The 57,671-nt window shown below is 53.8% G+C and carries 48 protein-coding genes, 1 tRNA gene and 3 pseudogenes (1 of these 52 cut by a window edge); 13 read left to right on the top strand and 39 right to left on the bottom strand.

What is annotated here, in order from left to right; translation table 11 throughout:
- Positions 1–215 precede the first annotated feature (215 nt).
- Positions 216–529, top strand: a pseudogene (locus DYE26_RS31500) (glycoside hydrolase family 125 protein); the annotation flags it as partial.
- 492 nt (positions 530–1,021) lie between these two features.
- On the opposite strand, the gene cymR reads toward DYE26_RS31500, so the two are convergent.
- Positions 1,022–1,441: a cysteine metabolism transcriptional regulator CymR gene (gene cymR / locus DYE26_RS31495; protein ID WP_036620661.1), complete on the bottom strand. Its 420-nt coding sequence runs from the start codon at positions 1,439–1,441 to the stop codon at positions 1,022–1,024.
- Between the two features lie 306 nt (positions 1,442–1,747).
- Between cymR and mnmA the strand changes: the two genes are divergently transcribed.
- Positions 1,748–2,881: a tRNA 2-thiouridine(34) synthase MnmA gene (mnmA, locus tag DYE26_RS31490; protein WP_036620658.1), complete on the top strand. Its 1,134-nt coding sequence runs from the start codon at positions 1,748–1,750 to the stop codon at positions 2,879–2,881.
- 508 nt (positions 2,882–3,389) lie between these two features.
- Here mnmA and DYE26_RS31485 read toward each other — a convergent pair.
- Positions 3,390–4,703 (bottom strand): replication-associated recombination protein A, encoded by a 1,314-nt coding sequence (locus tag DYE26_RS31485; protein WP_036620656.1) that lies wholly within the window; start codon positions 4,701–4,703, stop codon positions 3,390–3,392.
- Between the two features lie 474 nt (positions 4,704–5,177).
- Here DYE26_RS31485 and DYE26_RS31480 point away from each other — a divergent pair, with 474 nt between their 5' ends.
- A complete protein-coding gene (locus DYE26_RS31480) occupies positions 5,178–5,474 on the top strand; it encodes a CD3324 family protein (protein ID WP_036627728.1) in 297 nt (98 codons plus the stop codon).
- Between the two features lie 242 nt (positions 5,475–5,716).
- The gene (locus DYE26_RS31475; RefSeq protein ID WP_371861002.1) at positions 5,717–6,556 is read left to right on the top strand and encodes an HNH endonuclease; all 840 of its coding nucleotides are present in this window, start codon (positions 5,717–5,719) and stop codon (positions 6,554–6,556) included.
- 1,493 nt (positions 6,557–8,049) lie between these two features.
- Here the strand turns inward: DYE26_RS31475 and DYE26_RS31465 are convergent.
- From DYE26_RS31465 to DYE26_RS31430, 9 genes are all read right to left on the bottom strand, one after another.
- Complete coding sequence (locus tag DYE26_RS31465; RefSeq protein WP_036620652.1) at positions 8,050–10,404, bottom strand: HelD family protein; 2,355 nt, start codon at positions 10,402–10,404, stop codon at positions 8,050–8,052.
- 283 nt (positions 10,405–10,687) lie between these two features.
- Positions 10,688–11,353, bottom strand: a complete 666-nt coding sequence (locus DYE26_RS31460) for a YdeI/OmpD-associated family protein (RefSeq protein WP_051985320.1) — start codon at positions 11,351–11,353, stop codon at positions 10,688–10,690.
- The gene (locus DYE26_RS31455) at positions 11,350–12,105 is read right to left on the bottom strand and encodes a tRNA threonylcarbamoyladenosine dehydratase (protein ID WP_036620648.1); all 756 of its coding nucleotides are present in this window, start codon (positions 12,103–12,105) and stop codon (positions 11,350–11,352) included. The genes DYE26_RS31460 and DYE26_RS31455 overlap by 4 nt, the downstream gene beginning before the upstream one ends.
- A gap of 47 nt (positions 12,106–12,152) precedes the next feature.
- Positions 12,153–13,931: an aspartate--tRNA ligase gene (gene aspS, locus DYE26_RS31450; RefSeq protein ID WP_036627717.1), complete on the bottom strand. Its 1,779-nt coding sequence runs from the start codon at positions 13,929–13,931 to the stop codon at positions 12,153–12,155.
- Positions 13,932–13,980: 49 nt separating this feature from the next.
- Positions 13,981–15,225 (bottom strand): histidine--tRNA ligase, encoded by a 1,245-nt coding sequence (gene hisS / locus DYE26_RS31445; RefSeq protein WP_036620647.1) that lies wholly within the window; start codon positions 15,223–15,225, stop codon positions 13,981–13,983.
- 678 nt (positions 15,226–15,903) lie between these two features.
- Entirely contained in the window at positions 15,904–16,362 is a 459-nt protein-coding gene (locus DYE26_RS31440) for a hypothetical protein (protein WP_036620645.1), read from the bottom strand.
- A gap of 203 nt (positions 16,363–16,565) precedes the next feature.
- A complete protein-coding gene (locus DYE26_RS33695; protein ID WP_164815308.1) occupies positions 16,566–16,733 on the bottom strand; it encodes a hypothetical protein in 168 nt (55 codons plus the stop codon).
- Between the two features lie 677 nt (positions 16,734–17,410).
- Positions 17,411–17,860 carry a D-aminoacyl-tRNA deacylase gene (dtd, locus tag DYE26_RS31435; protein WP_036620643.1) on the bottom strand — a complete coding sequence of 150 codons (450 nt, stop codon included), beginning with the start codon at positions 17,858–17,860 and terminating at the stop codon, positions 17,411–17,413.
- Between the two features lie 21 nt (positions 17,861–17,881).
- Positions 17,882–20,059 carry a RelA/SpoT family protein gene (locus DYE26_RS31430; RefSeq protein ID WP_036627716.1) on the bottom strand — a complete coding sequence of 726 codons (2,178 nt, stop codon included), beginning with the start codon at positions 20,057–20,059 and terminating at the stop codon, positions 17,882–17,884.
- Between the two features lie 308 nt (positions 20,060–20,367).
- On the opposite strand from DYE26_RS31430, the gene uraA reads away from it, so the two are divergent.
- A complete protein-coding gene (gene uraA, locus DYE26_RS31425; RefSeq protein WP_036620640.1) occupies positions 20,368–21,666 on the top strand; it encodes a uracil permease in 1,299 nt (432 codons plus the stop codon).
- A 383-nt stretch (positions 21,667–22,049) separates the two neighbouring features.
- On the opposite strand, the gene DYE26_RS31420 is transcribed toward uraA, so the two are convergent.
- The 6 genes from DYE26_RS31420 to DYE26_RS31395 all read right to left on the bottom strand — a co-directional run bounded on the left by DYE26_RS31420 (position 22,050) and on the right by DYE26_RS31395 (position 28,916).
- Positions 22,050–22,562, bottom strand: coding sequence for an adenine phosphoribosyltransferase (locus DYE26_RS31420; protein WP_036620637.1), 513 nt, complete (start codon positions 22,560–22,562; stop codon positions 22,050–22,052).
- A 134-nt stretch (positions 22,563–22,696) separates the two neighbouring features.
- Entirely contained in the window at positions 22,697–25,105 is a 2,409-nt protein-coding gene (gene recJ / locus DYE26_RS31415; RefSeq protein ID WP_036620634.1) for a single-stranded-DNA-specific exonuclease RecJ, read from the bottom strand.
- 246 nt (positions 25,106–25,351) lie between these two features.
- A complete protein-coding gene (locus DYE26_RS31410; RefSeq protein WP_036620631.1) occupies positions 25,352–26,308 on the bottom strand; it encodes a cation diffusion facilitator family transporter in 957 nt (318 codons plus the stop codon).
- A 111-nt stretch (positions 26,309–26,419) separates the two neighbouring features.
- Positions 26,420–27,313 (bottom strand): protein translocase subunit SecF, encoded by an 894-nt coding sequence (secF, locus tag DYE26_RS31405; protein WP_082207703.1) that lies wholly within the window; start codon positions 27,311–27,313, stop codon positions 26,420–26,422.
- Complete coding sequence (secD, locus tag DYE26_RS31400; protein WP_036620628.1) at positions 27,303–28,556, bottom strand: protein translocase subunit SecD; 1,254 nt, start codon at positions 28,554–28,556, stop codon at positions 27,303–27,305. The genes secF and secD overlap by 11 nt, the downstream gene beginning before the upstream one ends.
- 102 nt (positions 28,557–28,658) lie before the next feature.
- Positions 28,659–28,916, bottom strand: a complete 258-nt coding sequence (locus tag DYE26_RS31395; protein ID WP_036620625.1) for a post-transcriptional regulator — start codon at positions 28,914–28,916, stop codon at positions 28,659–28,661.
- Between the two features lie 195 nt (positions 28,917–29,111).
- Here DYE26_RS31395 and spoVB point away from each other — a divergent pair, with 195 nt between their 5' ends.
- Positions 29,112–30,695 carry a stage V sporulation protein B gene (gene spoVB / locus DYE26_RS31390; protein ID WP_036620623.1) on the top strand — a complete coding sequence of 528 codons (1,584 nt, stop codon included), beginning with the start codon at positions 29,112–29,114 and terminating at the stop codon, positions 30,693–30,695.
- 16 nt (positions 30,696–30,711) lie between these two features.
- On the opposite strand, the gene DYE26_RS31385 is transcribed toward spoVB, so the two are convergent.
- Positions 30,712–31,443 (bottom strand): YetF domain-containing protein, encoded by a 732-nt coding sequence (locus tag DYE26_RS31385; RefSeq protein ID WP_036627711.1) that lies wholly within the window; start codon positions 31,441–31,443, stop codon positions 30,712–30,714.
- A 250-nt stretch (positions 31,444–31,693) separates the two neighbouring features.
- On the opposite strand from DYE26_RS31385, the gene DYE26_RS31380 reads away from it, so the two are divergent.
- Entirely contained in the window at positions 31,694–32,086 is a 393-nt protein-coding gene (locus DYE26_RS31380; RefSeq protein WP_036620621.1) for a TIGR04086 family membrane protein, read from the top strand.
- Between the two features lie 51 nt (positions 32,087–32,137).
- Here DYE26_RS31380 and yajC read toward each other — a convergent pair whose 3' ends face one another.
- From yajC to DYE26_RS31305, 14 genes are all read right to left on the bottom strand, one after another.
- On the bottom strand, positions 32,138–32,461 hold the full coding sequence (yajC, locus tag DYE26_RS31375) for a preprotein translocase subunit YajC (RefSeq protein WP_036620619.1): 324 nt from the start codon (positions 32,459–32,461) through the stop codon (positions 32,138–32,140).
- A gap of 41 nt (positions 32,462–32,502) precedes the next feature.
- Positions 32,503–33,642, bottom strand: a complete 1,140-nt coding sequence (tgt, locus tag DYE26_RS31370) for a tRNA guanosine(34) transglycosylase Tgt (protein WP_036620618.1) — start codon at positions 33,640–33,642, stop codon at positions 32,503–32,505.
- Between the two features lie 24 nt (positions 33,643–33,666).
- The gene (gene queA, locus DYE26_RS31365; protein ID WP_036620617.1) at positions 33,667–34,695 is read right to left on the bottom strand and encodes a tRNA preQ1(34) S-adenosylmethionine ribosyltransferase-isomerase QueA; all 1,029 of its coding nucleotides are present in this window, start codon (positions 34,693–34,695) and stop codon (positions 33,667–33,669) included.
- An 8-nt stretch (positions 34,696–34,703) separates the two neighbouring features.
- Positions 34,704–36,800: a SpoIID/LytB domain-containing protein gene (locus DYE26_RS31360; RefSeq protein ID WP_240534105.1), complete on the bottom strand. Its 2,097-nt coding sequence runs from the start codon at positions 36,798–36,800 to the stop codon at positions 34,704–34,706.
- Positions 36,801–36,855: 55 nt separating this feature from the next.
- On the bottom strand, positions 36,856–37,860 hold the full coding sequence (ruvB, locus tag DYE26_RS31355) for a Holliday junction branch migration DNA helicase RuvB (RefSeq protein WP_036627707.1): 1,005 nt from the start codon (positions 37,858–37,860) through the stop codon (positions 36,856–36,858).
- 36 nt (positions 37,861–37,896) lie between these two features.
- Positions 37,897–38,514, bottom strand: a complete 618-nt coding sequence (ruvA, locus tag DYE26_RS31350; RefSeq protein WP_036620615.1) for a Holliday junction branch migration protein RuvA — start codon at positions 38,512–38,514, stop codon at positions 37,897–37,899.
- Positions 38,511–39,014: a crossover junction endodeoxyribonuclease RuvC gene (gene ruvC / locus DYE26_RS31345; RefSeq protein WP_036620612.1), complete on the bottom strand. Its 504-nt coding sequence runs from the start codon at positions 39,012–39,014 to the stop codon at positions 38,511–38,513. The genes ruvA and ruvC overlap by 4 nt, the downstream gene beginning before the upstream one ends.
- A gap of 527 nt (positions 39,015–39,541) precedes the next feature.
- Positions 39,542–40,549, bottom strand: a complete 1,008-nt coding sequence (locus DYE26_RS31335) for a FecCD family ABC transporter permease (RefSeq protein ID WP_036620611.1) — start codon at positions 40,547–40,549, stop codon at positions 39,542–39,544.
- On the bottom strand, positions 40,546–41,553 hold the full coding sequence (locus tag DYE26_RS31330; protein ID WP_036620610.1) for a FecCD family ABC transporter permease: 1,008 nt from the start codon (positions 41,551–41,553) through the stop codon (positions 40,546–40,548). The genes DYE26_RS31335 and DYE26_RS31330 overlap by 4 nt, the downstream gene beginning before the upstream one ends.
- Before the next feature lie 17 nt (positions 41,554–41,570).
- On the bottom strand, positions 41,571–42,542 hold the full coding sequence (locus DYE26_RS31325; RefSeq protein ID WP_036620609.1) for an iron-hydroxamate ABC transporter substrate-binding protein: 972 nt from the start codon (positions 42,540–42,542) through the stop codon (positions 41,571–41,573).
- 133 nt (positions 42,543–42,675) lie between these two features.
- Positions 42,676–44,331, bottom strand: a complete 1,656-nt coding sequence (locus tag DYE26_RS31320) for an AraC family transcriptional regulator (protein WP_036627704.1) — start codon at positions 44,329–44,331, stop codon at positions 42,676–42,678.
- A gap of 140 nt (positions 44,332–44,471) precedes the next feature.
- Positions 44,472–45,161, bottom strand: coding sequence for a BofC C-terminal domain-containing protein (locus DYE26_RS31315; RefSeq protein ID WP_036620607.1), 690 nt, complete (start codon positions 45,159–45,161; stop codon positions 44,472–44,474).
- A gap of 102 nt (positions 45,162–45,263) precedes the next feature.
- Positions 45,264–45,337: transfer RNA gene (locus tag DYE26_RS31310), tRNA-Pro, on the bottom strand.
- Between the two features lie 92 nt (positions 45,338–45,429).
- Positions 45,430–45,909: a nucleoside deaminase gene (locus DYE26_RS31305; RefSeq protein ID WP_036620605.1), complete on the bottom strand. Its 480-nt coding sequence runs from the start codon at positions 45,907–45,909 to the stop codon at positions 45,430–45,432.
- A 245-nt stretch (positions 45,910–46,154) separates the two neighbouring features.
- On the opposite strand from DYE26_RS31305, the gene DYE26_RS33230 reads away from it, so the two are divergent.
- Positions 46,155–46,463 (top strand): hypothetical protein, encoded by a 309-nt coding sequence (locus DYE26_RS33230; RefSeq protein WP_124332599.1) that lies wholly within the window; start codon positions 46,155–46,157, stop codon positions 46,461–46,463.
- A 727-nt stretch (positions 46,464–47,190) separates the two neighbouring features.
- On the opposite strand, the gene DYE26_RS31295 is transcribed toward DYE26_RS33230, so the two are convergent.
- From DYE26_RS31295 to nikA, 6 genes are read right to left on the bottom strand one after another with little or no spacing between them, the layout of a single operon-like run.
- Complete coding sequence (locus DYE26_RS31295) at positions 47,191–47,718, bottom strand: GNAT family N-acetyltransferase (protein ID WP_036620603.1); 528 nt, start codon at positions 47,716–47,718, stop codon at positions 47,191–47,193.
- A 19-nt stretch (positions 47,719–47,737) separates the two neighbouring features.
- Positions 47,738–48,499 carry an ABC transporter ATP-binding protein gene (locus DYE26_RS31290; protein ID WP_036620601.1) on the bottom strand — a complete coding sequence of 254 codons (762 nt, stop codon included), beginning with the start codon at positions 48,497–48,499 and terminating at the stop codon, positions 47,738–47,740.
- On the bottom strand, positions 48,496–49,293 hold the full coding sequence (locus DYE26_RS31285) for an ABC transporter ATP-binding protein (protein WP_036620599.1): 798 nt from the start codon (positions 49,291–49,293) through the stop codon (positions 48,496–48,498). The genes DYE26_RS31290 and DYE26_RS31285 overlap by 4 nt, the downstream gene beginning before the upstream one ends.
- Positions 49,293–50,141: a nickel transporter permease gene (nikC, locus tag DYE26_RS31280; RefSeq protein WP_036620596.1), complete on the bottom strand. Its 849-nt coding sequence runs from the start codon at positions 50,139–50,141 to the stop codon at positions 49,293–49,295. The genes DYE26_RS31285 and nikC overlap by 1 nt, the downstream gene beginning before the upstream one ends.
- Positions 50,138–51,085, bottom strand: coding sequence for a nickel ABC transporter permease (gene nikB, locus DYE26_RS31275; RefSeq protein ID WP_036620594.1), 948 nt, complete (start codon positions 51,083–51,085; stop codon positions 50,138–50,140). Before nikB ends, nikC begins: the two co-directional genes overlap by 4 nt.
- Positions 51,086–52,639, bottom strand: a complete 1,554-nt coding sequence (nikA, locus tag DYE26_RS31270; protein ID WP_051985318.1) for a nickel ABC transporter substrate-binding protein — start codon at positions 52,637–52,639, stop codon at positions 51,086–51,088.
- Between the two features lie 75 nt (positions 52,640–52,714).
- On the opposite strand from nikA, the pseudogene DYE26_RS31265 reads away from it, so the two are divergent.
- The 5 genes and pseudogenes from DYE26_RS31265 to DYE26_RS31245 form a co-directional block, all read left to right on the top strand.
- Positions 52,715–53,540: pseudogene (locus tag DYE26_RS31265) on the top strand (ArsB/NhaD family transporter); the annotation flags it as partial.
- Positions 53,539–53,694 (top strand): annotated as a pseudogene (locus DYE26_RS31260) (low molecular weight phosphatase family protein); the annotation flags it as partial. The pseudogenes DYE26_RS31265 and DYE26_RS31260, both read left to right, overlap by 2 nt.
- 109 nt (positions 53,695–53,803) lie before the next feature.
- Positions 53,804–54,727 (top strand): permease, encoded by a 924-nt coding sequence (locus DYE26_RS31255; RefSeq protein WP_036620593.1) that lies wholly within the window; start codon positions 53,804–53,806, stop codon positions 54,725–54,727.
- 19 nt (positions 54,728–54,746) lie between these two features.
- Positions 54,747–55,760 (top strand): TIGR03943 family putative permease subunit, encoded by a 1,014-nt coding sequence (locus tag DYE26_RS31250; RefSeq protein WP_036620591.1) that lies wholly within the window; start codon positions 54,747–54,749, stop codon positions 55,758–55,760.
- Positions 55,761–55,790: 30 nt separating this feature from the next.
- Positions 55,791–56,798 carry a CobW family GTP-binding protein gene (locus tag DYE26_RS31245; RefSeq protein WP_036620589.1) on the top strand — a complete coding sequence of 336 codons (1,008 nt, stop codon included), beginning with the start codon at positions 55,791–55,793 and terminating at the stop codon, positions 56,796–56,798.
- 54 nt (positions 56,799–56,852) lie between these two features.
- Here the strand turns inward: DYE26_RS31245 and DYE26_RS31240 are convergent, their stop codons facing one another.
- Positions 56,853–57,671 carry the 3' portion of an MFS transporter gene (locus DYE26_RS31240; RefSeq protein ID WP_036620587.1) on the bottom strand. 384 nt of this gene lie beyond the right edge of the window, so only the last 819 of its 1,203 coding nucleotides appear in the window; its start codon lies off the right edge, out of view; its stop codon occupies positions 56,853–56,855.

Here is a 57,671-nt window from a genome sequence, read left to right as displayed (position 1 = left end):
CGGTGCTGAAAACCGGCCTTTTTGAACACACACTTTAAGCAGTCTTATTCTATATGATTTTCCGAAAAAAAACTACTCATGCCTGAAATGCGACAATTTTCTATCTTTTCTTCCTTTAACCGCAAATTATAGCATAGTACTTATAACGTTATAATGATCATAGATGTGCCATAAGGGGGAGGTTATTCGTGGCCAAAGCAGTAAACCATTTCTAAAATACCCGGCGTTTTGCCTTGAGCTTCGACAACCCGTTTCATTTCGAAGGCAAATTCGCCAAGAGCATCGGCAATCCGTATACGCCGGGCGGATACGTGTGGCACATGGCGCTGGCGATGCAGGCGCTGGCGGCCATTGGTCGACGAGGAAGTCAAGGCGCTGATCGACACGCTGGTCGCTGCGGACGCGGACCACCGGGTATATGCACGAAGGATTTCACTAGGAAAACCCGGCCGATTTCTCCCGGGAATGGTTCGCGTGGTCTAACAGCCTGTTTGCCACACTGATCTGCAAAGCCATGGACAAAGGGTAGGTTTAGAATCAGGTTTCCCGCAAAGGCTTAGGTTGTCTAAATAAAATTGGGTTTGCAGGAAATCTAACGGTTGTAGCAGCGGCTATTTTTACGAAAAAAGCCCTTTTCAAAATTTTAACGGTTGTGAGAAGCGTTATTTGCCTGAATCTAAGCAAAATAAGCCGGGTGTCAGTGAAATAAGCGCTATGGCAACCGTTACAATTTGAGATCAACTTTTTTGACCGAATAGCGGTTGTGGCAACCGTTAGGTTAGTTGTTGGCTAGAGGTGTATCTTGTCGGAATTAGTGCAACGCTGATGCAATTCATGTCGTTATTTTCCCCGATCGTAAGTTCTAGGATAAGCCCCAAAAAGAGCCTGCAAATACAAATCCGCAGGCTCTTTTTGGGCTGACTTTTGTAATTACTTACTTTATCTAAGGCCACTCAAAGCCGCCATCAGCAATATGAGATGACTTCGCATAAGCCGTCAACGGCTGACCGCGGACAAAATCTTAAATGTAGAACATATAATTCTCTTTCGCGCCATGCTCTTCAAAGTTGACTAAGTTTTCCAGCGTTGTCGAATCGAGCACCTCCGCAATGCTGTCGCGGATGCGCAGCCATAAATCGCGTTTGGCCGGATCGTCTTCCTCGGTAAAATCAACCGGAGAAATCGGTCCTTCCAGAACGCGGATAATATCCCCCGCCGTAATTTCGCTCGCGTCGCGCGACAGGATGTACCCGCCGTAGGCGCCGCGTACGCTTTTAACCAATCCGGCGTTGCGAAGCGGTGCAATGAGCTGCTCCAGATAATGCTCGGACAGCTGGTTTTTTTCGGCGATGCTTTTCAGGGAAGTCGGGCCCTCGCCGAATTTTGCGGCCAACTCCATCATAATCGTCAATCCATAGCGTCCTTTTGTAGAAATCTTCAAAGAAGCCACCTCTTTCAATTTTCAGGGAAACTTTATATAATTGAACTCCGATCAATTAAATGGCGATTGACGGCGTCTACGGCCCAAAACCGCGGCTGAAGTCCAGTTATTTAAAGAATACCTCCCTATTCCTATCTTTAACCTCTGCTTATCGTAACATATCATATGTGTTTTGAAAAATAAATCAACCTTTTTGGGGTTGCAATTTGTTTTCCTTACTTTAATATAGGGAATACCCATCGTATAGGGTTGCACGCATATGGTAAAATAACGGCAGGGCCACATGCGCCCAAAGGAGTGATAGAAATGAAGCAACCAAACGAAACCCGCGTTGTCGTCGGCATGTCCGGCGGCGTCGATTCTTCGGTGACGGCGCTCCTGCTGAAACAGCAAGGCTACGACGTTATCGGCATATTTATGAAAAACTGGGACGATACCGACGAATTCGGCTACTGCACCGCTGAAGCGGATGCCGAGGATGTCCGCCGCGTGTGCGAGCAAATCGATATCCCCTACTATACCGTCAATTTCGAGAAACAGTATTACGATAAAGTTTTTGCCTACTTTCTCGATGAATATAAGCGCGGCCGTACGCCAAATCCCGACGTGATGTGCAACCGCGAGATCAAATTCGGCGAATTTTTGAACAAAGCGCTTGATCTCGGCGCGGATTACGTCGCTACCGGCCATTATGCCCGCGTTGTCGAAAAAGACGGGGTGTACAAGCTGCTGCGCGGCGTTGACGGCAACAAGGACCAAACGTACTTCCTGAATGCCTTGAATCAGGAGCAATTGTCCAAGGCGATGTTCCCGATCGGCCATCTTCCGAAGCCGGAGGTCCGCCGCATCGCGGAAGAAGCCGGCCTGTACACGGCGAAGAAAAAAGACAGCACCGGCGTTTGCTTTATCGGGGAACGCAATTTCAAGGAGTTCCTGAGCAATTATTTGCCGGCCCAGTCCGGCGATATGGTCGACATTGCGACCGGTGAGGTCAAGGGCCGCCATGACGGGCTGATGTATTATACGCTGGGCCAACGGCAAGGCCTGGGCATCGGCGGCTCGGGCACCGGCGAACCGTGGTTTGTCGCGGATAAAGACCTGGAACGCAACATTTTATATGTCGTTCAGGGCGATAAGCATCCGAGCCTGTATTCGACGGCGCTGACCGCTTCGGGCGTCAATTGGATCGCCGGAGCTGACAAGCTGCCGGACGGACCGTTCCGCTGCACGGCGAAATTCCGTTACCGCCAGGCGGATCAAGGGGTAACCTTGACGAAGCGGGCGGACGGCACGGTGTATGTCGAGTTTGACGAGCCGCAAAAAGCGATCACGCCGGGGCAGGCTGTCGTGTTTTACCAAGGCGAGGAATGCCTCGGCGGCGGCACGATCGAATCGCCGGTGAAGCTGGAGGCGCGTGAGGCGGAAGGGGCGCTGGGGTAATACGAGCCGATAAGCTCGCCCTTTCTCGGGGTCCTCTGCTCGAAATATAGGGACAACAGGGCCAGCCTTCCAGAGCGATGATATTTAGACCGATGCCCCATAAGAGCGTGACGCCGCTGAACATCAAAACAGGAGCCCGCCGGTAAGCCGGCGGGGCTCTTTTATGGTGTGCCGAGAAAACCAGCTAAAATCAGGCCGCCCGAGAAACTCCAGTGAGAAAATAAGGACACAAAACGTCGTTATTTCAGCGATATCCGTCCGTTGGAGAGAAGTAGAAGCAATTTATGCCGCTATTTTGCCCCATCGCAAGGAAATGCCCGTGCTTTGGGCCATTCATAGGAAAATAGGGGCACAAAACGTCGCTAATGGGGATGAACATGCCAGGCTTCGGATAAAAAATACATAAAGTGCAGCTAATTTGCAGGCCCGGCCGACGGTTGGCCGTTCCATTCAGTTGGCTTTTGAGGGCCGATTTTTTTGGCTGAGCAGGCCTACGAAAGACCCGCCCTTATCTTTTCACCCTGCGCCGCAGCTCCTGGTTGTGTTTGATTTTCGCCTCGTTGCCCTGCTCCGTAGCGTGGTAAAACGTGCGGCCGGACAACCTCGGCGGCAAATATTCCTGCTCCACATAATGCCCCGGATAATTGTGGGGGTATTTATACCCTTCGTGCCCCAGCTTCACGGCGCCTTTGTAATGGGTGTCCCGCAAATGCAGCGGCACCTCGGCCGAAACGACCTCCTCGATCGCCGCCATGGCGTTTCCGATCGCCTCAACCACCCCGTTCGATTTCGGACTTTCCACCGCGAACAAAATCGCCTGGACGACATTAAGCTTGGCCTCGGGCCAGCCGTTGTTGCGGTAGGCTTCCAAAGCGCTGACCGCCTGCACCATCGCCTGCGGATTGGCCAGCCCGATGTCCTCGCTGCTGGCGGCGATCAAACGCCGGATGAAGGTCATCGGGTCCATCCCCAGCTTTTCCACCGCGTACAGGAACCAGAACACCGCGGCGTCGCTGGAGCCGCGAATGCACTTGTGGAACGCCGACAGTACATCATATTGCGTCGATTCGTCCGCCTTGACCAGCGGGCGGCGGATCGACTCCTCGGCGACTTCGAGCGTCAGATGCACCGTGCCGTCCGGCTGCGGCGGCGTGGTCATCGCGGCCAGCTCCAGCGCGTTCAGGGCGCGGCGGATGTCGCCGTTGGCCATGGAAGCGATGTGCTGGAGCGCCTCCTCGTCGGCGTTCAACTGCATGAAGCCGATCCCTTTTTCCTTATCGGCCAACGCCCGGCGCATTGCGATAAGCGAGTGCTCCTTCGTCAGCGGCTCGAGCTGAAACAAAGTGGAGCGGCTCATCAAAGCGCCGTTGACGTAATGAAACGGGTTTTCCGTGGTCGCGCCGATAAAAATGATCGTTCCCTTCTCCACCGCCGGCAGCAGCGCATCCTGGCGCGAGCTATTAAAGCGATGCACCTCGTCCAGGAACAGAATCGTTTTCGTTCCGTAAAACGACTTGTCGTTTTGCGCCTTTTCGATCACTTCCCGAACATCCTTGACCGAAGCGTCAACCGCGTTCAGCCGGACGAACTCGGCTTTCGTGTGGTTGGAGATAATGTGGGCCAACGTCGTTTTCCCGCAGCCGGGAGGGCCATACAGCAAAATCGAGGATATCTGGTCCGCTTCGATCGCCCGCCGCAGCAGCTTCCCCGGACCGACGATATGCTCCTGTCCGATATATTCATCCAGCGTGACGGGCCGCATCCGATCGGCCAAAAGCCGCCCCGCCGGGTTTTGCTCCTGTTGGTAGGAGAACAAATCCATCATGCTCACTTCCTTGATCGTAGGCATTGTCTACTCTATTCTAGCACACCCGCAGCAAAAACACTTATGCCCCATAACACCGATGCAAAAAAAGCACTTAAAGTAGTTAAAGCACCTAAAGTAGTAAAACACTTAAAAGCACTAATGCGTAAAAAACACTTATAGTTGTTCTTTCGCTTTTCCCGCGGCACAAAATATGAGTTAATATAGATGTCGGGCCGACGAATCACGGGAAAGGGGGCTGATCGAAGTGATTTCAGTGAGTGAGGTGGCTTCCGCGTAAGCGGAAACCGCAAAAAAACGGGGGGCTGGAAACAGCTCCCCTTATTTCCGTTTAGATGATGACTGTGTTATGATAGATCCTAAGTTGAATTTTTCAATATTATTCCAAGCTGAAAGGGGGATTTACGGCCATGCTGACTTATATCGTAACAACTATGGAAAACGGACCACGAAATAAGGAGGTACATGATCGTGAACTACAAAAATGGGAAGGATGTTCTTCCCCCTAGGCTGCTGCAGGAGCTCCAGAACTACATTCAAGGCGAGCTGCTGTACATCCCGAAACCGGAACGGACAAGAGCGTTATGGGGTGAATTGAGCGGATCGCGCACGTCCATCGCCAAACGAAACGAAGAGATTTACCGGCTTCACCATACAGGGTGTTCCGTACGGGATTTAGCCGCCAAATACCATTTATCCGATGAAAGTATCCGAAAAATTTTGACCAAAATGCGAGCGCTCAGACCCCAGGCAGCGGTAACGGAGTAAACGCGGGTATAAAGGTCCCGCCCCGCAGCCGAGGCGGAAAGCCAGCAGCTTGGTTCTACGATAAATTAACCATATGCGAAGCCAAGACCCGCGGTCTTGGCTATATTTATATTTTCGATCAGGTATAATGAAAATATGACTAAAGCAGGATACGCCGCTTATCCGAAACCGAGGTGACACCATTGACACAGCAGCATGCCCCGTCTTTCCGCCGGGACAACATGGAAGAGCAAAGACCAGATATGCGCCGAAACGCGCCGGTGCCGGCGACAAAAACCTGCGCCTACTGCGGCGAAGCAAAACCGGTTTCCGAGTTCCTCCGGCGCACCGGCAAACGCTCCGGCAAAGGCTCGCGCCGCGGCGCCTGCCGAAGCTGCCGGTCGCTTCGGAAGCAGCAGGCCCGCATGGTCCAGGAAAAGCCTAGGAGCGTGGAATCACCCGCTGTAGGACTTGCCGTGACGGCCGATGCCGGCGCTGCCCAGGCCCAGGCGGCGCGGCAGAGCGGCAGGCCTGACAAGAGCAAAGAAGCTGCTCGGCACAGCCGCAAGGCTGATGAAATCGTTCCCAAAGCAGGCGATGACGTTGCGGGAGCCGCTTCGGCTAGACGGGACGCCAAAGCGGCCTCCTTGCCGGCGGTTCACGGGACGACGCCGAAGCGCCGGATCAAACGTGCGCTGCCGGCACCGCCGCCGCGGGCGGAGGGGCCGGACGTGCGGACGTTGCGCCCGAACCGCAACGGGATGATCCGTATGCGCGGACGGACCGACAAAGGCCGCCGCTGGCAGCAGGAGGTCGACTTTGAATTGGCCGTAACGCTCGTCCGCGAGCATGCCGCCGTGGTCGTCAACCCGCATACGATCCGGCGCCTCTACACCAACAAAGCGTTTCGCAATTATATTCTCACCCGCGACAACTATACCTGCTTTTTTTGCGGGGAATACGGGGACACGATCGACCATCTGCTGCCCAAAGCGAAAGGCGGCCACACCACTCCGGTAAACTGCGTCTGCGCCTGCAATTTGTGCAATCAAAGCAAAGCGGACCAAGACCTGGAGGATTTTATCGAGGGCCGGCCCCGCTGACCGATGAAAAAATCCCGGCCCATGGTTAGGTTCGGATCAACACATCTGCATCGGGGTCCCTGGTACCCACTGAGACCATCACCGCACGAAATGCAAAAGTGCATGCGATTTTCGTCGAAATTCCTCGAAGCGGGCAGTTCAAATGCAAATGTATAGTTCATTTCCGGTCAATAGCTACTTTTTGATCAAATGTCCGCAAAACAGATGCACTTTGCATTTTAATCGCTCTAAAACGTGAATATACGAAAAATGAAATGCACTTTTGCGGTTCATCCTCCGCTAAAGCAGCCGTTCCTTAGCAAAGGAGCGAACATGCGGAAGCGAGATATGCATCCAGTAAGGGGTAATGCCAGCGTAACTGTCACCAGGTGCAAACGAATGGATAAAATTAGAATCCCCCCCAAAGCGAAGGGTATTTCCTAAATTGACAGAATGTTACCCATATGAAGATAGTATAAAGAGACTTAAAGATTACGATTCCCTTTTAAACAGCATATTTTAGATTAAGGTTAGAGAAGGTAAAAAAGCTCGGAGATTGAGGGAATAATATCAAGTTTTTTTCAACACCCTACCTGCAAAAGTTTGTTCCAGCCTTGCGAACGTATACCGGTATCCGGGTAAGCGAACTGGTCAATGTACGGCTTTCGGAAATTGATTTTTCACTACTGGCAAATAACCATCAATAAAGGGAAGGGTGGAAAAGCTCGAATTGTTCCGTTCCCGCAATCATTCAAAGAGCTATTGGCCATGCATGCTGATGCGATGAGGAAAAAACTGCGGTTTATTGTTTGAATCGTCGTGGAAGAAAAAATATACGGATCGGGGAATGCGAGAAAATCGGCTCAACCTAATAATCAGCGCTTGACAGGGAAGGCCGGTGCTTGGTCGGCAGATCAATATCCGCTGTCCGGACGCTTTGCACGATTATCCCGTTTGATCCGGAAGCAGAGAGGAAGATAAATTCAGGAGAAAAATATGTTTAAGAGAAGCAGACATGTTCGAGATCGTTAGACAGGTTTGTGAGCAGGAGGTTAGGAGAAGTGAAGCAGACCTGACGGGAGGAATGGGGCAAGACACCGGGAAAAATGAAAAGACCGTGAATAGCCCCCATCCTCTCCCCCCCTGAACAAAAGGAATAATCGTGCAAAGCAGCAGGCAGGGATACCAAGACACCTTTCGCCACACAGGCTACGCCACTTCCTGTTGACCTGGCTGAAAAAGCAGGACATCGACGACGCTCTCATCCCACCGTACTCCGCGAGGTTATTCGCACAATTCCCGGGTATTTCCTGACGTAACGGTCTCAGCAGGCGCTATTCGGCTCCAAATGAGGCCGCTTGGAGTGATTTCATGCTAATAGTCGCTCAGGTCATTTTAATCCCTACATTTCAGTCCGTGACGCGCCACGCACGCCTAATCAACTCGCCTAATGGTTTCATCTCACGGTCGCCTGGGGCGCTAAACTCGGGCCCCTAAACTTCAGGGACCGCAGATCAAAATCCCTCCACAGCCGCGCGGACGGCGAAGTCAGTGTCTTCTCCGGGAACGTAGTCCGGCAGCTCGTCGCCATGCAGCAGCCACAGCTCATGCAGCGCGCGGGTGCAGCCGACGTAAAGAAGCTTGGCTTCCTCCGGCCCGTAGTGAAGCGGGTCGACGTCCGTCACGATCACTGCGTCGAATTCCAGCCCTTTGGACAAATACACGGGCAGCACCGACACCCCGCCGGCATATTCCTTGAGTTCCCCGTTAATCAGGTTGATCTCGGTACCGTTCTTCGTCAGTCCCTTATGCAGTTCCTCATGCAGTTCCTCCGCTTCGCGCATCGTCCGCGTCAGAATCGCCACCGTCCGGTACGTGCCCGACAGCGCCTTGTCCAAGGCGTAACGGATTGCGCCGAAGCGCCGTTCTCCGGCCGCCGGCAGCAGCCGCACCGGCTCCCCGCTGCGGAACACCGGGACGGCAAGCAAATCCGTTCCCACGCCCCGCTTCAATATTTCGTTGGCGAACTCAATGATCTCCATTGTCGAGCGGTAGCTTCGGGTCAACGCAAAGTAAGCCGTCTCCTCCGGACGGAACAGGTTCTGCATTTCCTCCCAGCTTCTTACGCCTTTGTAATAGTGAATGCCCTGCGACAAGTCTCCCAGGATCGTAAACGAATGCCCTTTGACGAACCGGTCCAGCACATACACCTGAAACGGCGAAAAATCCTGGGCCTCGTCGATCACCACATGGTCGAAGGTCATTTTCCCGTCGATTTCGTTGACCACGGAGTACAGATACAACAGTGCGGGCAGATCTTCTTCCTTAAGGTTGTTTTTCTTCAAATAGCCCTGCGTTTCCCGCCAAATCTCCCGCGGAATCCGCCCCGCCATATCCGCAAGGCCCGAGTCCGCCGTCCCGCCGCTCCTCCGGATGCCAAACAGACCCCGGTACAGGTTAAGCGGAGCGAGCTCAGGCCACTTTTTGGCGTATGCTTTTTCCCGCTGCTGCGCCTTCTTTTTGCGTTCCTTCAGCGCCGCCGCGGAAGACGGCTTCTTCAGCTCCATTTCGATCCAGCGGTGAATCCGCGCCAGCACCCGTTCCTTGCGCCGGGCGACCGGGTAATGGCGGTATTCGCCTTCAAACCAGCCGATGATCTCCTTCCGGGATAAACACGCCCCGTCCCAAGGCTCAAAGTCCCCTTCGGGCACGCAGATGGACTCCAGGTTTTCCAGATAGGCATCGATTAACGACTTAAAATGCATGGAGCCTTTAAACCGGCCGGGCAGCTTGTTATCGTCCGGGCTTTCCTGAACCTGGGCGCCCCCATGCATCTGCTTCCGTCCCAGCCCCTGTGCTGGTACCTGCTCTTTCACCTGATCCTGCTCTTCCGCCTGATCCTTCGTCTGAGCCTGCCACTGCGCGATCCCCTGCCTCAGCTTCTGCTCCTGCGCCTGTCCTTCCGCCTGGCTCCGCCCTTGCGGCTGTCCCGGCCAGTCTCCGTCAAACCAGTGCGACAGCGCTTCCGTCCCGTCAGACGGCCCCTCCTCCAAGCCAAGCACCCGGGCCGCCCAATCGCTGAACGTATTTTGCTGGATATCCCCGACCCCCAGTTCGGGCAATACTTCGGAAATGTAGTCGATAAACATATGATTCGGCGCAAAAATGACCAGCCGTTCCGCAGAAATCTGCTCTTTGTACTGGTACAGCAAAAAGGCCAGCCGATGCAGCGCCACGGTCGTTTTCCCGCTGCCGGCGACCCCCTGGATGATCAACGCCGTATTTTTGGCCGCACGGATAATTTGATCCTGCTCGGCCTGGATCGTCGAAACGATATCGCGAAGCCGATTATCCTTATTTTCGCCGAGCCGGTACACGAGAAACTCGTCGCTTACGGCCGGTCCGTCGCTGTCGCGGTCGTACGTATCCGCCACCCGTTCGAGAATGCCCTTGCGAATCACGATGTTGCGTTTCAGGTACACCAGTCCGTCAATCAAGCCTTCGGGAGCAAGATAAGAAGCCTCATCCCCGCCGGTAAAAGAATAAAACAAACTGGCGATCGGCGCGCGCCAATCGATAACGAGCGGGTGCCCCGCTTCCGGGTCGCCGACGCCCACTTTGCCGATATAGATCGGCGTCCGTTTTCTGCCCGCTTCCGCAAAATCAAGCCGGCCGAAATAAGGCTCACGCTCCGACTGCTCCAGCTGTTTCCTTTGCGATTCGCGGTTTGCCTCAAGCAGTTGCTCCGTAAAATCATGCCCCGTGTATACGGGGATGCTGCGCAGCTCTTTCAGCTGCCTTTCGATCTCTTCCAGGGTGCGATCTAGCCGCGCCTTTTCTTCTTGATAGGCACTTTGAAAATGTTCCACTTTCAGTTACCTCCTAAGATTGATGTACTCCGCCGGTCAACCGCAGGGCAGTCGAAACGCCCGCCATCCGCTATTTTCCCATGATCCGGAGCCAGAGAAACCTCATTATATCACTACGGCGAAAAAAAGGCGAACTTCCCCGGCAAAACAGGCACAAATAACCCAGGCGCGCTAAAAAGCGCAGATTCGATGTTGTCATCAAACCTGCGCTTATGTCCGGCAGCCGCCTAAGGACACTATGCCTCGTACGACCTGATGTTTGTAAAAACACGCAATACGAACCTTACGCTTTGTCGCTCGGGCGCTTCAGCCCCTGCTCCAGCTTTTCTACCGTTTTGACAATCCGGCTCTGCCGCGTCTCTTCCCGCTTGGCCTCCGATATCCATTCAATGTAAGCCTTGCGGTGGGAAGGGGCGAGCCCGTCAAAAAAAGCGGCGGTCTGCGGATGATCGCGCAAAGCGGCCGTCAAATCCTCCGGGGCCTCTACCGGCTGGGCCGGCTTCTTAGCCGGAGCCGCTCCGCTCCCCGCGCCACGCCGGGACGACGACCGTGCAGCCTTCACCAATTCAGCCGGACGGAAACGCATGGCGGACCACACCTCGTCCACGGAGACGAGGGCGATTCCCTCAAATCCGGCCGCCTTCACCGTCTCCCAGCCCTTGTCCCGGGTCAGATCCGTACCCGCTTTGGCGCCGCCCTTCGGGTAACACAACCACAGCAGCCCGTCCGGTTTGACCGCGTCAAGCGCCGCGCCGGCCCGGTTCTCCACTTCCCCGATCGAACGGAAAAACATCTGCACGAAGTCGTAACTCCCGGCCAGCTTCCCGTCGTACACGGCGTGATCCGGCCCCAGGCCAAGCTCGCCCAAATAACCTTCCGGAGCGTTCAGCACCAAACTCCGGGCGCCGGCTTCGGGCAAACGCAGCTTTTTCGCCAGCGCCTCGTTCATACGCGCACTCCACCGCGTTCCAGCAGCTCGCGGACGGCGACGCTGACCATGATCAGCCCCACCACCGGCGGGACAAACGAGTTGCTCGCCGGCGGCTGCTTCGCTTTGCGGATTTGCGGAGCGTTTTCCGGCACGATCTTTTTCGTGACATCGGCGCGCGGCTTGACCGGCTGCTCCGTGGAGAAAACGACCTTGACCCCTTTGCGGATGCCTTCTTCCCGCAATTTCGCGCGGATGACGCGGGCCATCGGGTCCATGTGAGTCTTGGAAATGTCAGCCACTTGGAACTTGGTCGGGTCCATTCGATTGGCCGCGCCCATGCTGGACAAAATCGGAATCCCGCGCTTCAGGCACTCCTTGATAAGGTGGATTTTGTATTTGATCGTATCGGAAGCGTCAAGCACGTAGTCGATTTCATATTTGAACAATTCCTCGTACGTTTCTTCCGTGTAAAACATATTCAGGGCGATCGTTTCGCACTCCGGATTGATCAGCTTGACCCGCTCGCACATCAGATCCGCCTTCTTCTGGCCGATCGTCGTCGTCAGCGCATGGATTTGGCGGTTGATGTTGGTAACGTCGACGACGTCCTTATCGATTAGGATGATGCGGCCAATCCCCGTCCGGGCCAAAGCTTCGACGGCGATCGAACCGACCCCGCCGATGCCGAGCACGGCGACGGTGCTTTTTTTCAATACGTCCAGCCCTTCCGCCCCGATCGCCAGCTCGGTCCGTGAAAATTGATGAAGCATGGTCTAAGCACCTCCCGAAATATGGCATGTATGGCATTTCATGTTGTTTATTTCTTCGCTTCGGCCGGTTTGACGGCAAGCTTGATATGCAGCTGCTCCAACTGCGACCCGTCCACTTCGGAAGGCGCGTTCATCAGCAGATCGGTCGCGCTCGCCGTTTTCGGGAAGGCGATCGTTTCGCGCAGGTTCGAACGTCCGGCAAGCAGCATCACCAGGCGGTCGAAACCGAAGGCGATTCCGCCATGCGGCGGCGTGCCGTATTCGAACGCATCGAGCAGATAGCCGAATTTGTCCTGGGCTTCTTCCGGCGACAGGCCGATCGCATTGAACATCTTCTCCTGAACGTCGCGCCGGTAAATCCGCATCGAGCCGCCGCCCACTTCGTAGCCGTTCAGCACGAGGTCGTAGGCCTGGGCCAAAATTTTGCCCGGATCGGTGTCGAACAAAGGCAGATCTTCGTCGCGCGGACGAGTGAATGGATGGTGTTCGGCAACGTACCGTTTCTGCTCCTCGTCCCAGCCGAGCAGCGGGAAGTCCACCACCCAGGCGAATTTATAGACTCTGTCGTCGATCAGGCCCAGGTCGCGGCCGATTTTGAGGCGCAGCGCGCCAAGCACGTCGGCGACGACCTTTTTATTGTCGGCGGAGAACAGCAGCAGGTCGCCTTCTTCCGCGCAGGTGCGTTCCTTCACCGCGGCGATTTCCTCTTCGGTGAAGAACTTCACGATCGGGCCGCGGAATTCGCCTTCCTTCACTTGAATCCAGGCGAGGCCTTTCGCGCCGTAGCGGGCGGCGTACGGTCCCAGGTCGTCGATGTCCTTCCGGCTCCAGGTGCCGCAGCCTTTGGCGTTCAGCACTTTGACTTCCCCGCCTTTTTCGATGACGGAAGAGAACACCTTCACGCCGCTGTTCGCCACGAGATCGCTAACGTCCACCAGCTCCAGACCAAAGCGCAAATCCGGCTTGTCGGAGCCGTATTTGCCCATCGCTTCCGCGTAGGTCAGGCGCTGGAACGGCGTAGGAATGTCAATGCCCTTCGTTTCCTTGAACAAGCGCACAACCAGCTTTTCCATCATATCGAGCAGATCGTCCCGCGACAGGAACGAGGTCTCGATGTCGATCTGGGTGAATTCCGGCTGGCGGTCGGCGCGCAGGTCCTCGTCGCGGAAGCAGCGGGCCATCTGGTAGTAGCGTTCCACGCCGCTGACCATCAGCAGCTGCTTGTATAGCTGCGGCGACTGGGGCAGGGCGAAAAACTCGCCCTCGTGCACACGGCTCGGCACAAGATAGTCGCGCGCGCCTTCCGGCGAGCTCTTGGTCAGGATCGGCGTTTCGATTTCGATGAAGCCTTCCGCATCGAGGAAGTCGCGGAATACTTTAGCCGCTTTCGAGCGCAGCCACAGCGTTTGCTGCATTTCCGGACGGCGCAGGTCCAGGTAGCGATATTTCAGGCGCAGCGATTCGTCCACTTCGATGCCGTCTTCAATGAAAAACGGCGGCGTTTTCGCGGCGTTCAGCACCTCGATTTCCGTGACCTGTACTTCGATTTGCCCTGTCGGCAGGTTCGGGTTCACCGTCTCCGGGTCCCGCTGCACCACCTTGCCGCTCACGGCAAGCACGTATTCGCTCCGCACCTTGTCGGCAATTTGCAGTGCTTCCCCGGAATAAGCCGGGTTAAACACGATTTGCACGATGCCGCTGCGGTCGCGCAGGTCGATAAACAAGACGCCTCCCAGGTCGCGGCGGGTTTGCACCCAGCCGTTTAACGTGACGGTTTCTCCAATATTCGCGGTGCCGAGGGCGCCGCAATGATGAGTACGCTGCATCATGTAAAAACACTCCTTATTATATGTTGTTTAAAAAGTCATCTATTGATTACGATAGCTCATGAATCAATTCGCTCAACTTCACGGTGCGCTGCTCGCCGCTCTCCATCGATTTGAGGGCGATTTCTCCGCGCTCAAGCTCGTCGTCGCCGAGGATCGCCGTATAGCGGGCTTGCATCCGGTCGGCAGACTTCATTTGCGCCTTCATTTTGCGCCCCAAATAGTCGCGTTCGGCGGAAAATCCCGCCTGCCGCAGCTTATACAACAGGGTCGTACTCTCCTTGTCGGCCGCCTCGCCGAGCGCGACGAGATATACGTCGAGAGGTTTGGCGGCGCCGATGCCGATCTCCTGTTTTTCCAGGATCAGCGCGATCCGCTCCAGGCCTAAAGCAAGCCCGATGCCCGGCTGATCCGGACCGCCCACTTCGGCCACCAGGCCGTTGTAGCGGCCGCCGCCGCCGATCGTGTCGATCGCACCGATCCCCTGCGCTTTGTATTCGAAGGCGGTATGCGTGTAATAATCGAGCCCGCGCACCAGCCGGGGATTGATAACGTAATCGACCCCCATGGCGGTCAGCAGTTCGCGGACTTTGGCGAAATGCGCCGTGCATTCCTCATCCAGACTGTCGAGAATTGAAGGCGCCCCGGCGAATTTGTCCTGATCCACCTTGCAATCGAGCACGCGCAGCGGGTTGCGTTCTATCCGCGATTGGCAGTCCTTGCATAGGGAATCCTTCATCGGTAGCAGGAAAGCAAGCAGCTGCTCGCGGTAGGCGGCCCGGCTCGCCGGATTGCCCACGGAGTTGATTTCCACTTTGACGCCTTGAAGTCCCAGCTCGCGGCAAAACTCGTAGCCCAGCGACACGACTTCGGCGTCGATCGCCGGGTCCGTCGCTCCGAAAGCCTCGATCCCGAATTGGTGGAACTGGCGCTGGCGGCCGGCCTGCGGCTGCTCATAGCGGAACATCGGCCCGATGTAATACAGCTTGCTGACGTCCGGCTCTCCGAACAGCTTGTTCTCCACATAAGCGCGAACAACTCCCGCCGTGCCTTCCGGCCGCAGCGTCATGCTCCGGTCCCCCTTGTCCAAGAAGGTGTACATCTCCTTCTCGACGATGTCGGTCGTTTCCCCTACACCGCGCTCAAACAGCGAGGTTTGCTCGAAAATCGGCGTGCGGATCTCACGGTAATTAAAGCGGCGGCAAATATCTCTGGCCGACTCTTCAATAAACTGCCATTTCTCGACGGTGCCCGGCAGCAAATCCTGCGTGCCCTTCGGTTTTTGAAAAGCCATAGTTCATCCTCCATCCTAAATTGCTCATCAAAATAAAAAACTCCCGTTCCTGTTTGATGCAAACAGGGACGAGAGACTGGTTTCCAAATCACCCGTGGTGCCACCCACATTCCGAATTCCTGATTCGTGCAACACCAGCCGTGATAACGGCAATGCTGCATGCGAAAAAGGGATTCGCTTTAAGCGGTTATCGCCCGCCTACGCCGTACGTCTACTTTGCCGTAGCGGAAGCCTGTTAAGGTGCCGCTCACCGCATTTCGCCGCCGGTTCTCGGGGAAGTCTTTCGTTCAATCATCACCGGAATCCTTCCAGCCTGCTTCATAAGCGGATAGCGGCTCCTAAAGAGCGCCTATCGCCACGAAGACTCGGGATCCCTCTCTGCGGGTGTGGGGTCGAATTACTCTGTCCCGTCATCGAATTGCTATCATACATTTATTTATTTCAATTGGCGCCCCATACCAGGGGGTGACATCAACTGTTATTTCTTGATTGTATGTAACCACCGCGCTAAAGTCAAGTCTGCTCAACAAAAATGTCGGATTAAAGAAAAAAACCTGTCACCAACGGGGTGCAGGTCCAAAGGTATATATTGTATTAAAAAGGGGGTCATGCTGTTATTATAAACAGCTTATGTTAAGGGATCATGAATCTAATATTACAGTTATATTACAGCATGGCTTAACCTATAGGAATATACGCTCCGTGGGCGCGCAATTTTTGCACGATCCTGTCGTAATCCTCATCTTTTACCGCCGCGCTGAGCACATATTTCCAGCCTTCCGGCCCGTCCCCGGTATTCACGACGTTCCGGGCCGGGTCCATTTCCCGCTCGCCGGCCACCGCCTCGCTGTGCTCTCCGTTCAAAGCGTCGCCAGCCCCCCGGTCACCGAAAGCGAATACCGGAAGCGCGCTTTGGCCGCCCCGCAGCGTTCCGGGAAGCGGCAGTCCAACGGTGCCGCCGGAATTCATCGAGCCATTGGGAACGGGAAGCAGTTGCACCAGCAGCTTGTTATCTTCGCCCGTTCTGTCGTCCGTATGCCCCGCCTCTACCTGGTTCGGCGCGTACGAGAGCAGGCCGATTCGCGCCCCCTCCACCTGGTCTTCGGTTCGGAAATAAGCCTGGATATGTTTGGTCATGCTTGATCATCTCTCCTTCATCTCGGGTGTAAGCATCGATCGCCGAACGATTCTTTGCTTGTTATTGCCCGAATCGGGAGAGTTTATGACGAATGTGGCGAATTGCCCGATAAAGCCAAAAACGCAAGCCAGGAGAGCATTTTACTCCTACGCTTGCGTTTTGTTATTATTTCCACTTCTCGCCACCGCTATAATGACAGCGTTCAGCTTCCCGGGCGCGGAAGCCACTCGGCGGACGGCTTAACCTCCCGCGGGATCAGCTCGTAGGCTTCCGGTTCCGCCGCACGCGCCAGCATGCGGGCTTCACCGCGGTCTCCCGCCGCCAGCAGCGGAACGCTCCGCCAAGCTTTGGACTTTGTCGATTGACGCATAGGGTTGTGGGCTCCTTCAGGACATCGTTGTTGGTACCCTCAAGTGTACCCTCGGCAAGCCCCAATTATCCCTCTTCGGCAGCAGATATCCGACCTCATGAAGGCTAACGGACTAGACAACCTTATTTGCCCGAAAAAAGGCTCTTTTTCCACTGGCGTTGCATTAAATCTGACAAGATACATTTTCTAGCCACACCGGTATTCTAACGGTTGCCACAAACATTATTTGTTCCAAAAACGTTGATTTCAAATTGTAACGGTTGCCGGAGCGCTTATTTCACTTAAATCCGGCTCAGTTTGCTTAGATTCAGGCAAATAACGGCGATCACAACCGTTAGATTTCCGGCGGGCGCATTATCGGCTTGAAAACATGATCATTTCCCCAGAAAGTCTGGATCCCAGGAAATCTGAAATGGATCAGGGCTGCAAGTTGTCTAGATTGAAAGTTAATGCAACACTAGTGCTCTTTTTCATTTCTAACGGACAGGAGAGCCTCTATTTGCTCAAAAAAGGCCGGATACGCGCACATCAATACCGAATAAGGTCTGTGGTGTCCGTTACATTTTGAAAACGGTCGTCTTCATCGAAATAACGGCGCTGGTGTCCGTTAGGGTTGGAAACGCTGCCGGAGCGTCAGGTCGTCCTGCAAGCTCGAACAAGCCCCAACAAGCTCGCGCTTAAGCTCCGCCAGGGCTGTCCAAAATCAGCGTGACCGGCCCCCAATTGACGAGCTCGACGTTCATGTCGGCCCCGAATTTGCCGGTTTCCACCGTCAGCCCTTTCTCCCGGAGCATCGCATTAAACCGCTCGTAAAGCGGCTCGGCGGTTTCCGGCCGGGCGGCCGCAGTGAAGCTCGGACGCTTGCCGCTTCGGCAATCGCCGTACAGCGTAAACTGCGACACGGACAAAATGGCTCCGCCGATATCCGTCACGCTAAGATTCATTTTGCCGGCTTCGTCTTCAAAAATGCGCAAACCGGCGATTTTTTCGGCCAAATAAGCGGCATCCCGTTCCGTATCCTCATGCGTAACGCCGACCAGCAGCATTAAGCCCCGCCCGATGGAGCCGATCGTTTCTCCCTCTACCGTGACGCGGGCTTGCCGGCAGCGCTGAACCACAATTCTCATCGTCTTCACCTTTCAACTCGGCTATTGCATAATCCGGTGCACCGTATACACATCTTTGACCCGCTTGATTTTCTCCACCACGGATTGCAGGTGATCGGTGTTGCGGATCAAAATCGTCATATGCACAAAAACCATTTTATTTTTATCCGAACGGCCGGACACGGCCGAAATGTTCGTTTTGCTTTCCGAAACCGCCTGCAGCACTTCGTTCAGGAAGTTGCGGCGGTCGTGGCCGGTAATCTCGATATCGACGTTGTAATTCGCTTCGATCGCGTTCTCCCATTCCACCTCGATCACGCGGGCCGCTTCTCCCCCATCGGTTCCCGCCGGGATGTTCGGGCAGTCGCTGCGGTGCACGGAAACCCCGCGGCCGCGGGTGATGTATCCGACGATTTCGTCGCCCGGCACAGGATTGCAGCAGCGGGCAAACCGCACCAGCAAGTTGTCGATGCCTTTCACGACCACACCGTTCGTCGGACGATGCTTGCGGTCTTCCGGAGCCTTCACTTCCTTGACCTCGGAGGTCAATTCGATATGGCCCGCAGCCTCCTCCTGCTCCTTGCGCAGCTTTTCGGTCAGCTTGGTGACGATCTGGGAGGCGGTAATGCCGCCAAACCCGATGGCCGACAGCATGTCGTCGATGTCGTTGAAAGCGTACTTCTTGGCCGCCTCGAGCAGCTTCTCGTCCGTCATAAACGAAGGCGGCTCGATCCCGGCGCGTTTCAGTTCGCGTTCGATCGCTTCGCGCCCCTTTTCGACGTTCTCCTCCCGCTTCTCTTTTTTGAACCATTGCTTGATTTTGCTTCGGGCATGGGAGGACTGGGCGATTTTAAGCCAATCCTGGCTTGGCCCGTAGGAATGCTTCGAGGTCAGAATCTCAACGATATCGCCCGTTTTCAGACGATGGTCGAGCGGTACGATGCGCCCGTTCACCTTGGCGCCGATCGTCCGGTTGCCCACCTCGGTATGAATCCGGTAGGCGAAATCGAGCGGGACGGAGCCGGCCGGCAGCTCGATGACTTCCCCGGACGGCGTAAACACAAACACCAGGTCGGAGAAGAAATCCATTTTGAGCGATTCCACAAATTCGGAGGCGTCCTTCGCCTCATGCTGCAGCTCCAAAATTTCGTTGAAGAACGTAATTTTGTTTACCAGGCCGTTGTCGCCCGATCCCTCTTTATAAGCCCAATGGGCCGCGATCCCGTATTCCGCCGTCCGGTGCATTTCCCAGGTGCGGATCTGCACCTCGGTCGGCTCCCCGTTAGGGCCGACGACCGTCGTGTGCAGCGACTGGTACATATTGGCCTTGGGCATCGCAATGTAATCCTTGAACCGCCCCGGCATCGGTTTCCACAACGTATGGATTATGCCCAAGGTTGCATAGCAATCCTTGATATTTTCCACGATGATGCGAATGGCCAGCAGATCGTAAATTTCGTTGAACTGCTTGTTTTTCGTCGTCATTTTCTTGTATACGCTGTAAATATGCTTCGGCCGGCCGGACAAATCGGCCTGCACGCCCATTTCCTCCAGCTTTTCGGCGATGCGGGCGATGACGTTTTTGATGTATTCCTCGCGTTCGGCCCGCTTCTTGCGCATTAAGTTGGCGATCCGGTAGTACTGTTGAGGATTGAGATACCTTAGCGCGATATCTTCCATCTCCCATTTGATCGCGGAAATACCCAATCTATTGGCGATTGGGCAAAAAATTTCCAATGTTTCATAAGCGATCCGCCGCTGGCTCTCCTCCGACTGATATTTCAGCGTCCGCATATTGTGCAGACGGTCCGCAAGCTTGATCACGATCACGCGGATGTCCTGAGCCATGGCGATAAACATTTTCCGGTAGTTTTCGTTTTGCTGCTCTTCTTTGGATCTGAATTTGATCCGTTCCAGTTTCGTCAGCCCGTCGACAAGCAGGGCGCAGTCATTTCCGAATTGTTCCTGTATCTCTTTCAAGGACACGGTAGTGTCCTCTACGACATCATGAAGCAAGGCCGCAATGATCGACAGTGCATCCATCTGCATGTTAACCACGATATCGGCCACCGCAAGGGGGTGAAGAATATACGGCTCTCCGGATTTGCGGACCTGTCCGTGATGGGCCTGCTCCGCAAACTCGTACGCTACCCGTATACGCTGAAGCTCCGGTTCCTTTATATAGGCAGACGCCTTTTCGAGTAATTGCTCTATGCCCATTGAGATCCCGTTCGATTCCTTTCTATATGAAAATATGCTGAAAAAACCCATACAAGAGCATAAATCGCCTTATTTTGATTTCCTATAATTATGACTCTTGCGCCCCCTCTCGTCAACTACCGGCCGTCCGGCGGTTCCAGGCTTTTCCGGCATGGGCGGATACCACAATGCATGTCAAATGGCCGGGCAGGAGATGTTATGGAAAATGACACGTCCAAGTAATTTCTTGTTGAAATATGACGGCAATGTATTTAATCTATTAAGGATAGTTATCCTATGAACGTTTAAATTTAGAGGAGTGGTCCTGGTTGCAACGCGAAATTCAAGTTAACGAAAAAGTTCCTTTCGGCCCCGGCGTTCTGCTGAGCTTGCAGCATTTGTTCGCCATGTTCGGAAGCACCGTGCTCGTCCCGAACCTGTTCGGCGTCGACCCCGGCATGATCCTGCTGATGAACGGCATCGGCACCTTGCTTTATATTTTGATCTGTAAAGGGAAAATCCCCGCTTATCTCGGTTCCAGCTTTGCGTTTATCTCTCCGGTGACCCTGGTCCTTACGAACAATCCGGGGAACGGTTACGCCATGGCGCTCGGCGCTTTTATCGTTACCGGCGTCATTTTCTCCGTCATCGCGCTCCTGGTCAAGTATGCCGGCACCGCGTGGATTGACGTCGTGTTCCCTCCGGCGGCCATGGGCGCCATCGTCGCGCTGATCGGCCTCGAGCTCATTCCGGTGGCGGCGGGCATGGCCGGCTGGATCAACAGCGATCCGGCCAAACCTTGGACCCCCGATCCGACCAGCATCATGCTGTCGCTGATTACGCTGGGCGTAACCGTGCTGGGCGCCGTACTGTTCCGCGGATTCCCCAAAATCATACATATCCTGATCGGGATCGTCGTCGGTTATGTGCTGGCTTTAGTCCTGAGGCAAGTCGATACCGCCAAGATCGCCGCAGCGAATTGGATTTCGCTGCCGACGGTGACCACGCCGCAGTGGAGCCTGCCGGCCATCATCACGATCATCCCTGTGGCGCTCGTCGTAATCGTTGAGCATATCGGACACCTGCTCGTCACGAGCAATATCGTCGGCAAAGACTTGTCCAAGGATCCGGGGCTTCACCGTTCTTTGCTCGGGAACGGCATTTCGACCATCCTGTCCGGTTTCGTAGGCTCTACGCCAAACACGACATACGGCGAAAATATCGGCGTGATGGCGCTCACCAAAGTATATTCCGTGTTCGTCATCGGCGGAGCGGCCATCTTTGCTATCCTGCTCTCCTTCTCGGGCAAATTTTCGGCGATCGTCGCCTGCATTCCGGGACCGGTCATGGGGGGCGTTTCGCTCCTGCTGTTCGGCGTCATCGCCGCCTCCGGCCTGCGGATTTTCGTCGAGCAAAAGGTCGATTTCTCCAAGCCTACCAATATGCTGCTGGCCACGGTCGTGCTCGTCATCGGCCTCAGCGGAACAAAGCTGACGATGGGCAACGTCGAACTGAAAGGAATGGCTCTGGCCACGATCGTCGGCGTTCTGCTCAGCTTGTTCTTCAAGCTGATTCAGGTGCTGGGCTGGTCGAACGAAAAGGAAGAAGCCGCGCATAAAGCGGACTAAACGCACCGGCGGTTTAGTTTCATTGCCGCCGGAAATAGCGGTAAAAAATGCCGTTATTCCAGCGGTTTCCCTCTATATGAAAGAAATAAAGGTAATTGATGCCCCTATTTGCCCGGATTGCCGGGCATTACCCGCATTCTGGCCATTTCACTGGAAAATAGGGGCAAAAAATGCCGCTAATGACGAGGACCATGCTAATCTCCGGATAATAAGCACATAAAGTGCCGCTATTGTAAAGAGACCGGCGGTTGGCCTTCTTCGAAGTAGTTGGCTTGTAAAGACCGTTTTCAAGGTCGATTTAAGGTCGGGCCCTTGCCCTTGCTACCGCTAAATTTAATAAAAGACCGAGCCAGGAACAAATCCTGCTCGGCCTTTTTTTCATTTTAGTAAGTTACAAGGGAAAATACTTCGATGCCCGGCAATTTGGCCCGGCCGTTCAATTCGCTAAGCTCGATCAGAAACGCGGTGCCCGCCACGTTGCCGCCCAGCTCGCGAACAAGACTTACGGAAGTCGAAATCGTTCCTCCCGTCGCCAACAGGTCGTCGGCGATCAGCACGTTTTGGCCGGGTTTCACCGCGTCGCTGTGCATCGCCAGCCGGTCCTTCCCGTACTCCAGATCGTATTCCACCTCAATCGTCTTGTAAGGAAGCTTGCCGCTTTTGCGGATCGGCACGAAGCCGACGCCAAGCGCATACGCCAGCGGCGCCCCCACGACGAAACCGCGCGCTTCAGGGCCGGCGATCAGGTCGATCTTCAGGCCGGAAACGAGCTTTTTCAAATCGTCGATGGCCTGCTTGTATTTAGCCCCGTCGTTAAGCAAGGTCGTAATATCTTTGAAGCTGATCCCGGGCTGGGGAAAATCTGGAATCACCCGGATGTAATCTTTATAATCCAATCCAATCTCCTCCTACGTAACTACGTAATATGCAGTGCTTTGATTATTTTTTAGATATCAGGGAGCACAAGCTTATAGGCCCCGCCCTTTCTGATACCGCAAGATAAACCATTCTAAAACTAGATTAAGTTAATCTATGAAGCCCCTTTAATCCGGGTTAACATCCATTTGGTAATTTCCGGAACCCGGGCATGAAGCAGCATCTGCTCCATTTCGGCGAGCAGCCCGAACTCCCGGTAACGGCTTGAGGTTTCCAGCGGCCGTTTGGAAGGAGAAGGGTTGACGGCGATGGAGCCCGACGCTCTGGAGATAAAACCCAGTTCCTCGAACACGCCCAGCGTTAGCTCCAGCATCCGCCTCGACCAGCCGGTCCGTTTCAACAGCGCCGCCACTATTTCTTCTTCGCGCAGAGCCGCCCCGCCAAGCCTAAGCAGCAGGCCGTACACCTGCTTGAAATGATCGCGGGACGGTGTTTCGATTCTTTCCTGCGGCGAGCGCTGCGGATGCAGCAAATAAATTCTTTCCAACGACACAAACGCAGCCATCATCCGGCTCCAGCCTTCCGAGGCATCCGGCAGCTCAAGCACAAACAGCGTCGTAACGCGGCTTGCGCCGACCGATTCCGCCAAAGCGTTGCCCGGCAGAACGCCATCGTCCTTATCATATACCCAAACCGAGGTATCCTTCAAATCGCCAAGCTGAAGCAATTGAGGGCCCGAGCCAGCCGCGATCACGGCGGGGATGTCACGTTCATACGCCGGCAGGTGAACGAGCGTGCTCTTAAGCTGCTCCAACTGCATAGCCGGATTCCGCGAACCGCGGTAATCGAACACCTGAAGATGGGAAACCGCAAGATCCTGAATCATCAGCTGCGGTTTGCGCGAGCCGTTCCATTCGTTAATTCCGGCTTCGCACACCATGTCCAAAACCGCCTCTTCCGCCAGCAGGGGCGCAAGCTCTCCTTTGCCGAAGGCTACGGCCTCCACGGTCACTCCGTTTTGCCCGACAACCAGCTTCAAATGCTTGCCGTCTTTGCCCATTTGCCGGCATTCCACCAGCTTTACGCCGCGGATCAGCAGGCGCGGACACGTATTGGCCATCCCGAACGGAGCCAGGCTTTCCAGTTCCTCGATGGACGATAACGTGATCTCCTTAAGCGAACATTCCAAATCGGTCGTAATCACGGGTACAAAATGCTCCGGCCGGAGCTTGCCGGCGGCGAAAGCATTGAGACGACGCGAAAATTCGGCCAGGTTGCCGCGCCCCAGCGACATGCCGGCCGCCGACGGATGGCCGCCGAAATGGTCGAGCAAATCGGCGCAATCGGTTAACGCCTCGTAGATGTCGAAGCCGGGAATGGAGCGGGCGGAGCCTTTGCATTCGCCGGTTTCCGGATTAATTCCGAGCACGATCGTCGGACGGAAGTACCGCTCCAACAGCTTTGAGGCTACGATGCCGACGACCCCGGCATTCCAGCCCTCTCCGGCCACAACGATGATATTCGGCAAACCTGCGTCACCGGTCTGCTCCTCGAGCTGCAGCAGCGCCTCCTGCACCATGCTTTCCACCAGCATCTGCCGTTCCTTGTTGAGCACATCAAGCTCCTCGGCAATCGTTTCGGCCTCGTCCGCGTTTTCGGCGGTCAGCAAAGCGACCGCCCGGTCCGCGTGGCTCATGCGCCCGCTGGCGTTGATGCGCGGCGCCAGCCCGAATGCGACCGCCGTCGAGGTCACTTCGCCCTTGGACCAGCCGGCGGTTCCGAGCAAAGCGGTCATTCCCGGAAAAGCCGATCGCGACATCGCGACGAGCCCGGCCCGGACCAGCATGCGGTTTTCTCCGACCAGCGGCATCAAATCGGCGATCGTTCCAAGCGCTACCAGTTCCGTCCAGCATTCCGGGGTGTCATCCCCAAGCAGCGCTTTAGCCAGCTTGAAAGCGACGCCGACACCGGCCAATCCCTTGAACGGATAAGGACAAAAGGGGAGCTTCGGGTTAATTAAGGCGTAGGCTTCCGGAAGCACCGCCGGCGGTTCGTGATGGTCCGTCACGATTACGTCCATGCCCTCCTCGCGGGCATAAGCGATCTGTTCCACCGCGCTGATGCCGGTATCCACGGTAACGACCAGCGTAACCCCCTTCTGCCTAGCCTGCTCCAGAACCGGAATATGTAAACCGTAACCTTCCTTGGTACGATGCGGGATATAGTATTCGTATGTAGCGCCCAGCTTGCGCATCAAACAAATCATCAGCGTCGTCGAGGATACCCCGTCGGCGTCGTAATCTCCGTACACGAGGATCCGCTCCCCGTTTTCCACGGCCCGGCGAATTCTCGGGACCGCTTCCTTCATGCCGCTAAGCAGCATCGGATCGTGTTGATCGGCGGCCGTTCCTTTCAAAAAAAGCTCCGCCTCCTCCGGCTTCGCCATCCCCCGCGTAACCAGCAGCGAGGCGACAAGCGGAGAGAGGTTAAGCCGATCGGCGAGCAAACGGGCGGCTTCTTCGTCGGCGGGAAGCGGGTCCCAGCGGTACTTAGGATGAAGCATGGGCGGCACCTTCTTTCTAGAGGTAGTTCAAAAAGTCATCTTTTGATCACGAAGCAGGTCAAGAAGTGAACTCGACGTCGAATCTTGAATTCAGCCGGGCCTTCCGTTGCTCACGTAGGATCAGCCTACGCTCCGCTACTCAGTCCCTAGCTTCATCCAACCTTCTCGGTGCTGAAAACCTGACTTTTTGAACCTTCATTCAAATGTCTTTTACGCATTTAATGTCTTTTTACGCAGGGCCAAGTGTCATTGCAGTAAATTCGGCATATCGCTGCCGTTTTCCTCCGCGTTGCTCTTATAAGGATAGCCGGCGTCGTAAGGCGCCACTTGAATCCGTACTTCGCTTACGTGGGAAAACCGGTTGAGCAGCAGCATTTTGGCGCGATTGGCGATGTCGTTTGCTTCCATAACCGTGATCCGCGGATTCACGCTGATTTTCGCGTCCACGATAACGTAATGTCCATTCTCCTGCGCTTTCAGTTCATCGACGGCAATAACGCCGTGGACCCGCTGGACCGTCTCGATAAAGGAAGTGGTGTCTTCCTCCTGAATGGCGGAAACCAGCCGGCCGTAAAGGGACTCCCTGATCAGACGGTACGCTCTCCAAAAGACGAGGCAAGCGATAAAAAAGGCGGCCAAAGGATCAAGATAAAGCAATTCAGAAACCCCCATCGCCTGCCCCGCCACCGCGCTAAAAACACCGATGAACGCAGCTACGGAAGAATAAAGAGAGTAACGGTGCGTTGCGATCAGCGATTGCGCGGTTTTGGGATCCTCTTTCCGGGACTGGCGAAACCGGAATTGGAACACCGCTTCCTTCAGCGCAAATGAAACGACGACGGCGACTCCGGCCATCACTTCCGGAGGCTTGAGCTCGTCTCTGGCGATATTCGATATGGCGGCAATCATCATCTGCAGTCCGCCCATAAGCAGGAACACGGCAAAAAAGATCGCAAGAAGCGGCTCAGCCCCTTCTCTCCCGACATATGCCGCGTGCAGCGCTCTCCGCTTCCGTAAACCGGGCCACTCCACTTTTGCGGCGATTTCGGCCGCGGCATCCGAAGCGGAGTGCAATGCGGCCGCCAGCAGCGCCCGGCTGTCGAACCATAGCCCCACCATCCCTTTAAAGACGGCAAGCGCTGCATGGCTTACGATGCTAAGCCAAGCGGCGGAATCGGAAAAGGCAGCATGTTCGCGTTTCATAATGACCTCCTAAAACCATGTAGAAACTGATGAAGAATGATAGAGCCGCGTCTTTAGTCGACGCGGCTCTTTCTTGAACCAACCGATGGCTAGATATCTTCAAAAAGCCGCTTAGGATGCTTTAGCCGGTTTATTCTTTTGCTTACCTTTAAAGACAAACCAGAGCGGGCTGGCGATAAAGATCGAAGAGTAAGCCCCGAACAGCAGGCCGATCACCATGGCGAGCGAGAACATCTTGATCGACTCGCCGCCCAGCAGGAACAGGAAGAAGGCGGCCACAAACACCGTAAGCGCGGTGTATAGGGAACGCATAATCGTCTGCGCCACGCTGTGGTTGACCAAATCGACGAGGTCCTGACGCGTTTTGAGCTTGGAAAAACGCAGGTTCTCGCGAATCCGGTCGAAGATAACGATCGTATCGTTGATCGAATAACCGATGATCGTCAATACCGCGACGATAAAGGTCAGGTCGACCTCCAAGCGGAAAATGGAGAAAACCGCGATGACCATAAACGCATCGTGCAGCAAGGCGACGATCGCGGCCAGGGCAAACCGCCATTCAAAACGGATGCTGACGTAAATGATGATCCCTATACAGGAAATCAGCACGGCATAAATCGCGTTGCGGGCCAGTTCCCGGGCCATTTCCGGATCGACCGTGTTGACTTCGAACGAGGCTTTGTCGTCCAGCTTCGAGATTTCGCTTTTCAACTGCGCATCGTTATCTTCACTAAGCACTTGCGTAAAGCGGATATTCATCCGGTCTTCGCCCAGGCTGACCGTCGTGCCTTCCGCAATGCCGAGCTTGTCCAAGATCGGCTTCACTTGCTCCGCCGTCAGCGGTTTCGTAAGCGAGATGTCCACATTGGAGCCCGCTTTAAAATCGACGCTGTAATTCAAGCCGAAAACCGAGAGGCAGATGAGGCCGGTGATCGTCAGGACGATCGACAAAATATAAAAGTACTTGCTGAGATGCACATAGTCCAGGTTTTTATTAAAGCGCACGAATATCACGCTCCTTTACGCCGAAATACTTCGGTTTCGACAGCTTGCCCGCCTTAAGCAGCAGATTCAGCAGGAAGCGGGAGAGATACACATTCGTAGCGATGCTGAGCACGATTTCCACGATCAGCACGAGCGCAAAGCCTTTTACCGCGCCGGTGCCGAACCAGTACATTACCGCCGCAACGATAATGGTTGTAATATTCGAATCGAGAACCGTGCGCAGGGAATGTTTGTCGCCTGCTTTTACGGCGGACATGATGCTCTTGCCGGTACGTATTTCTTCATGAATCCGTTCATTGGTAATGATATTGGCGTCAACCGCCATCCCGACCCCGAGAATCAAAGCCGCGATCCCCGGCAGGGTAAGCGTAAAGTCTGCCCACACGAACACCAGAATAAGCAGCCATGTATGAATGATAAGCGTAAGGGAGGCGATTAGCCCGGGAACCCGGTACATACCGATCATAAACAGCAAAATGAACGCCGAAGCGATCAATCCGGCTTCAATCGTCTGTTGCAGCGATTGCATGCCCAGCGTAGCGCCTACGCTTTGCGAGTATTTCTCGGTCAATTTCAGCGGAAGGGCGCCGAGATTGATCTGGTCGCGCAGCTCCTTGGCTTCGTTCAAATCTCCGCCAACGCTGATTTGCGCCGATCCGTCGGTCAGCACAGCCTGAACCACGGGAGCAGAGATCAGTTGGTCGTTCATGTAAATCGCCAGCGGCTTTCCAAGCAAACGTTTGGTAACTTCCGCGAACTTTTCTTTATCTTTCACTTTAATGCTGACAACCGGTTCGTTCATCTGGGTATATTCCAGTTTTGCCCCGTTCTCGACAAAATCCGTACCCACCATTTCGATTTTGTTGTAATCGTTAGGGTTCTTCTCCGTACCGTCCTTGCTTCGGAATGTAAGGGAGGCAGGCTCTTTCATCGTTTTGCGTACCGTTGCCTCGTCGGTGACGCCGGCCAGCTTCAAGCGAATCCGGTTGGTGCCTTCGGTCGTAACTTCCGGTTCGCTTGTCCCCAGTTTGTTCGCCCGATCCTCCAGGCTTTGCGCCGTCTTGAGGAGGGATTCCCTCGTCACCGCTCCTCCGCCTTCCAAAGGCGATGCTTCATACAAAATTTCAAAGCCGCCTTTCAAATCCAGGCCGAGACGTACGTTTTTCAACAGGTCGGGGCTTGTCCAGCCCATAATCCCGAGCGAGACAACCACGACGGTTATGAATGCGATGATTCTTTTCATTCCGTACTTCGTTCCCCTTTCAAATTCTCAATATTCCTATTATAGCGATGCAGAAAAAGCGAGTCAATTTATCAAAATTTGCCGACAAAAAAGACCCCGGCCTCATATAAGACGGGATCCACGATATGCGGAAATCGTCATATAATTCATAAATTGGGTCACTTTTAAGGAAAGTATATCATTGACAAGTTGATGCATTGGCGGAATGCCTTCCTTTTCATATTTTTGACTCACGCATTCCCAAATCTCAGGGCCGGTTACGTGCTCGTAACCGATCAATCTGAATTCCTCCGCTTTGCTGCGGCAAAGGCTTTCGATCGCCTCGTTCAACTCTTGTTCCGTCAATCCCTCTTCAGCCACGATTTTCTGCCTCCTTCAACCCCCGTTTTAATACATTCTACCCCAATTTCCCGATTCCTGCTTCTACTGACTTTTTCCAATTTTAGAAGCCTCCAAAAAGACAAGTCATGAACTTGTACAGGTAAGACATATTCATAGAATAACCCCAAGAAAAAACGATCGATAAAGCTATTTTCCGGGAGAGAGGGAAGCACTTTGAGCAAACAAACCTTCATCCAAGGAACGATGATTTTGCTGGTGGCGGGCATCGTCAACCGGCTCCTTGGTTTCATTCCGCGCATTATGCTGCCCCGCGTGATCGGGGCGGAAGGGGTAGGTCTTTATCAGCTTGGATATCCTTTCTTCCTCGTGATCGTAACGATCATTACCGGAGGTATTCCTTTGGCCGTCGCCAAACTGGTGGCCGAAGCCGAGTCCTCGGGGAATCCGGGGCGTTCCCGCGCTATTTTGCGGACGAGCCTGGTATTTACGACGGCGGCGGGCTTCCTGTTCACCTTTTTATGCTTGTTCGGGGCGCCCTGGGTAAGCCGCTATATCCTTACGGATGCCCGCGTTTACCATACATTTGTGGCGATGAGCCCGATGATCGTCGTCGTCGCCGTTTCCTCCGTGTTTCGCGGTTATTTTCAGGGCAAGCAGGACATGATCCCGTCCGCCGTCTCCTCGATTTTGGAGACGGTAGCCCGTATCGTCTGCACGCTGTGGTTCGCGTATTTGCTGCTGCCGATGGGGATGGCGTACGCCGCGGCGGGGGCGATGCTTGGCGTCGTTGCCGGGGAAATCGTCGGGCTTGGCGTGCTGTTATGGCAATACCGCCAGCTGCAGCGGCGGGAGCGGCAGGAAGCCGCGGTCCAAGAAACATCGGTCAAGCCGGCCACGGAAAAACAGCCCTTGATCGGTAAATTGCTTCGCCCGATTTTGCGTATTGCGATTCCGGTAACCGGCGGCAAGCTCGTCGGCTCGCTGTCCTACTTGCTGGAATCCATCACCACGGCGCGAAGCCTGGCGATGGCCGGAATCAGCGTCGCCGTGGCCACCTCCCAATACGGGGCGCTGCAGGGCATGGTCATTCCGCTGCTGCTGCTGCCCGGCGCGCTGACGTCTTCGCTGGCCGTCTCGCTCGTTCCTTCGCTGGCCGAAGCCCAGGCTCGCGGGGATATGCGGTCGATCCAGCTGCGGCTGCATCAATCGCTGCGGCTTGCGCTGGTTACCGGCGCCCCGTTTGCCGCGGTCATGTTCGTGATGGCCGAACCGCTCTGCCTGATCATCTACAACAACGCCGAAATCGCCGGCATGCTGAAGGCGATGGCTCCGTTTGCGCTTTTCCTCTATGCCCAGGCGCCGCTGCAGGCGACGCTTCAAGCCCTAGACAAGCCGGGGCGGGCCCTGGTCAATACCCTGATCGGAGCCGTCATCAAAATATCGCTGATCTTTTATCTCGCATCCAATCCGTCTCTGGGCATTTACGGGGCCGTCATCGCCATCGTTGTCAACTTTATCGTCGTGACGCTCCTGCACGGTTACAGCGTCGCCCGCTTTCTCCGCTATTCGCTGCCTTATCTGGATTTCGCCAAGGTATGCGCCGCTATGGTCATTATGGCGGCCGCCGCCCAATACGCGATGAACCGCCTGCCGTTTGGTTCCGTTCTGGAAATCCAATTTATCGCCGCGGCTACGGCCTCCGGAATCCTGTATCTCGCGCTGGCCGGCGTCATGGGCCTGTTCGACCTGCATGACCTTAAGCGGCTGCCGGTTCTCGGCAAGTGGTTCCGCCGCTGATACGTTGCAAAACTATTCAAGTCTCATCCATGGGGTTGATATACAATTTGCCATTATGATCCATGCTGCAGAAGAACACCTGTTTAAAATCGCTCAGCCCCTTGGACTGAATTTGATTTTTCAGCCAAAACCTGGTTTTCCCGATCTTTTGCAAATTTTCTTCGTTCACTTTTCCATCCATAATCAGCGGCAGCGGCAGCTCTTCGTATTTGATTTTGGAGGCAATGGACGCGTTCTCCTTGTTTTTTCGTCCGCCGCTGTTGCCGCTATTGCCGGTTTTGCCGGTTTTGCCGGTTTTGCCGGACTTGTCCTTGGGGAATACACTCAGTTGTCCGCTCGTTTCCAGAACGGCGAACTCCACGTCGGCCACACTGTCGACTTTTTTAGAACGCAGCTGCATGAGCAGATCGTCCAAATTGTAACGCTGCTTCCTCATTTCCTCGCGGTTGATTTTGCCGTTATGAATGATGACGCTCGGCTTACCGTCAAGCCATACCCGCAGCTTGCGATAGCGAAGCGACAGCATGGCCATGCCGATTTGAATGAGTACGAGCGTGGCCATGGGGACAATTCCTTCATAGAGCGGTTTATTGACATCTTCCAAAGCAAAAACGGCAATATCCGCAATCATGATTGAAATCACCAGATCAAAAATCGATAGCTTACCGACCTCTCTTTTTCCCATTATTCGCATCACGACAAATACAGTAATATACATCAGAACGGTTCGAAAGACATGGGGCAGCATATCATCGACCACGGCAATCCCTCCTCATGAAAAGATCGAACAGAACATAGTACTGGGTATTCTGACCGTCGCTTATTCATTCCATGCGGTAAATATCGGATTAAAAAGCGGGTTTCTTGCAAGGATCTTCCTTATAGGCAGTTCAAAAAGTCCGCTTTTGATCACCACTCCAAAAAAATCGGCGCCGCGGTAATAACTGCATGGGCTTGACCATAAAATGGTGGTAATAAGAGGACAGGAGGATGACCTTATGCACTTCATCCGCAATTTATTCGGGTTTCGGATTTCGCAGCCTACCGTCTCGGGACTTTGGTACGCTTTTTTATGGATGATGATCGGCGCCCTGATATTGTCGTTGTTATTGCAGGGGGAGATGCTGGATGAGCCCGAGCTTGCGCTGTACACCTATCTCGTTCACGGCATCGCCGTTTTGTTCGGCGGCATCGTCTCCGGCAAAAGGGCGAAGCAGAGAGGCTGGTACCAGGGTGGTCTGACCGGTCTGCTGTACGTGGTGCTGCTGTTGCTCATCAGCTTTCTCGCGCTCGACACATCGCTGACGCTGCGCGATTGCATCCTGCTGGCGCCGGGGCTTGTCATCGGAGCGTTTGGAGGAATGATCGGGGTGAATTTAAACCGGAAGTGAATGAAAAAAAGGGCCTAAGCCGAAAAATGGCTTGGACCCTTTTTTGTGCGGTTATTTGCCGTCGGCCCCCGAATTGATACTGTGGCTGATGGCGCTGCGGTCGAACGTCAGCTTGGTGACGTCGTTCACGCGAATGACGACCGTATCGTCCGTCATCTCCATAATCGTACCGTGCAGGCCGCCGATCGTCACGATCTTGTCGCCTTTTTTCAGCGAATTCAGCATGGTGTTGCGCTGCTGCTGCTTTTTCTTCTGAGGACGGATCAGCAAAAAGTAAAATACGGCGATCATGATAACGAACGGAATGATCATCTGGATCAGGGAGCCTGTGCCTCCGGCTCCGCCGGCTCCTCCTGCTGCTGCAAAATGAAACATGCGTGTTCCCCCCTTTCACACTGCAAAACTACTGCGGACGCTTAAAATCCCTTGTCGTTGCCAAACAAACCGTACTTTTCAAAAAACTCATCCCGGAAACTAAGCAACCTGTCTTCCATAATAGCTTGGCGGACATTTTTCATGAGGGTGATCAGGAAATGCAGGTTATGGTATGTAGTTAGCCGAAGCCCGAACGTTTCGTCCGCTTTGATCAAATGGCGAAGATAAGCCCTGGAATAATTTCGGCACGTGTAGCAATCGCATTCGGGGTCAAGCGGTCCGAAATCATTGGCATACTGGGCATTTCGCACCACCAGTCTGCCTTGGCTGGTCATCGTCGTGCCATTGCGGGCGATGCGGGTCGGCAGGACGCAGTCAAACATATCGACGCCGCGAATCGCGCCTTCGATCAACGCATCAGGCGAACCGACGCCCATCAAATACCGCGGTTTGTCCGCAGGAAGAAGGGGCACGGTATATTCCAGCACCTCATACATTAATTGCTTGGGCTCGCCTACACTTAGTCCACCAATAGCATACCCCGGAAAATCCAGGGAAGTCAAATCCCGCGCGCTTTGTTTGCGCAAATCTTCGTGCATGCCGCCCTGCACGATTGCAAACAGGCCTTGATCGTGCGGACGGGAGTGGCTTTTGAGACAGCGCTCGGCCCATCTCGACGTACGTTCCGTCGAACTTTTCACGTAATCGTATTCCGCCGGGTAAGGGGGGCACTCGTCAAAGGCCATCATGATATCGGATCCAAGCGCGTTTTGGATTTCCATGGCGACTTCGGGGGACAAGAACAGCTTGTCGCCGTTTAAATGGGAGCGGAAATGCACGCCTTCTTCCGTGATTTTGCGCATTTCGGCCAGCGAAAACACCTGAAAGCCTCCACTGTCGGTCAGAATCGCCCGGTCCCAATTCATGAACTTGTGCAGTCCGCCCGCTTCGCGGATAATCTCGTGGCCCGGCCGCAAAAAGAGATGGTACGTATTGCTGAGAATAATCCGCGCATCCATCTCCTTCAATTCCTCGGGACTCATCGTTTTAACCGTGGCTTGGGTGCCGACCGGCATAAATGCCGGAGTGTCGAACGTTCCGTGCGGCGTATGCACGCGGCCTAGTCTTGCTCCGGACTGCTTGCAGGTTTTAATATGCTCATACGTGATAGCTGCTGCCACTCTAATCAACCGTCCTCTTCATTCTTAATAAATAAACATGGCGTCGCCAAAGCTGAAAAAGCGGTATTTCATCGCGATCGCTTCTTTGTAGGCGGCCATAATATGGTCCCGGCCGGCCAGCGCGCTGACCAGCATGACGAGTGTCGATTTTGGAAGATGGAAATTCGTCAGCATAGCATCCACCAACCCGAATTCATAACCCGGGTAAATGAAAATCCCGGTCCATCCGCTGCTGCGGACGATCGGACCGCCTTTGCATGCTTGAGCGACCGTCTCCAGCGTGCGCGCGGACGTCGTTCCGACGGCGATAACTCTGCCGCCTTTGGCTTTAGTTTGGTTGATAATATCGGCCGTCTCCTGAGGCAGCACGTAATATTCCTCGTGCATGACATGATCCTCCACCCGCTCCACCGCCATCGGGCGAAATGTGCCGAGACCGACATGCAGCGTCACAAACGCGATGTTAACCCCTTTGGCCCGTACCTGCTCCAATAGCTCCTCGGTAAAATGAAGCCCGGCCGTAGGCGCCGCCGCCGAGCCTTCATGTTTGGAATACACGGTTTGATACCGCTCGCGGTCGTCCAATTTTTCTTTGATATAAGGGGGCAGCGGCATTTGGCCCAAACGATCCAAAATTTCGTTGAAAATTCCTTTGTAAGAAAAACGAAGCACCCGCTCGCCCATGTCCGCTTCCGATTCCACCGTCGCCCGCAGCTCGTCGCCAAAAACGATTACCGCGCCTGTCTTCAGTTTTTTCCCGGGCTTGACCAAGGCTTCCCAGCGGTCTTCCCCAAGGTTCTTCAGCAGCAGCACTTCCGCTTTGGCGCCGGTATCCTGCTTGACCCCGAACAACCGGGCCGGGATGACGCGGGTATCGTTCAGCACAAGCGTATCGCCGGGATGAAGATAATCCAAAATATCGGGAAAAACATGATGGCGAATTTCTCCGGTTTCCTTATTCAACGTCAGCAATCGCGAAGCGCTTCGCTCCGGAAGCGGAGTTTGGGCAATCAGCTCCTCCGGGAGCTCGAAATCGTACATATCCACATTCATAACTCTGCTCATTCCTTAACGATAGTTACATTTTGGTAGTAGTGTTGCAATATTTTCCGGTAATCATACCCGGCGTCGGCCAATCCTTTGGCTCCCCATTGGGATAATCCGAGCCCGTGGCCGTTTCCGCGGCCGACAAACAGAAAGGCGCTGCTCTTGTCAATAACCCGGGCCGTTTGTTCCGCACCCAGCACCACCATATTTCCGCCGCTTAAGCTCGTTTTTCCGGAAGCCGATAAAATCGTAGCATCCGAAGCTGCCGTACCGGCAGCGCCTTCGGCACCTTGAACAGTATACCTTCCGGTAGGCACAATTTCAAACAAGGTGCTCGGCAGGCCGTTTAATGCGGATCTGAACGAATCCGGGTATTTGATGTCCAAAATTTGGCCGTTCGCCTTGATTTGCGTCACCCTTCCGGACGGTCCTCTTTGCGCAACCTCCAGACTCGTAATCGGCGCAGGCGGCTCGGTCGCCGTTTTGCCTTTGAGCGATTTTAACAGCTGATCGGAGGTGTAAGGCCCCCGAATCCAGGCATAAGCGGTGGACTCCGCCACCTTGCTGAGCACGATGGCCTTATCTCCCGGGTTTAGTTTCGCCACCGGGTTGACGTCGGATTGAATCAAGGGAAGCGGACGTACGTTTACATTGTTGGCCGTCACGGTCATTAGCGGCAGCCCGGCCGCGTTCGTTTCCGCAAGCTTGGCGTTATCTTCCCGGACATACCCGGTTTTGCCGTTGTCGAGCAGAACCTGGTACCACGTTTTTAATGAAGCCTGGGCCGATTCGTCGCCTTCGCTCGGGACGCTGGCGTAAATCGGATTGACGTTGCTCCACACTTCCGCGGAATCTGCGGTGACGCCGCCGCTATTGGACGAGAACAGGCCCTCAATCACTTTGCCGCTTACCTTCAGCACTTCGCCGGCGGTGCTTTCGACCGCCTTCACGACGCTGTCCGCCTCCTGATCTACACCATTGTAGACTTGGCTTAATGTTGTATCCACCAAGCCCGCAACCTTATACTTGTTCAATTGCGCGTTATACAGCGCGTAGCTGCGGGCGGCGACAGCCTGCGCCTTAAGCGCCTCCTGCGGCCATGAAGACGGTACTTCGGCGGATACGACCGAATATAAATATTGCTCTAGCGGCAACACATTGACCAGCGCCAACTGCCCGTTCACTTTACTGATTTCAAAATCGCCCCGGTACCGGCGTTCGGAACGCTCGACGACCTTTATGGCCGAGCTGTCTTTATTGTCACGGACCATCAGCTTGGCCCCTTCTCCGTACAGTTCGTAATGCACGGCCCCATTCGGGGCGCCCAAAGCGAGTGAAACATCATTATGCAGCAGAAGGGCTGGCGTTGCCAAATCCACAGGGGTTAAAAACAGCTGGGGCGCGGTTAGGGCCAGTTCGGCCTGCAATGTCGCTTGTTCGGCCACGCTGGACATCCCCCCGACCCACACCGCATACTTTTGCGGGCCGGTCATGGCCACAAACGCCTCGGCGTCCTGCCCGCTCAACGTTTTGGCTAGCGATTCGGCTTCATTCCGTGAACCGAAAAGGCCGGCCGATATGTAATAAGGTCCCCGTACGCTTGGCTTTTGGCCCAGGAGCTGGCCGGACAAGGCTTGGCTGACCCGGCCGGCAGCTGTCAGAGCCTCGGCCGCGCTGGCATACGGGCCGGTATAAATCCGGTAAACCGTGCCGGCCGGCCGATCGACCGCGTAGGCCACCGGTTTGTCGGCGGTACCCTGCAATTTTTTGACCGCGGCGGCGACCGTTCCCCAGTCGGTGCTTTCCAGCGCCTTCACTTTAAAGCCGCTGACGCTAAACCGGGAGGTTTCGGCTGCGGCCATTTCCAGCCAAGGCGCAAACTCTCCGCCGGCCATGATGCCCGCTTCCGCAGCCGCTTCCGTCTTCAGCGTTACCGCCGGCACGGTCGACTTGTACGTGCTGCCAAGATCCAGGTACATAGCTACGCGAATTTGTTCGGAAGCTGCGGCGCCGGCAACCCCCGGGAATTGGACCGCTGCAGTTAACAGCAAAGCGGCCGCGATTCCTTTTCCCCATTTGCTGAATGTCATTGCCCGTCTCGTCCCTTTCAAAACCGCTTCTCCTCTCTATGATGTAATGTTACCCGAATGCTAGCGAATTTCCCCTTTAAGGGCTTTCCGGCATGGGCAGCCCCAAATGCTGGTAAGCTGCGGGGGTCACCATACGGCCGCGCGGGGTTCGCTGCAAAAATCCGATCTGCAGCAAATATGGCTCGTACACGTCTTCGATCGTTTGGCTTTCTTCGCCGATCGTCGCCGCAATCGTATCGAGTCCGACCGGACCTCCCCGGAAGCTCGTAATCATCGCCCGCAGCATCTTGTGATCGATAAGATCGAGTCCCATCGGATCGACCTGCAGCATCTTTAACGCCTCCTTGGCGATGTCCGTCGTGATCATCCCGTCGCCCCGCACCTGCGCGTAATCCCGGACGCGTCTTAACAGCCGGTTCGCAATCCGCGGCGTCCCCCGCGATCTTAAAGCGATCTCCTCGGCGGCGTCGCCGACCATTTCGATGCCGAAAATATCGGCTCCCCGGGATACGATGAAGCTAAGCTCGCCGATCGTATAGAACTCGAGGCGGCTGACGACGCCGAAGCGGTCGCGCAGCGGCGCCGACAACAGGCCTGCCCGGGTGGTCGCCCCCACCAGCGTAAACGGCGGCAAATCGAGCCGGACCGAGCGGGCGCTTGGCCCTTTCCCGATCATGATGTCCAGCGCGAAATCCTCCATCGCCGGATACAGCACTTCTTCAACCGTGCGGTGCAGGCGGTGAATTTCGTCGATGAACAGCACATCGCCTTCCTGCAGATTCGTCAGCAGGGCGGCCAAATCGCCGGGCCGTTCAATCGCCGGGCCCGACGTTGTGCGGATGTTGACGCCAAGCTCGTTGGCGATAATGTTCGCCAGCGTCGTTTTGCCCAGTCCCGGCGGCCCGTAAAGCAGAACGTGGTCCAGCGCTTCATTGCGCATTTTCGCCGCTTCGATGTAGATTTTTAAATTTTCCTTGATTTGGCTTTGTCCGATATATTCCGCCAAGTAGCGGGGACGGAGGCTCAGCTCGACGGCCTGATCCTCCATCATCAAATTCGCCGATATGATCCGGTCTTCCATCATTGCGCGTTCGCTCTCCTTCCAGTCCTTCTCTCATCAGCCGGCATACAGCAGCTTGAGCGCCTTTTTCATTACCGAATCCACCGCTTCATCCGGGGCGACATCCTCCTTCATGCGATGCCACACCTTGTCCAATTCGGCATCCGTGTATCCAAGCGCCTTAAGCCCTTCCCGGGCTTCCGGCCAGCCGGGATAAGCGGATTCGGCCGCAGGGAGAGCCTCGGACGGATCATCAAATAAAGAGGGGCCGCCCATCCCTTCGAGCTTGTCTTTCAGGTCCAAAATCATACGCTGCGCCGTTTTTTTGCCGATGCCCGGAAGTTTGGTCAGAAAGCCGATATTCTCCTGGTGAATCGCCGCCACCACATGGTCCGGACTGCCCCCGCTCAAAATGCCCAGCGCCACGCGCGGCCCGATGCCGGACACCTCGATCAGCTTGCGGAACAGCCTCTGCTCTTCGCGGGTGGGAAAGCCGAACAGCAAAATCGCGTCTTCACGGACATGATGATGCGTATAGATCGTCACCGTCTCTTGTCCTTTCGCGGCAAACGCATACGGGTTCGGGCAAAACACCTGATAACCTACGCCCTGCACGTCGAGTACAACATATTCCGTTTCCAAATGGGCCACCTGGCCCCGCAAAAAATCGATCATGAACGCAATACCTCGTTTAATTTAGAATTTAATGTGTAAGAATGCGCGTGGCAAATTGCGACGGCTAAAGCATCGGCCACATCGTCCGGCTTCGGGATCGCCTGCAGCTTCAGGAACATGCGGGTCATTTCCTGCACCTGCCGCTTTTCGGCTTTGCCGTATCCGACGATCGCCTGCTTGACCTGCATCGGCGTGTATTCCGCGACCGGCAGCCCTTTCTGGACCGCCGCCAGCACCAGCACGCCCCTCGCTTGTCCAACCGACATCGCCGTCGTGACGTTGCGGTTAAAAAACAGCTTCTCCAGCGCCACCGCGTCCGGGTTATATTTTTCGATCAACTGCACCATGCCTTCATATACATGAAGCAGCCTTTCTTCCTCCGGCGTGTGCGCCTCCGTCTGAATGCAGCCGTATTGCACCGGAGTCAGTTTGCTCCCTTGTTTATCGATAAATCCAAACCCCACGATCGCGATCCCAGGGTCGATTCCAAGTATACGCAAGCTCATCTCTCCCCAAATGTATGCTCGAACTCCCGTTTTGCTTGCGGAGCTCGCGTCCTTTTTTGAAGCGAACATATGTATTCACTTTATTATAACAAAAGATCGCGCACATTGAGGAAAAAGTTTGTAGAGCGCCGGGATTGATGAAGGGGAAAAACAAACAAGCGCAAGCAGGAAGAGGATATCCATCTTCTGTGCTTGCGCTTTTCTTATACTTTTAACTCTCGCGAAAATATAAGGGTAAAAAATGGCGTTATTGTGGCGATGTCCCCCATTCAAAGAGAAATAGAGGGAATTTATGTCGCTATTTTCTACGAACCGCAACAAATACTCGCGATCTGGACTACTCTTAGGAAAATAAGGCCATAAAATTCCGTTAATGAGGGTGAACATGCCTAGCTCCGGATAATAAGTACATAAAGTTCCGCTATTTTGAACGCCGACGGTTCATCGTTCAGTTCATCGTTCCAGCAGCCAACCGTCAAGCGCCGATTTCTAGGTTGAGAGGTTGAGCCTATATGCTGACGCTATTTTTTAAGCAGTAAATAAGCAAAATAAGGCACCCCGAGCAGCGAGGCCATAACACCGGCCGGAATCCCGTCGGGATCGACCAGATTGCGGCCGATCGTGTCGGCGATGAGCAGCAGCCACCCGCCCAGCAGCACCGCGACGGGAATGAACAGCTGATTGCGCGGTCCGACCAGCGCTTTGGCGATGTGCGGAGCCATCAGGCCGATGAAGGCGATGCCCCCGGTGACGGAAACCGCCGATGCGGATGCCGCGACGGCGGCCAAAATCAGGATCAGCCGCTCGCGCTCAAGATGAACGCCCACGCCGATCGCCGATGCCTCGCTTAAGCTGAGCAGATTAAGCTGCCGGGATTTAAACAAAGTAAACGGCACAAGCAGGATCAGCCACGGAAGCAAGGCCCCGATAAAAGGCCAGTCCGTACCCCAAATATTGCCGGCAATCCATTTGGCGATAAAGTCCACCTTAGCGCGTTCCGCCGAGGAAATAATCACGATCATAATCCCCGACAGCGCCATGGAGAAGCCCACTCCAACCAAGACGAGGCGAACGGGATCAAGCCCCCGGGTCCGGCTGCACGAGAAAATATACACGAGTATGGCCGTGATCAAAGCCCCGACAAACGCAACAAAAGGCAGAATATAGGCAAACGATCCCGTTTCGATCGGAAAATACAGAAAAAACACGGAGATCGCCACGCCTGCTCCGGAATTGATGCCGACGATGCCCGGGTCGGCCAAATCGTTGCGGGTAACGCTTTGCAGGATCGACCCGGATAACGCCAAGGCCATTCCCGACAACAATGTGACCAGAATTCGCGGCAGTCTGACGGAAAACAGAACGAACTCCTCCTTAAACGTGCCGTGGCCCAGCAGCACGGGAAGCAGCCTGTCGAAGGACAGAGAAGAATAGCCGAACCCCATGCTGGCAACAGCCGTCAGAACGATGGCCCCGAGGCTGATCAGCAAAATGATACGCTGTTTCCGAACAAAAGCGGACGGATTCATGATAGCGATTTGCCCCCTTTACGCACGACAAGCAGGAAAAACGGCAAGCCTGCCATGGCCACAATCGCCGCCATGGGCGTCTCGTAAGGGGCGTTGATGGTCCGGGCGAGCGTATCCGCCAGCAGCATGAAGGCGGCTCCCGCAAACACCGAAAAAGGCAGGATATAACGGTAATCCGTGCCCACGATCTTGCGGACGATATGCGGAATCATCAGCCCGAGGAAGGCGATGTTTCCGGCGAGCGCCACCGCGGCCCCCGTCAGCAGGATGACCAGGGCAAACAGAATAAATTTGATCCGCGCGAGCTTTTGCCCCAGGCCTACCGCCACCTCGTCGCTCAGGCTGAGAATCGTTAAATGGCCGGAGTACATGACGGACACCGCGATTCCGGCAACAATGACCGGCGCGACCGTCTGAATTTGCTCCCAATTTGTCCCGATTAAGCCTCCGGCCGTCCACATGGAGACATCCTTGGAGATTTTGAACGCAAGGCTGATGCCTTCCGTGGCGGCCTGCAGAAAGGTGGAGATGGCCGCTCCCGCGAGCACGATGCGAACTGGGGACAAGTTCCCCCGGCGCACCGCGCCAAGTCCGACGACCAGCCCTCCGCCTGCGGCGGCGCCGATAAAACAAGCCAGCATGATGCCGAAGTAGCTGATACCCGGGATGCACGCAAAAATGACGGCAAGCGCCAGGTTGGCGCCGGACGTGAGTCCCAGCAAGCCGGGATCGGCGAGCGGATTGCGGGTGACCCCTTGCATAATCGCGCCGGATACGGCAAGCGCGGCGCCGGCCAGCATCGCGGCCAGTTCACGCGGCAAACGGATCTCTTGCAGCGTGAGTACATTCCCTTCGGATGCAGCCGAAGTAAGCGCCAGCCACAGTTCATGCGGCGCCGTTTCCTGCGCGCCGAACAACATCGAGATCACGAAGCAGACGACGAGCAGCAGCACGCTGCCGAGAAGCTTATACATAAACGGAATGGAACGTAATTTAACTCTCATAGGTATCACTGCCTTGGTTACTTGCCCAGGAAACTTTTCTTAAAGAAGTCCAATTGGTATTCCATGCTGAGCGGGTCGTTGAAATAGAAAGCTTTCGCATCGGCTTCAAAAACCCGGTTGTTTTTGACGGCAGGGATATTTTTGTAAGACTGCGTATTCTGGAAGGAATTGTCCTCGTCGGCATTTTTGCTGAAAATAATATAGTCCCCCACGTAATCCTGCAAAACTTCGGAGGATACCGCGAAATAGCCGTCCTTTTTCGTTGCTTCCTTGGTTTTCTCCGGCAGGCTGAAGCCCAAATCGCCATACAAAAGTTCGGTGCCGCGCCCAAAATTGTAGCCATACACGTAAAGCTGCTTGTTGAACGTCTCGATCACCGAGACCGTCGCGCCTTCGCCGACCTTCGCTTTAATCTCTTCGCCGGCCTGCTTCGTCCGCGCCTTGAAATCATTCACCCAAGCCTGGGCTTCTTTTTCCTTGTTCAGCAGTTTGCCGATTTCCAGCTGCTGCGTCAAATAGTCGACTTTTCCGTACGTAAAAGTAACCGTTGGCGCAATTTGCTTGAGCTTGTCTACGTTTTTAATATCAGACTGTCCGATGATGAGGTCCGGCTGCAGTTCGATGATCTTCTCCAAGCTTTCGTCCGTCACCGTTTCCACGTCTTTCAGCCGGTCTTTGAATTGCGGGTTTTCCTTGGACATCTCGTCCGCTCCGACGATCGGCACATTCAGCTGCATGACATTGCCCGTCAGGAACCTGGTCAAGACAACGACGCGCTGCGGATGGGCCGGAACCTCGACTGGGCCGTTTTCGGATTGATAAGTCATGGTCCCGGAGTCAGGCTCGTTTGAAGACTGGGAAGACCCGGGGGAAGAATTCCCGCTATCGCCTGTGCGATCGGTTTGATTTGCGCCTTGACTTTGACTTGCGCCGCACGCGCTCAGCATAACCGCTAATGACAGAACAAACGGAATAAGCAGCTTTCTCATCAGATGACTCTCTCCCTTACAATAGCTATGTGTCAATGAGGACACTAATTGATAATGAGTTTCATTTTCATAACTAATTATATTCAGCCTTATTTCGCTTAACCATAGCTTATTGTTAGGGAAGGAGCTTGGACTATTGGATGCTGGAAAATAACGCCACAGCACGTTGCAACTGCAGGCGGATGGACACGGGATTGTATGGAATCCATTCGTCCATGTCCAAATGATGCACCTTGTTCCGCTGTACGGCGGAAAGCTCTTTCCAGTACGGGGACTGAAACAAGGCTTCCGCGTGTGCGGTGGAACCTTTGGCATCGGGAAACACGATCACGAGCAGGCGATTCCCCGCAACATCGGCCAGCTCCGCCGGCTCGATGGGAATCGAATGGAATGTATTGCCCAGCTTATGATTAAGCTGCTGTATTTTTGCCGGGGGTCTTAGCCCAAGCGAATGGTATATCACGTACCCGGCATTGCGGGCGCCGTAAACGAGCAGTCCCTCCGGCCGGACAACCAAAATCGCCACGGTTTCGTCCGCGGCCGCCCTTTGCCGTACCAAAAGACGAGCCGACTTCTCCTCTTGTTCAAATGCCGCCAGCCACGCTTCCGCCCTTTCGCTTTGCCGAATCGCCCGGGCAATCAGGCGAAGATGATCCTTCCAGCCAAGTTCCATCCACGGAATTTCTACCACAGGCGCGACCGCCCGCAGCTGCTCGGGATTCAGACCGTGTCTGTGCAAATGCTCCCCCGCCGCGATAATCATATCCGCTTTGGTATCCAGCAGTGCCGACTTTAATTGCTCGAAGGTACAATCCGTATGGATAAATCTCATCGCTTGCGGCTGCGGCAGTTCTGCGGTATGGACATACTCGCCGTTCTCCGAAATCGTGAGCACCGGTTCGCGCCCCAGCAGCAGCAGATGGCTGGCATAAGGAGTAAGCATGACGGCCACGCGCTGCGGAGAAATGCTGTGATAAACCGTCGGGGATACTCCAATCTGCCGTTTGAAACGGCGGCTAAGGTAAAACTCATCCTTGTAGCCGACCTTCTGCGCGATCTCCCTGAGCGTGCCCGAACCGCCGATCAGCAGCTCGACGGCCCGGTGAACGCGCAGCCGCGACAGATATTCCTGGGGCGAAAAGCCGGTAATCCGCTTAAATAAAATAGAATAATGCGAACTGCTTACGCCCGCCATCGCGGCCAACTGCTCACGGGTTATTTTGTCTCTAAAGCGGTTCTCCATATAAGCGATGCTTCGCTCCATGCTTAGCTCCCCATTGGCCGAATGGGTTCCCCCGGATCGGGACAGCAGCTCAAAAATAATCCGGTAAAACACCATTTGATTTTGGACATGCCGGGCCTCATAAGCCGGTGAACGATAAAGATACAACTCCTCCAGCATGGCCACGATCCCAGGTTCATTTGGAAAAAATCGCACATTCTTGCCATCGATCAGCTCGCTGCCGCGCATCGCGGAGCCGCTATACTGGGATATGGTCTGCTCCGAGATGCCGATGGAAAGCTTGTAGGCGTGCAGCGGTCCAAGGGAATCGGTCATCAGCGCGGCATGGGTCCCGGCCGGAAGCAGTATGACCGTGCCTTCGGCAAGCTCAAAGGTCTGATCGCCGCTTCTGAGGACAGCTTTGCCGGCGGCGAGCCCGATCAGCACCGCGAACTCTTCATGGATTTTATGTGCCGGCAAATTTGAAGTACCGTATAGCGAACGAATTTGAACAGCCGTATATAATGGAAAGCGGAACTCCGTCCACTCCGAAACAAGGTTGGTCAACGCAAAAGCCTCCATTGCGATGAAAATAAGCAGCTTCTTTCTCCGATAGTACCACACTGAGGGACAGCGTCAACGTCCATTAAAAAAGCGCCCCCATCCCTAATTCGGAATGGGGGCGCTCCTTTGGCCCGCCGCGTTTGCTACCGCTCTTCATTTTGCTGCATGACCTTTTCGGTCTGCTCCAAGGCAAAATCGCTAAAAGTGGACAAAACGCTGTTGTACTCTTCTACGTCCTGAATGCGGATGCCCTGCTGCAGCTGCTTCAAAACATCCGCCGGCAAGGCGCTCTCCATCATCTCTACATCCAATTGAAAAAAGGTCCGGATGACCTTTTCCTTCTTGGGAGGCCCATCGAACAACGTCAGATTTCCGTCCTTGTCGATGCCGATGTATCCTTGCTTGCTGCAGGTTTCGGACAGCCCGTTGATCCTTTCGTCGATCCACACATCGCCGCCGGCCGCAAGCCGCCCTTCCCATTCCGGATGGGCTTTCATCAATGCCGCGATTTCGTCCGGCCGCATAATGCCCAATACGCTGCTTTCTTCGCCACAGGTATAGATTTTATTCAAATGAACGATGCGGTTGCGATCCGTTCTCTTCAATTCGGTCAACCAATCTTCCTCGGTAGCTTCGGGCGCTGCCTTCTGAAGTTTGCCCCAAGTTTCCATCGCGATCGGCTCATTGGTCATCAAGTTTTCCATCTGTTCGGACAAGGGCATCCCGAGCCAAGCCATGATCGCAACCAAACTGCAGGCGCCGATCGTCCAGATGGCACGTCTCCATCTTCTCCATCTTCTTTTGAGTTGCTTTTTGATATGGAAGATATTCACGGTTATCCCCTTCTGTCGGAGTTTATTTTCTATTGTGACCGACGGAAAGGGGATTTATTCAGTTCAAAAAAACAGCCATCCGCGCGGATGACTGTTGATGGATCGGGACGACACGATTCGAACATGCGACCCCCTGGTCCCAAACCAGGTGCTCTACCAAGCTGAGCTACGTCCCGTAAAATTTCAGGCCCCCCAGAAATCAGGCCACTTTTTCTATTATAGCGTCGGCAATTAATTAGTCAACTCTAATTTCTTGGTTACCTGCATATCAGTATTCGATCTTGCTGCTGGAAGCTCTCCAAGCGTTAAACGGCAGCAGGCTTTCGGCTGTTTTGATTTGCTCCATTGGAATAAACCGTTGATCCATCGGTTTGGCGATTTCTTCATAAATGAACTGATCGTCAAATCCGATCCCGGCCGCCTCCTCCTTGGTGCAGGCATAATAGACGGCGTCGGGACGAGCCCAATATATCGCCCCAATACACATCGGACAAGGCTCGCAGCTGGTGTAGATCGTACAACCCTTAAGCTGAAAATCGCCCAAATGCCGGCAGGCTTCGCGAATGGCCTGCACCTCGGCATGAGCTGTAGGATCATTAAGCGAGGTAACAAGGTTTCGTCCCGTCCCGATGATTTTCCCATCCTTAACCACAATCGCGCCAAAAGGACCTCCCTGCGCAAGGCGTACATTTTCGTAAGCTTCGCGTACCGCCGTTTTCATCCAATATTGATGATTATTTTCTCCCATATGTTGTCACCTCTCTTGTAATGCACCTAAAGCGGTGCTTTCAAGCATTATACCCCGAATAACCCGCTTTCGAAAAAGCATGAATGAGTCCAAATTGAGCTGGAGATAATTTTAGCATAATTCTTACTTCCGGTGGTACAGTGTAAACCAAGCGAACGTTTCCGATACCCGTTCAGAATTGGATACGGATATACAGCCGATTTCACCCGTATTGGAATCCAATTTAAAGTGGCTCGAATCGCGTTTTGAACACTGCAGCGATTTATCCATTTTTCAGTGGCATTTTCCGACCGGAGCCCCGGCACACCGTATTTTCCGTTTATTTTGATTCGTTAATTGAACATAAAACATTAAATTATATGAAATCAACGCTTCAGGACCTGATCCCCCATGAACTAGGCCCTGCAATTTCCGTTATTCCTGAAGATATAATTCGCTTTTTCGGCAACCACGATGTCTCCTTGCAAACTACCAAGCTTGTAAACGATTTAAAAGAAGCTGCGGATGATATTGGATTAGGAGACCGGATTTATCGTAAAAATCCAGCCCTATAGAAAAGGTGGAAGCGGAATTGGGAAGAGCGTTTCGCTGATACTCAAGCCGACATTAAAATAAAAGTTGAAATAAAAAATAGCGGAACCGCAACGCCTAAACCGCTCTCCATGGACAATTAGCGGAGAAGCACGAACAAGTGACTGAAAAAATGATGGTTGTGATTTCGAGTTATTTGTTAATGACGTTTTATAATCTTCCCTGTACGGCAAGATCGCATATGGTGTGACCGTCATTGTCTCCATTTATCTTGGTATTGAGTATGTTGGGGAAATTGGATTGCCGCTTCTTGCCGCATGGCTGTTTAAAGATTTGGGTCATAGTATCGTCAAGTATTTAGAAATAGCTTCTTAGAAAGGGGCAGCCTAATCTTTAATGAATAAGCAAATCATAAGTCAAGAACAATGGATCGTATTGTTTTTTGTTTATTTGACCGGCTCGGTTATTGTAAATCATCAGGATTGCCCAGATTCTCTATTAGAACTTCTATAACTCGGCTAATCACGGAAGACTGCTTTGATTTGAAACGATCATAGTATTCATTCGTGATTTTTTTTGACGGTTGTTTCGATATATTCTTTCATCTGCTGGACCGTTTCCATGCCCAATAATACAGATGTTTCCATGAGTTAATCTTGCATGTGCTCTGTATCCACAGTATGTACAATGGCCATATAAAGCTGGATACAATAGGATTTTGTCAAATCCATCCCCAGCCTTAAATGCAATTCACTCAATTGAACACGACTTGCTCCTTTCCATATGAATCGTTTCCCAATCGTCCCGTTGGTCCAGGAAGATCGAAAATCCCTGACGCTGCCAAAATGCGACCGCGCCGCTTAAGAAATGATGAGTGTGCAAATACAACATCGGGTACCCGGCATCCATGGCAAAGTTCGCTGCCTTCCGAAAGAGAAGGGAGCCGACCCCAGCCCTTCTGGCTGCCGGACCGACAAAACACCGGACAATCTCCGCTACGCTTTCTTGATTATAGCGACCGCGGATCGCTTCAATGCGATCGTCGTAACGCAACACGCCGATGGTTCCGACCACTCGGCCATCTTCTGCGGAGGCTACAAAAAATGAAGCATCCTCGGGTCCCAAATAAACCTGTTCAAAATCCGCCATGTCTTTTGGTAATGGATCATTCTGGAGCATGGGAAACACTTCACTGCGTATGCCCACCATAAAATCGATCGCAGCCTGAACTTGCTCCTTTGTCACTTCGTTCACGGAAACAGCCATTCTCGTGTTCATCCTTTTCTCCCTCTGGTTGCTAAAAAATTGAAATGAGCTCTTGGGTATACGGGTGCCGTTCATCGGACAACAAATGATCGCGATGGAATTGATCGACAAGCCGCCCTTCTTTCATCACCAGAATACGCCCGCTCATTTGCGCGACAGCGGCCAAATCGTGCGAAATGAATAAATAAGAAAGATTCAAAGATACGCGAAGCTCCGCCAATAAAGCAAGAATCGCCCCTTGCGAGATCACATCCAGACTTGCGGTAGGTTCATCCAATACAAGAAGTTCCGGTTCGATGCTGATCGCACGGGCAATCGTCACCCGCTGGCGCTGTCCGCCGCTTAATTCATGCGGATAACGGTCCGCCAGGCTCTCCGGCAGTTGGGCGGCTTCAAGAAGCTGCTTCACAAAGGCCTTCTTTGAGGTATAGGAAAAATGCCGCAGACTCAGCTGTTTTCGATACTGTTCGTATGGATCGATTAGAGAATCTTTTATTTTTAGCTTCGGGTTCAACGCGGCCAATGGATTTTGCAGCACAATCTGCATCTTTTGCCGATAAGCGTGCAATTGGCGCTCATTCAGGCGTTCAATCGCTTCATCCTTGAAATAAATCGAACCTCCGTCGATCGCCTCGATGCGCAGCAAACAGCGGGCGAGCGTGCTTTTGCCGCAGCCGCTTTCACCGACAAGGCCAAGACATTCGCCTTGATGCAGTTCAAAGGAGAGCGGATGAATCGCCGTTTTTTGCCCTTGATAGGATTTGGTCAGGTTTTTCACCGTAAGCAGCTTCATACGATCTCCGCCTCCCGCACACTTGTTGAAAGGAAGCGATCAATCGTCGGGGCCGCGTTGATTAATTGTTTAGTATACGCATGCTGGGGGTTGCCAAGCACATGATCTTTCTCTCCTGCTTCAACCACTTGGCCTTCTTTCATGACAGCGATGCGGTTTGCATAACGTTTCACGGGGCGCCAATCATGCGTGATAAACAGAATGGCAAAGCCGGTTTCCTTCTGTCTCTTTGCAAGCAACTCCAAAATCTTGTGCCCGGAGACACTATCCAATGCCGTGGTGATTTCATCGGCGATCAATAAATCCGGCGACAGCAGCAGCGCCATTGCAATGGAGACACGCTGAAGCTGCCCCCCGCTTAACTGAAACGGATATCGCTTGTACACGGACTCATCCAACCCGACGGAATCAAGCGCGTCCAATGCGCTTCGTTGCCGGGCTCGGGAATCGGAGTTGCCGTGAGCTTTCTGGTATTCTTCAAAGTGTTGGCCAATCGTTCTAAAGGGGGTAAAAGAACCCTGATAATCCTGAAACACATACGACAGTTTTGAGCCGCGAATCGTTCTCAACTGTCCAGGCGATAAAGCAAATAAATCCCGTTCCTTATAAAAAATGCTCCCCTCTGCCTGCAAATTAGGGGGAAGCATGCGGCCAATGGCTTGAGAGAGCAACGTTTTCCCGCTCCCGCTTTGTCCGACCAGGGCATGCCAATCTCCCTCGCGAATAGAGAGCGACACGTTGTCGACAAGTTTCTTGTCTCCGCTGCGAATCGATACCTGTCTGATCGACAACATCACGATTGCACCTCCTTCTTGACATCAAAACGATCGCGCAAATAATCCCCCAGCATATTCGTCAGCAGCACGGCAATCACGATCGCCAAACCGGGATAGATCATGAATTCGGGTTTGGACTGAAAATAAGGCCGGGCATCGTTCAGCATGGCCCCCCATTCAGGTGTCGGCGGCTGCACTCCAAGGCCAATGTAAGAAAAGGCCGAAATGAGCAAAATCACTTTTCCAAGATCGAGACTGGCGAGTACGAGAACATGCCCTGCAATATGAGGAAATAAATGCTTGCGCATGATCTTGCCGGAAGACAGCCCGTTTGTTCGGGCAATGAGCACATAGTCTTTTTGGGACTCCGCTAATACGGTGCTGCGAACAAGACGGGCATAACTGACCCACTTTACGATGACAATCGCCAACACCAGGTTGCCGATCCCCGCTCCAAGCAAACCGCTTAGGACAATAGCCACAATCGTATCCGGAAAGGCCAAAAATCCATCGGCTATGCGCATAAAAATCCGATCCACCAGCCCGCGTCTAAATCCTGAGATCAGACCGAACGGGATCCCGATGACGAGGGAAACGATCAAGGCCAGCAAGCTGTAACCAATCGTTTGCTGCCCCCCTAACAAGAGCCTGGTCAGCACATCCCGACCAAGCTGATCGGTCCCCAGCGGATGCTGCAGGCTTATTCCCTGAAGGCGATTGTCCAGATTCGTTAATGTTGGATCATGACGCAAAACAAAAAAGGCATAAATGACGACGACCCCTGTCAGGAGTACGCACATCCATGCGATCACCCCCAGCCATCCGCGCTTTTTTGCTTTTGGCCATGGTAAAGACGATCCTTTCATCCGCCCATCGCCCTTTCCTTTAGTCTCATCTCGGGGTTTAAATACCGGTAAGATAAATCCACGCACGTATTCACAATAAAAACAATCACCGCCATCATCAGAATGTATCCCTGAATGAGCGGATAATCGCGCCCGCGTATGGCATCCACGACAAGTTTGCCGATCCCCGGATACGCAAACAATACTTCAATGACCAGCACGCCGCCAATCAAGCTTCCCAAGCTGACTCCGAAAAAGGTAATGACGGGGGGAAGGCTGTGACGAAACGCATGGACGAGAAATATTCTCCGCTCGGATAACCCGCGCGCCCTCGCCGCTCGGATAAATTCCTGGCTGAGCGAATCAAGCAAGCTGGAACGAAGCAAGCGAACATATACACTGGAGATCGCCAGGCCCAGCGTCAGAGACGGCAGGACCCATGTGAGCAGGCCGTCTCTCCCCATGGTGGGAAGCCAGTTTAACCGCACACCGAATAAATCAATGAACAGCAGGCCAAGCCAAAAACTGGGGACGGCCGCTCCAAGAATGGAGAGGATTCTGCCCACATGATCGATCCAGCTGTTCCGGTAAAGAGCGGATAGCGAACCAAGCGGAACCGACACCATCAACATGACGATGAGCGCGCCAACCGCCAGTTCCAGGGTGGCGGGCAGCCCCATGAAAATAACATCCATGACGGGCTGGCCGGTCATATAAGAGTTACCGAAATCAAGCTGAATGAATTTAAGCAGCCAACGTCCATATTGGACAAGCAATGGCTCGTTGAATCCCATTTCCTCTCTCAGGGTCTCTACTTGCGCTTGACTAACGGATAATTCATCCACATTCAAAATGGTTAAAACCGGGTCGCCAGGCGCAAGCCGAATAAACAAAAAGCTGACAAACGTAATGAATAACAAAAACAGCAGGACTTCCAGAAACTTACGAACCAAAATTTGAATCACTTAATTCACATCCAACCGGTTTGTGATCATGTAATATTCGCTTCGGGTTGTCACCCAATTTTTTACTTTGTTTTCGTTATAGGCCACAATGGTCGAAGGATGCAGAACAAACGAATTAATCCGGTTTTCGTGGACATAATCGGCGATTTGCTCGGCTAGCAACGCGCGTTCCTCCTGACTGACCGTTTGATTGAGCCTGTCGATCATGGCCGTCAGTTCGGGTTCCTGAGCGCCGCTAAAGTTGAGGGCGCCCGTAGGGTGATACGTCGCATTCAAATAATAGCCTGCATCCCCGCGCGGGGCGGTTAGATTGCTATACGTCGCAAGATCCCAATCGCGGTTGGACGCCATGTATTCCTCAGGGACATCAATCTGGCGAATGTCAACTTCGATTCCGATCTGTTTGGCGTCCGATTGAAAAACTTGTGCGATTAACGGCAGATCGGCTCTTGCGCTATATGTTAGCAGGATAAATTTGAGCGGTTCGCCGTCTTTTTGCATTTTTCCGTCTATAAGGGAGAATCCTGCCTTTTTCAAGTATTCAATCGCCACGTCGGCTCCGGTATCATTCTGTTCATACGTTGGCGCGAACGGCAGCGACGGTAAAAATGGCCCGACCGCAGGTTCAGCGTAGCCCAACAAAATGGTATCGACGATCTTCTGCCGATTGATGAGCGCATCAACCGCCCGGCGCACATTGACGTCCTGCAAGCTTTTACGCTGCATATTCATGGTGATTTGGTGTACACGAAAGGTTGCGGTGGATTCAACCTTAATTCCATTCTGATCCTGCAAAGATTCCAGACTTTCCACCTCCGGACGATAAACGATATCCACTTGCCCGGATTTCAAGGCGAGCGTGCGAGCATTCGCATCCTCATTAAAAGCAAACGTTACGGAATCCAGATTGGAGGCTCCATCCCAATAATCATCATAGCGCTCGAGTTCAAGCTTGCTCCCCGGCGAGAACGACTTTAATACGAAAGGGCCGGTTCCTACAGGATGGTTGACAATGTCTTCTGCCGCTGCATCAATAATGGAGACATTCGGATTCACCAGCTCGGATACGAACTCGGGAAAGGGCGTCTTGGTTTTTATTTTCAGCGTATAATCGTCTACCGTTTCGATCTTTTCGATCTTGAGCGCATTTTGAATCGCCACACTCTCCTTCAATGCGCGTTCAAGAGAAGCTTTCACCGCTTCCGCATCCATTTTCTTACCGTTATGAAACGTGACGTTTTCCCGAACTTTAATCGTCCAATGCTGACCATCCGTACCTTCCCAGCTTTCTGCCAGCCAAGGTGCAATGGACAGATTGTCTTCATCCAGACGTACCAGCGTCTCCGTTATCCCTGCCCTTAGCGGGACATAACTTGAATCCACATGGGGATCTAAAGAATTCGTTGAGAAATTATATAGAAAATGAATGTGCTTCTTTGCTTTATTGCTCTGATCGGACTGGGTGCAAGCGCTGATCAAACTGATACAGATCAATAAGATGACAAACTTTAGAAAGTGTTCAGGGTAATGCCGAATGCTTTTATCAAATTTCATTGTAAGTACTCCCTTTTCGTAATTGTTACGATTTATATAATATCTTAATGAATTTTATATGACAAGTCCATTTAAATCGTATGGAATGCAACGCTTGCGTTTGCAGCGGTGATTTTGATCTCTCTGATCCTGGATGAGATCGGGTTCTTTGAATGGACCGCGCTGCATATGGTCCGTTTCTCCCGAGGTAACGGCAACCTGATGTTCGTCTACGTCGTCCTGTTGGGAGCTGCGGTTGCCTTTTGCTTCGCCAACGACGGGGCCGCACTTATCTTAACGCCAATCGTCCTCGCCAAATCAAGGATCGGCGCCTATTCAAGATCTCATGGATGATCTTGGCGGCTCTCCTGATCGCCTACCTGACGAGCGAATGGATCGGGATTCCGGTATCCATCATCGCCGGTGCAGCCGCGATCGTCTTTCAGATTCTGGCGAGACAAAGCCGGGAAATTCATACCTGGAAGATCGTCAAAGGAGCGCCATGGGCTGTCGTCGTCTTTTCCATCGGCATGTACGTCGTTGTGTATGGGCTCCGAAATGTGGGCCTGACAGATGGACTTGGGCATGTATTTAAGTGGATAGGCGATCAAGGACTGGTTCCTTGCGACCGTCGGTTCCTGGTTTGTTGCGGCAGTTCTCTCCTCTATGATGAACAACATGCCGACGGTCATGATCAACGCCTTGGCCATCGACGGCACGAATCCGCCAGGCATTCTGCGGGAGGCGTTCATTTATGCCAATGTGATCGGCTCTGACTTGGGACCTAAAATTGCGCCGATCGGATCTTTGGCTACCCTGCTATGGTTGCACGTTCTGTCCGGCAAGGGGGTAAAAAATCTCGTGGGGAGCCTATTTTAAAACGGGTATTGTCCTTACCGTTCCCGTATTGTTCATCACATGAGCATTGCCCGGTGATCATGAATCCTAACGTTATCAAATGGCATTGGGGTTTTGATGATCCGGCGAAAGCCACCGGCACCGAAGAAGAGATTATGACGCAGTTCCGCAACGTGCGGGATGCCATCAAATCGCGAATCGAAACGTTCGTTCAATAAGGGAAATATATGGGGAGCAGGTGAACTCATCTCCTTGTTATTTGTAGACATTACGATTAAAATGATAGAAGCAATGCATATTATTTAGTTATTAAAGGGGCTTTTATCATTGGCATGGCTTCAGTCAAGGTTTCCAGCAGACCTTCTTACCTTTAAAACGATGTTTATCAGCATTTTTCTGGAAGCACTTCCGTTTATTTTGCTGGGGGTCATTTCCTCGTCAATGCTGCAATGGTTCGTTTCGGAGCGACGCTTGGCGCGCATCATCCCCCGGAATCCCTTGCTGGGCATGCTGTTCGCAAGTCTTGGCGGCATGCTCTTTCCCATTTGCGAATGCGGCATGGTTCCGGTCGTGCGCCGGCTTGTCGCCAAGGGAATGCCGGTCTATATCGCAACGGTTTTTATCTTGAGCGGACCGATTCTGAATCCGGTCGTTCTTTTCGCGACCTATACCGCTTTTCGCAATCGCCCGGAAGTGCTTTATTCCAGAATCGGGCTCGCCATCATTGTTTCTTTCGTCGTCGGGCTGATCGTATACCGGTTTGTCCGCTACAATCCGCTCCGCTTGAATCTCGAAGCCTTGTACGATGAAGGCCCGGAAAGCATCAAACACGATACCTGGACGGGCAAATTCACCGCTTTTTTTATACATACGTTGAATGAGTTTTTTGAAATGAGCAAGTATCTTGCCATAGGGGCTTTGATAACGGCAATAATTCATACGTTTGTCAATACGGGGCAGCTGGCGGCGTACGGACAAGGTCCCGTCTCATCCCATCTGCTGATGTCCGGTTTCGCTTATCTTCTATCGATATGCTCGACTTCGGACGCCTTTGTCGCTTCTTCTTTCGTAGGCACCTTTTCCGCAGGGTCTCTGATCACCTTTCTGGTGCTGGGGCCGATGCTTGACTTGAAAGGAACGCTGATGCTGTTATCGGCATTTAAAACGAAATTTGTGGTGACATTAGCCGTGGCCATCCCGGCAACGGTGCTCGTTTTCAGCATCGGGCTGGATCAATGGTTGCTCAGATAGCTCACGAAAGGGGAGTATCATGAAGGATCGGAAGTCGATCACGTTATTTCATCATATCGTCAGGACCGTTTTATTACTGGGCCTTTCCGTGTATATCGCTTTTTTGGTCGAAACGGACAGCCTGCAGCTGTATATCGGCGTACGCATCATGCCATTGGTCAAAGCATCGGCCCTGGCCGTTTACGCGCTAGCCGTCATTCAGGGCTTTATTGCCTACAGAAGCTATAAGGGCTCCGTTATCGAATGCGATTGCTGCGGCAATCCGCCGGCCAGGTCCCGGACCAAGGCAAGTGTCCTTTACGGTGTGCTCGCCTTGCCGTTGTTGCTTGGCTTTTTGCTCCCCGATACCGTGCTTGGAGGCTCCTTTGCGAACAAAAAAGGGATGATCTTGGGGGCAGCCGCCTCCCCTTATGCTGCGTCGGGCTACTCGCCGCCAAAAGCAACGTCCTCCGATTCTTCCGACGCACCGGCTGGTTCCTCGGGCCATTCGTCGGATGGCTCCCCTGCCTCCACACTCGCCGAGGAGGAGGGAACTGCAAACGCCGCCGGACCAGCCGAATCGTCCGACTCTTTGGACGGGCTGTTTCAAGCGGAAGACGAGTTTGAACGGGAACTGGCCGAGCTGGCCAAACGAATTTACGTGCTGCCGGTGATCAACGTCAAACCGGAAATCTATATGGAGATCCTGTCTTCGGTCGTAGTGTTCAAGGAGCAGTTCATCGGCAAGGAAATCGAAATCGCCGGTTTTGTCTACCGCGAACCAGGTCTGGCGGACAATCAACTGGTAATCGGGAGAATTGCCGTCCAATGCTGCACGGCGGACGCGACGCCTTACGGGGTGCTGGCCGAATTCAACGGCGCCTCGGAGCTCAAGGACGACACCTGGGTCAAGCTGAAAGGCACCATCGGCCAAACCGAGTATAACGGAAACGCCATTATCAAAATCGATGCGACGGAATCAAACCTGATCGAAAGGCCAGACAACCCGTACATCTATCCCAACTTTGATTTTTTGAACGCCAGTGTTGAATAAAAATAGGAAGCCGAATCAGGAGGGACGTCAATGAAAACCCCCGTAATCATTATCAGCGGTTTTTTGGGCAGCGGCAAAACCACGCTGCTGCTTGAGCTGATCAAAACGCTGCACGGCCGGAACCTGGGGCCGGCGATTTTGATGAACGAATTGGGCAAAGCCGACGTGGACGGCCGAATCTTGTCCGAAGCCGTCCAGGGACTTCCGCTGGAAAAGCTGTTTGACGGTTGCATCTGCTGCAGCAAAAAAAGCGAAATCGCCGGTTCCCTTAAAGGCTTGCTCGCTTTGGCCCCCGACGTGATTCTCGTCGAGCTTACCGGCGTCGCCAATCCCGAGGAGGTCGTCGACGCCATGGCCGAACCCGAGCTGCTGAACGAGGTGATCCTGCATAAGATCATCACCGTGATCGACGCCGAAAACGCGCTGGAGTATAACAGCATCTTCGCCTCCGATAAGCAGCTCGTCCATACGCTCCGCCGCCAACTGGAAGTGGCGGACGTGATTCTTGTCAATAAGCAGGACCTCGTCTCCGACTCGCATTTATCCAAAGTGACCCGTTTGATTCAAAAACATAACGAGCAAGCCGCCGTCTTCAACACCACGCTCGGGAAATTTAGTCCCGAGGCCGTGATGGAAGGACTTGAACCATTAAATCGTCAAGCCAAGACCTCCGGCCGCCTTAAAATCGCGCCAGTCCGGCATCCCCATCAACATGGCGGCGATTCCGCTTCGTCAGCCGGACAGGGGAACGCTTCTTTTTCCCGCATTCAAAGCGTCTTCATTCCTATAAACGGACAAACGCCCATTTCCCTGAAAAAGCTGGAAAAATGGTTAAAAGCCAAGGGAAAGCATATTTTGCGTGCCAAAGGTTATGTTTGCCTTGAGGGTTCGCAGAGCGCCTCGCTGATTCAGTTTGCGGGCAAGCGTACCCACCACGAACGCACGGAATATCAAGGCCCTTACTATCTGGTCATCATCGGATACGAACTGGATGAACCCGCATTATTGGCGGAATGGCGGGCCGGCGGGTTCGGCTGACCGCATGCGCCAATAACGCACGTCCGCCTAACTCCTGCTTCGCCTCGCCGAGGCTTAGGAGTACTTTGAAGCTTCCTGCGAAAGCCCCCGGTCACGGATAGCCATGACTAGGAGCGCCCCGGACAAGAGAACCATTAAAGCAGCGGCAAAACCGTACGGAAGATGCTTGTCGATACGGTATAATCCGGTACTCAACAAAGGGGCCGCAACAGCGGCAATTCCTTGAACCATGCCGACGAGTCCGGCGATGCCGCCTTGTTGCTCCGGCGATACGGCAAGCGAAGCCCCCGTCATAAAACCCGGCATGATAAGTCCCGCACCGATCCCAAACAGAAGGTAAGCCGCATAAAACACGGACAACTTCGCAAAAAACAGCATACCGATAAAGCTGAGCATAAGCAGCAGCGCCCCCCACAAAATCTGCCGCCGGGGTTCGAGCTTCGAACGCTTCATCAGCAACCCTTGCGTTGCGATCATCGAAAAGCCGCAGATCATCAGCCCGAAGGAAACGAGGCGGGCCGCTTCTTTCGTTGTGAGCGACAGCTGATCTTGAAAATAAAATCCGCCGACGACCTGCAAAGATACGATGCACGCCATAACGGCCATCCCGGACAGCAGATAAATCCGGAGGCCTCGTTGCAACGGATTGATACGAGGGGGACGGGCACGAACAACCGCCTTGCGCTTTGGCACGACGAACACTACGGTTGCAAATGCGACGACGGGCAGAAGCGCGCCGACATAAAGCGGCCAGATCAAGCCAAGCAGCGCAAAGGCGCCTGCGATGGCAGGTCCGAGCACCAACCCAAGCCCATTAGCCGCTCCGATCAGCGCCATCCCCGCCGATCTGCCTTGTTCGTCCGTGACATCCGC

The sequence above is a fragment of the Paenibacillus macerans genome (assembly GCF_900454495.1).
In the GTDB taxonomy this organism is placed as follows: Bacteria; Bacillota; Bacilli; order Paenibacillales; family Paenibacillaceae; genus Fontibacillus; species Fontibacillus macerans.
Note: the sequence above shows the minus strand (reverse complement) of the source record. Positions and strands in the feature narration are given on the sequence as shown.

Bases quoted from the DNA above. Each gene is read 5' to 3' on its own strand.
- mnmA (WP_036620658.1), top strand. From the start codon at position 1,748: ATGAAGCAACCAAACGAAACCCGCGTTGTCGTCGGCATGTCCGGCGGC.
- DYE26_RS31485 (WP_036620656.1), bottom strand. From the start codon at position 4,703: ATGGATTTGTTCTCCTACCAACAGGAGCAAAACCCGGCGGGGCGGCTT.
- DYE26_RS31475 (WP_371861002.1), top strand. From the start codon at position 5,717: ATGCGCCGAAACGCGCCGGTGCCGGCGACAAAAACCTGCGCCTACTGC.
- DYE26_RS31460 (WP_051985320.1), bottom strand. From the start codon at position 11,353: ATGAACGAGGCGCTGGCGAAAAAGCTGCGTTTGCCCGAAGCCGGCGCC.
- DYE26_RS31455 (WP_036620648.1), bottom strand. From the start codon at position 12,105: ATGCTTCATCAATTTTCACGGACCGAGCTGGCGATCGGGGCGGAAGGG.
- aspS (WP_036627717.1), bottom strand. From the start codon at position 13,931: ATGCAGCGTACTCATCATTGCGGCGCCCTCGGCACCGCGAATATTGGA.
- hisS (WP_036620647.1), bottom strand. From the start codon at position 15,225: ATGGCTTTTCAAAAACCGAAGGGCACGCAGGATTTGCTGCCGGGCACC.
- DYE26_RS31440 (WP_036620645.1), bottom strand. From the start codon at position 16,362: ATGACCAAACATATCCAGGCTTATTTCCGAACCGAAGACCAGGTGGAG.
- DYE26_RS33695 (WP_164815308.1), bottom strand. From the start codon at position 16,733: ATGCGTCAATCGACAAAGTCCAAAGCTTGGCGGAGCGTTCCGCTGCTG.
- dtd (WP_036620643.1), bottom strand. From the start codon at position 17,860: ATGAGAATTGTGGTTCAGCGCTGCCGGCAAGCCCGCGTCACGGTAGAG.
- DYE26_RS31430 (WP_036627716.1), bottom strand. From the start codon at position 20,059: ATGGGCATAGAGCAATTACTCGAAAAGGCGTCTGCCTATATAAAGGAA.
- recJ (WP_036620634.1), bottom strand. From the start codon at position 25,105: ATGCTTCATCCTAAGTACCGCTGGGACCCGCTTCCCGCCGACGAAGAA.
- DYE26_RS31410 (WP_036620631.1), bottom strand. From the start codon at position 26,308: ATGAAACGCGAACATGCTGCCTTTTCCGATTCCGCCGCTTGGCTTAGC.
- secD (WP_036620628.1), bottom strand. From the start codon at position 28,556: ATGAAAAGAATCATCGCATTCATAACCGTCGTGGTTGTCTCGCTCGGG.
- DYE26_RS31385 (WP_036627711.1), bottom strand. From the start codon at position 31,443: ATGCTGCCCCATGTCTTTCGAACCGTTCTGATGTATATTACTGTATTT.
- DYE26_RS31380 (WP_036620621.1), top strand. From the start codon at position 31,694: ATGCACTTCATCCGCAATTTATTCGGGTTTCGGATTTCGCAGCCTACC.
- yajC (WP_036620619.1), bottom strand. From the start codon at position 32,461: ATGTTTCATTTTGCAGCAGCAGGAGGAGCCGGCGGAGCCGGAGGCACA.
- queA (WP_036620617.1), bottom strand. From the start codon at position 34,695: ATGAATGTGGATATGTACGATTTCGAGCTCCCGGAGGAGCTGATTGCC.
- ruvB (WP_036627707.1), bottom strand. From the start codon at position 37,860: ATGGAAGACCGGATCATATCGGCGAATTTGATGATGGAGGATCAGGCC.
- ruvA (WP_036620615.1), bottom strand. From the start codon at position 38,514: ATGATCGATTTTTTGCGGGGCCAGGTGGCCCATTTGGAAACGGAATAT.
- DYE26_RS31335 (WP_036620611.1), bottom strand. From the start codon at position 40,549: ATGAATCCGTCCGCTTTTGTTCGGAAACAGCGTATCATTTTGCTGATC.
- DYE26_RS31330 (WP_036620610.1), bottom strand. From the start codon at position 41,553: ATGAGAGTTAAATTACGTTCCATTCCGTTTATGTATAAGCTTCTCGGC.
- DYE26_RS31325 (WP_036620609.1), bottom strand. From the start codon at position 42,542: ATGAGAAAGCTGCTTATTCCGTTTGTTCTGTCATTAGCGGTTATGCTG.
- DYE26_RS31305 (WP_036620605.1), bottom strand. From the start codon at position 45,909: ATGGGAGAAAATAATCATCAATATTGGATGAAAACGGCGGTACGCGAA.
- DYE26_RS31295 (WP_036620603.1), bottom strand. From the start codon at position 47,718: ATGAACACGAGAATGGCTGTTTCCGTGAACGAAGTGACAAAGGAGCAA.
- DYE26_RS31290 (WP_036620601.1), bottom strand. From the start codon at position 48,499: ATGAAGCTGCTTACGGTGAAAAACCTGACCAAATCCTATCAAGGGCAA.
- DYE26_RS31285 (WP_036620599.1), bottom strand. From the start codon at position 49,293: ATGTTGTCGATCAGACAGGTATCGATTCGCAGCGGAGACAAGAAACTT.
- nikC (WP_036620596.1), bottom strand. From the start codon at position 50,141: ATGAAAGGATCGTCTTTACCATGGCCAAAAGCAAAAAAGCGCGGATGG.
- nikA (WP_051985318.1), bottom strand. From the start codon at position 52,639: ATGAAATTTGATAAAAGCATTCGGCATTACCCTGAACACTTTCTAAAG.
- DYE26_RS31250 (WP_036620591.1), top strand. From the start codon at position 54,747: ATGAAGGATCGGAAGTCGATCACGTTATTTCATCATATCGTCAGGACC.
- DYE26_RS31245 (WP_036620589.1), top strand. From the start codon at position 55,791: ATGAAAACCCCCGTAATCATTATCAGCGGTTTTTTGGGCAGCGGCAAA.